This window comes from Pseudomonas sp. UBA6315, assembly GCF_002438125.1.
Classification (GTDB): domain Bacteria; phylum Pseudomonadota; class Gammaproteobacteria; order Pseudomonadales; family Pseudomonadaceae; genus Aquipseudomonas; species Aquipseudomonas faucium.
In genome coordinates, this window is record NZ_DJTF01000164.1 from 1 (window position 1) to 55,218 (window position 55,218).

Sequence of the window (55,218 nt, forward strand, 5' to 3'; positions counted from 1 at the left end):
TGCTGCAGCAGGTCGCCGATGGCGCGCACGGTTTCTTCCAGCGGCACCTTGTGGTCTTCGCGGTGCAGGTAATAGATGTCCAGGTAGTCCAAGTGCATGCGCGTGAGGGTGGCGTCGATGCCATTGAAGATGTGCTTGCGCGACAGCCCGCTGCGGTTGGGCAGGCCATCGGTGGGGCCCATGCCGACCTTGGAGGCCACCACCCAGTCCTGGCGATGGCGGGCAACGGCTTCGCCGACGATTTCCTCGGAACGCCCGGCGTTGTACACGTCGGCCGTGTCGATGAAATTGATGCCCTGGTCCCAGGCCTTGTCGATGATCCGCAACGCATCTTCGGTGCTGGTCTGCTCGCCGAACATCATGCTGCCCAGGGTGAGCGCGGAGACTTGCAGGCCACTGTGGCCGAGGGGGCGGTAGATCATGTCGAAGCATCCTGTGCACGGAGGGGAAGGGTACACACAAGCGCGCCCCTTTGAAAGCACAGGCCAGGTGCTTCAGCCGATCAGCTCCAGCGCCTCGGCGCGGCTCAGTGGCCGCTTCATCCGTTGCGACAACAACGCCATGGCGTCCGAGTAGCCTTTGGCGATCACCGCTGCGACTTGCTCCCCCACGCATTGCAGGGCAATGAAATCGCCGTGTTCCGGCTCCCCGACGAACACCATCTCGTCCCACTGCTGGGCATGGCCCAGCACTTCATAGGTGCGCCCGTGCTGGTAGGTCCAGAAGAACGGCACATCGGCCTAGCGGCGCTGCTCGCCGAGCATGTTGGCGGCGGCGATCACCCCGTGCTGTTGCGCCAGGCGCCAGTGCTCGATGCGCACCGGCTGGCCGGCCAGCGGGAAGCGGGCGATGTCGCCGGCCGCCCACAAGCCCTCGGCGGCGCGCAGCTCGGCATCCACCTGCACGGCGCCATCGCGGTGCAGCGCCAGGCCTTGCACGAAGGCAGTGGCCGGCTTGACCCCGGTGCCCAGCAGCACCAGCCGGGTGCGCAGCGTTTCGCCGTTGGCCAGCTCCACCGCATCTACCTGCCCCGAGCCACTGAACCGGGTGACCTCGGTCGGCCCATGGAACACCACGCCCTTGCGCTCGTGCAGTTCGCGAAGCGCGCGGCCGATGCGCTCGCCCAGCTGCTTGGCCAGCGGCACCGGATGGCGGCTGACCACATGCACCTGCGCGCCATACTTGCGCAGTGCCGAGGCCGCCTCCAGGCCAATGAAGCCATCGCCGACGATCACCACCGGCTGGCCCGGCTCGGCGGCATCGAGCAGGCGCGCGGCGTCCTCTCGCGAGCGCAAGGTCATCACCCCGGCCAGGTCGGCACCGGGCACATCCGGGCGGGTGGGCTTGCCGCCGGTGGCCAGCAGCGCGGCGTCGTAGTCCAGGTGCTGGCCGTCGGCCAGGGTGATCTGGCGTTTGTTCACATCCAGCGTGCGCACCTTGCCCAGGCGCCGCTGCAGCTGGCCCTGGCGCAACTGGTCGGCCTCCAGCAACGCCGGCACTTCATCGGCGGGCATTTCTCCACCGATGACGAATTTGCTCAAGGCGGTGCGGTCGTAGGCGGGCCGGCGCTCCTTGTCGAGCCAGATCAGCTTGCCGGCAAAGCCGTGGGCCAGCAGCGTGGCGACTGCCGCGGCCCCGGCGGCCCCGGCGCCGATCACGACGAAACAGCGGGCATCGCTGTGGCGCGGCGCGGTGGCGCGTGGCAACGGCTGGTCATCGACCCAGACCTGGCCATCCTTGACCCACGCCTTGTAGCGGCGCAGGTCGGCCAGCGCCGGCGGCTCGCAAACGACGCCTTCGTCGACGGCGAACGCGGCCTTGTGCCAAGGGCACACCAGCAGGCCATTGCAGACCACGCCTTCCTCCAGCGGGGCACCGGCATGCGGGCAGTCGGCCTGGTAGGCATGCACCTGGTCGCCCTGGCGGATCAGGATCAGTTCTTCGCTGCCGGCCTGCACGCGCAGGGGGCGCTTGGGGTCGAGCTGTTCGAGGCGGGCCACGGCGTGCTGGGTCATGGAGGTTCTCCAAAGGGCTTTGGAACCATTTGACGCCGGGGCAATGGGGGAGATGCGTCGACCTGACGATCGGCGATGGGGCCGCAGCGCGGCCCCGTGTTGCCTCAATGGCTGCGCGCGGCCTTCAACGCGCCGGCCCGGGTAACCCGCAGGGCCACCAGGCTACCCACCACGATCAAGGCCGCCAGCGAATACAGCGCGGCATCGGTCGAGCCGGTCTGGTCCTTGATGAACCCGACCAGGTACGGGCTGAGGAAGCCCGCCATCTGGCCCACCGAGTTGATGATCGCCAGGCCCGCCACCGCCGCACTGGCGCTGAGCAGCGCCGTGGGCATCGGCCAGAACATCGGCAGGCCGGTGAGGGCGCCCATGGTGGCGATCGACAGGCCGAGAATGGCGATGGCCGGGTTGGCCGCGAAGTTCACCGCGATCAGCAGGCCCAGCGCGCCCATCAGCATCGGCACCACCAGGTGCCAGCGCCGCTCGTTGCGCAGGTCCGCCGAGCGCCCGCAGAGAATCATGAACACCCCGGCCAGCAGGTAGGGGATGGCGCTCAGCCAGCCGATCAGCAGCGGGTTGTCGAAGCCCATGCTCTTGATGATCGAGGGCAGCCAGAAGTTGATCGCGTACACACCGCTCTGGATGCAGAAGTAGACGAAACCGAAGGTCCAGATCAGTGGGTTGGTGAGCACCGCCAGCACGCTGTCGCCGGTGGTGTTGGGCTTGCTGGCGGCGTCGGCCTCGAGGTCGGCGGCGATCAGCTGGCGTTCGGCCGGGCTCAGCCAGGCGGCTTTCTGGTAACCATCACTGAGCAAGCGGATGGCCAGCACCCCCAGCAGCACGGTCGGCAGCCCCTGGATCAGGAACATCCACTGCCAGCCGGCCAGGCCGTGCTGGCCTGCGGCGAAGTGCTCGAGGATCCAGCCGGAGAACGGCCCGCCGAGCAGGCCCGACACCGGGATCGCCGACATGAACAGGGCCATGATGCGGCCACGGCGGTCGGCCGGGAACCAGCGCGAGAGGTACAGCACCACGCCCGGGAAGAAGCCGGCTTCGGCCGCGCCGGTCAACAGGCGCAGGGTGTAGAACTCGGTGGGTGTGGTGACGAACAGCAGGCAGGTGGACAAGCTGCCCCAGGCGATCATCATCGCCGCGATCCAGCGCCGCGGGCCGAAGCGGTTGAGCGCCAGGTTGCTGGGCAGGCCGCAGAGCACGTAGCCGATGAAGAAGATGCCGGCGCCAAGGCCGTAGACGGTTTCGCTGAACTTCAATGCATCGAGCATCTGCAGCTTGGCGAAGCCGACGTTGACGCGGTCCAGGTAGTTGAACAGGTAGCAGATGAAAATGAACGGAATCAAGCGCAGGGTGATGCGCCGGTAGAGCGCATTGCGGGTGCTTTCGGTGCCTTGGTCAGGGGCAGGGCTGTGTGCCATGATCGTGATCTCTGTTGTTATGGTTGTCGCCGCGTCGCCTGTGCCGGCGCTCGCCCTGACGAGTCTCGGGGAGTGCGACGCGCCTGTCTTTGTGCTTTTGCACAGCGTATCGTGCGGGCCGCTGTGCCTGAGTACAAAACCTAACACCCCTAAGGATCGCGCAATGTTCGAACTGGACCATGACCTGGCGCAGGATATCGTCAATCGGGCGATGGCCATTCTGCCGTGCAACGTCAATGTCATGGACAGCCAGGGGCTGATCCTGGGCAGTGGCGAGCCCGAGCGCATCAACACCCGCCACGAAGGCGCGCAACTGGTGTTGGCCAATGGGCGCATCGTCGAGCTCGATGTGGAGGCGGCCAAGTGCCTCAAAGGCGTGCAGCCTGGGGTCAACCTGCCGTTGATGCTCGACGGCCGGCTGATCGGCGTGCTCGGCCTGACCGGCGACCCGCAGCAGCTGCGCACCTACGGCGAGCTGGTGCGCATGACCGCCGAAATGCTCCTGGCCCAGCGCCACCTGCAGGTGGAGCAGCAATGGCGGCGCCAGCGCTGCGATGACCTGCTGGCCCTGTTGCTTGGCGGCAGCGGTGATTCGCCACGCCTGCTCGACGAGGCCCAGCAACTGGGGCTCAAGCCGCAACTGCCACGGGTGCCGTGCCTGTTCGAGCTGCGCGGCGGGCCACCCAGCGAAACCCTGGCGGCCTGGCTCATGAACCGCTACCCGGACAGCTGGTGCGTGAGCCCGGCGCGCGATTCGCTGCTGTGGTGCCGCCCGGCCGGGCCGCTGCTGGACGAAGACAAGCTGGTCGAACGCCTGCTGCGCGGCGGCTGGGAGGTGCAGCGCATGGCCATGGGCAGCCCGGCGCAGAGCCTGGAGCAACTGCGCCGCGGCTATCGGCGCGTGCGCGACCTGCTGGCCTACGGGCGCGAAGTGCTGCCCGGCCAGCAGTTGCTGAGCCTGGCGCGCTACCGCCTGCCAGCCTTGCTCTGGCGCCATCGCAATGAAGATGCGCTGGACGAGCTGCTCGAGCCGCTGCAGCGCATCCGCGCCAAGGACGCCAGCGGCCAGTTGCTCGCGACCTTGCGCGCCTGGTGCGCCCACGATGGCCAGAGCCAGGCCTGCGCCGATGCCCTGGGCATCCACCGCAACAGCCTGCGCTACCGCCTGGAACGCATCGCCGAGGTGGGCGAAGTCGACCCGCTGCGCCTGGAAGGCATGTTGAGCCTGTACCTGGGCCTGCAGCTGCTGCCGGCGGGCTAGAGCGCAGGCAATGGCATTTGCCCAAACAACCGGCTGGGCATTTTGTGCATTCGACCGAGGCCGTCACGGCGGGTAGCTGTCAGCATGCCGCTATCTGTACAGGAGAAGCTTCATGAAGATCGTCATCGCCCCCGACTCGTTCAAGGACAGCCTCGATGCCGCCGGTGTCGCCCACGCCATCGCCACTGGCCTGGCCGAGGCCCTGCCCGAGGCCGAACTGGTCGAGTGCCCGATGGCCGACGGCGGTGAAGGCACCATGGAGGCCATCCTCGCCGCCAGCCATGGCCAATTGCGCCGGCAGACCGTGCGCGGCCCGCTGGGCCAGCAGGTGGAAGCCGGCTGGGGCTGGCTGCCGGACAGCCGCACGGCGATCATCGAAATGGCCCAGGCCAGCGGCATCCAGCTGGTGCCGAGCGCGCAGCGCGATGCCTGCCGCAGCAGCACCTGGGGCACTGGCGAGTTGATGGCTGCGGCCTTGGCGACCGGCGCCCGGCGCATCGTTTTGGCCATTGGCGGCAGCGCCACCAACGATGGCGGCAGTGGCATGCTGCGGGCCCTGGGCCTGCGCTTGCTGGATGCCGACGGCCAAGCGCTGGAAGAGGGCGGCCTGGCCTTGGCGCGCCTGGCGCGCATCGACGCCAGCGACCTTGACCCGCGCCTGGCCGAGGTGCAGGTCGAAGTGGCCGCCGATGTCGACAACCCGCTGTGCGGCCCCAACGGCGCCTCGGCGATCTTCGGCCCGCAGAAGGGCGCAACCCCTGAACAGGTGCAGGCGCTGGACCAGGCCCTGGGCCATTTCGCCGACCATTGCGCGCAGTTGCTGGGCGAGGACGTGCGCGAGGCCCCGGGCTGCGGCGCAGCAGGCGGCATGGGCTTTGCCGCCAAAGCCTTCATGGGCGCGCAGTTCCGCCCCGGTGTGGAGGTGGTGGCCGAACTGGCCGGGCTCGATGCCCTGGTGCAAGGCGCGGACCTGGTGATTACCGGCGAAGGGCGTTTCGATGCCCAGACCCTGCGCGGCAAGACGCCCATGGGCGTGGCGCGGGTCGCCAAGCGCCATGGCGTGCCGGTGGTGGTGCTGGCAGGAACCTTGGGCGAGGGCTACCAGCAGCTGTATGCCCATGGCATCGATGCCGCTTTTGCCCTGGCCAGCGGGCCGATGAGCCTGGAGCAGGCGTGCGCCGATGCCGGGCCGTTGCTCAAGGCGCGGGCCAGCGATATCGCCCGGCTGTGGCGCTGCGCCCTGCAGCGCTGAGTCACGACGTGGCAGGTGCTTGCAGCGACCGCGCCGCCGCGGCCTGGCGGCTGAGCAACAACAACGCCAGCAGCGCCGCCGCGGCGCCTGCCAGCGGCAGGTAGACCAGCCCGACCCATTCGATCAACCAGCCGCCCAGCCCGCCACCCAGCGCCGTGCCCAGGTTGAAGGCCGCGATGCTCAACCCCGAGGCCACCCCGCTGGCCTGTGGTGCCAATTGCCTTGCCAGGGCAAGCAGGCGCAGGGTCGACAGGGTGACGATGGCGAAGAACAGCGCACCGAGCCCGCCCACCAGCAGCACCACCGCCCAGGCCTGTTGCCGCCCCAGGTACAGCAGCCCGAGGTTGCAGGCCAGTAGTATCAGGGCCACTTGAAGGCTTCTATCTATTGCGAAGCGGTCCGCTGCATGGCCGCCCAGCACATTGCCAATCAAGGTGGCGCCGCCGAACATCAGCATCGCCAGGCTCAGCAGGCCGACATCGCCACGGGTGACCTGCAGCAGGAACGGCGACACATACGTCAGGAAGGAAAAGGTCGCCACGCTGACCAGCATGGCAATGGCCGCAGCCGCCAGTAGCGGCCTCGACAGCAGCGTGGCCAGCCGCCCGGCAGGGGGCAGCGCCGGGGCTGCCTGCCTGGGCATCAGCCACCACAGCCCGCACAGCCCGAGCAAGCCCGCCAGGCCCAGGGCAACGAAAATCGCCCGCCACGACCACCAGCTGCCCAGCAGCGTCCCCAGTGGAACCCCCAGCGCCAGTGCCAGCGTCAACCCCAGCCACACCAGCGACAACGCCTTGCCAGCCCGTGAGGCATCGACGCGCTTGACCGCCACATCGGCGGCGACCGCCATGAACACCCCGTGGGCCAGGCCGATCACGAAGCGGATCAGGTTGGCCAGGGGCAGTTGTTCGACCCAGGCGAAGGCAAGGCTGCCCAGCGCCAGCACGGCCAAGGTCAGCAGCAGCACGTTGCGCTCACGCCAGCCGAGCAGCAACGCCGTCAGCAATGGCGCGCCGATGGCGGCGCCCAGCGCATAGGCGGCAATGGCAGAACCCACGGCGGTGCTGGAGGTGGCGAAGTCTTCGGCCATGGCCGACACCAGGCCGGCCACGACGAACTCCGACAAGCCGAAGGCGAAGGTACACAGGGAAAACACATAGATCACGATTGGCATGGCGGTACGGCTTCTATAGCGGGTTGGCGTCAAAGGGCTTGCTGCCAGGCAGCGGCATCGAGGCTGACGCGCACCGCCAGCTCCAGTGCCTGGTCACGGTTCAGGCGCGGGTCGACCTGGCTCAGGTAACGCCAGCCCAGGTCGGCCGGCTGCAGCCCTGCGGCGCCGCCCAGGCATTCGCTGACGTCATCGCCGCTGGCCTCCAGGTGCAGGCCGCCGAGGGTGGAGCCGTGGCGGGCGTGCACGGCGAAGGCGGCGGCGATTTCCCCGAGGATGTCGTCGAAGGCGCGAGTCTTGGTGCCGCAGGGCAGGCTGCGGGTGTTGCCGTGCATGGGGTCGCACAGCCACAGCACCTTGGCGCCGTCGGCGTTGACCGCATCGATCAGCGGCCCCAGGCGCGCCTGCAGTTGCGCTGCGCCCATGCGGTGGATCAGGGTCAGGCGCCCGGGTTCGTTGTCTGGGTTGAGCCGTTCGAGCAACTGGCGCAGCTGAGCGGGGTCGGTATCGACGCCGACTTTTACCGCCAAGGGGTTGGCCAGCCCGCGCAGGTACTCGACATGGGCGCCACTGGGCTGGGCCGTGCGCATGCCGATCCACGGCCAGTGCGTGGCCAGGTTGAACCAGCGGCCATCGCTGTGCTGGCGGGTCAGGGCCTGCTCGTATTGCAGCAGCAATGCCTCATGGGAAACCCACATCTCGCGGTGCAGGAACTCGCCGGGTTGCGAGCGGGCCAAGGTGCGCATGAAGCGCAGGGTGTCGTGCACCTGGCCGAGGAACGGGCGCAAGCGCGCGTGATCGGGCGCTTGCTCGAGCCAGCCGAGGGACCAGCGCTCGCTATGCAACAAGTTGTCGATACCGACCTGTTGCAAGGTGTGCAGATGCTCGAGGGTCAAGGCCGAGTGGGCATGCGCCTGCAGCAGGCGTTGCGGGTCGGCGCGCCGGGCAGCGGCGTCGAACGCGTGCTGGTTGACGCTATCACCGCGATACACCGCAAGACTCACCCCCTCACGCTGCTCCCAGTCACTGGAGCGTGGCTTGGCATATTGCCCGGCCAAGCGCCCGACCTGGACCACCGGCAGCTGCAGCCCGTGCATCAGCACCTGGCTCATCTGCTGCAGCAAGGCGACCTGGCGCGTGGTCTGCGCCAGGTCGTTGTGTTCGAAACGCTCGGCGCAGTCGCCCAGTTGCAGCACGAAGCGCCGCCCTTGCTGGGCTTCACCGAGCAGGGCCTTGAGCTGCAGGACGCGCTGGGCGGTGACCAGTGCCGGGCGCTGGCCGAGCGCGGCAAGGGCCTGGTGCAAGGCCTGCGGGTCGTCATAGGTGGGCTGTTGCAGGGCAGGGCAGCTGCGCCATGAATCAAGCGCCCAGGTTGCCTGGGCGTCAGGCGCAGCGGCAGTGGGGGTCAGCATGGGTGTCTCTCCTGAGAGTGTCGTCACTCGGCCTGCCGGGGAGCAGGTGGCGGCGATAGTGCGCAGGGCGGACACAGCTTTGGAAATACAATAAATATCTTTGTCTGATATCTGCCCGTGGGCACGGAGCGAATCGACAACTATTGGTAGGCTTTTCCTACTTAGTAGTCAGAATAAACGGCTGAAACTATCGAATAATACTTTGCAACTATCACCGCTACCCGCAAATAAGTATTTTACTTGGCCCCGCCGCTCGCCAATTCTCAGCGCCACTTTTTCGAGAGGGCGAGTCGATGTTAGTTCACAACGACCAGGATTACGGCGTGCTGAAGGCCGCGCAGGGCGAGCTCCAGCAGCAGGTGGGGCATATTCCCGACGCCGCGTTTTATCAGCGCAAGTTGCAGGCAGCCTGGGCGCGGGCACAACAAAGCGCCCACTACGCACATATCGGTGAATACAGCAGCGCGGCATTCGAGCAATTGCCGCTCACCGCCAAGGCCGTGCTCAAGGCCCAACCGCTCAACTTCTGCACGGTGCAACTTGGCGAGGCAGCCAAGTATTACGCCACCACCGGCACCACCGGCGAGCCGACGCCGACTCCACGGCTCAAGGAAGACATCATCTGGAACGCAGTCAGCGTCGCCAGCCACTGGCGCTCCGTGCTGCGCCCGGGGGCACGGGTGGCCAACCTGATGCCGTCGGATATCGTCCCGGTGGGCGACTTGATCGCCAACGTCTGCGAATACCTGGATGTGTCGCACGTGCGGCTGTACCCGTTCACCACGGGTATCACCGACTGGGAGCGGGTGTGCACCACCTTTGCGACCTACAAGCCGAGCGTGATGTTCATCGCCCCCGGCGTGCTGGTGCAGCTGACCCGCTACCTGAAACAGCGCGAGCTGCTGCACAGCTTCGCCGAGTCGGTGCGCGCGATCATGCTGCTGGGCGAGGTCAACACACAGCCGTTTCGCCAGCGGCTGGCCCGCTGGTGGCAGTGCGAGGTGTTCGACGCCAGCTACGGCAGTACCGAAACCGGCACCTTGGCGGCCGTAGGTGATGACCAGCAGATGCGCCTGGCCACCGCCACCAACTACTTCGAACTGCTGTTGCCCGATGGCAGGCTGGTAACCCCGGCGCAAGGCCTGACCGGCCGCCTGGTGGTGACGCCCTTGAACCTGTACGCGCGCCCGCTGCTGCGCCTGGACACCGGCGACAGCGTGACCATCACCGCCCCTTGGGAACCTGGCCGGGCCAGCCCGAGCGTGCTGATCAATGGCCGCGACAGCGACAGCGTCGTGGTGGGCGGCGTGGGCCTTGAGATCCGCGCGGTCGAGGAGGTGGTCTACGGCACCTGCGATGCCACCGGTTACGTCATCGAAGTCGACCGCCAAAGCGACAGTGCCGCGCTGATCCTGGAGCGCGACGTGACCTGGGACAGTACCCAGGAAGCGCAACTGCAGGCGCAACTGCTCGAGCGCAGCGAACGGCACATGGGCCTGCGCTGGAGCCGGGTGTTGTTCGTCAACAACCTCTCGGCGCTGAACAAGAGCGGCGCCTCGCAAAAGAGCTGGAAGAAGACCAACCTGCGTTTTGTCGGAGGCCAGCCGTGAGCGCGCCGCAGTTTCCCCAGGGGCAGGGCCTGGGCAATGGCCAGCCAGACTTGTGGTGCACCTATGCCGCGATCCGCACCCTGGCCTGGGTCGAGCGCCTGGAGCAGGTCGATACCCCGGCGTTGCAGGCTTATATCCAGTCCCGGCGCAACCGCGATGGCGGTTTCGCCTGGAGCAAGGGCATGCCTTCGGACGCCTGGGCAACCTTCTACTGCACCGAAACGCTCAAGGACCTGGGCATCGCGCTCGACCGGCGCGACGAAACCGCCGCCTGGCTGCACACCTTGTTCGACGGCGATGCCTACGCCATGTGCCCCGGCCAGACTGCCGACGTGTGGGCCAGCCACTATGCGCTGCGCACCTTGATCGAGGTGTGCCAGGGCCAGGTGCAGGACAGCGCGCCGCTGTACGCCTGGCTTGAAGGCCTGCAATGCGCCAATGGCGGCCTGAGCTGGTCTGCCGACTTCGCCCAGCGCAACCTGGCCGATACCCGCGCCTGCTTCTATGGCGTGATGGCGGCGCGCGCCCTGGAACGCCAGGGGTTGCCAGCACCTCGCTGGGACGTGCCGCGGCTGGTCGGCTGGTTGCAGGCGCAGCAAATGGATGGCGGCGGCTTCCGCTTCAGCGAAGCGGCGGATGTGCCGTGCCTGTGGGCGACCTACCGCGCCACGGCCAGCCTCGCGGCATTGCAGGCGCAGCCGTTGCGCCGCCAGCACTGCAGCGACTGGATCGAAGGCCTGCGCGGGCCAGGCGGCGCCTTCGTGCGCTGGGATGGCTATGACGGTGAAGATGTCTGGGCCGCCTTTTGCGCCGTGGGTTCGCTCAAGGCCCTGGGTGAGCCGGTCGCGCACCTGGCAGGCGAGGTGGCCGCGTTCATTGCCACGTTGGCCATGCCCCAGGGTGGCTTCACCTATCGCCAGGCCGGCTCCGCTGCCGATGTACTCACCACCGCCGCTGCGCTGCTCGGCGCTGGCCTTGCCCCGGCGCAGGGCCAAGCTGCACTGCGCTGGATCGAAGGCTGCCAGATGCCCAACGAACCGGGCGTGATGTACATGCCCGGGCGCGGCGCCGAAGTGCGTTGCACCAATTGGGCCTTGGCCGCCGGTGCCTTCAGCGGCCAACCAGGCCCACGCCAGGCGATCGGCCAGTGGCTGGCGGCGCTGCAGAACCCGGATGGCGGCTTCGGCTTCTGGGAAGGGCGCGGCTCGGACATGGTGTCCACCGCATCGGCCGTGTCGATCGTGCGCCAGCTGGGCGGCGAGTGCGGCGTGAGCCTAACCGCCATCGAGCGCTACGTCGCCAGCTGCCGCCAGGCCCAGGGCTACGCCTCGTTCCCGCGCGGTGAAACGTCGCTGCGTGCCGGGCTGCAGGCCTTGAGCTGCCTGGCCTACATCGGCCACGACGTGGCCCGGCAGGCCACCGAGCTGCTGGCCGCGCACAAGGTGCGCCAGGGCGGCTTCGCCAACCAGGGGCAGCGCATCCCCGACCTGCTCAGCACTTACCAGGCGGTAGCGCTGGCCGCCGACCTCGGTCTGCCGGCAGACCTGCCACACCTGCGTTTCTTCCTCGAAAAAGTGCGCAGCGCCGCCGGCCACGCCTGGTCGCCGCTGTTCCTGCAAGGGGTCGATCCGCTGTCCAGCTGCCTGGGCCGCCTGCTCGAGGCCTTCGCCGAAGGCCAGCGCCAACACCTGCCCAGCCTGCAGTTATCGTAAGGAGCCGCCATGCCCACCCTCAGTGTTTCCTGCGCGCCGCTGCCACCGCTGGAGCGCAAGCGCCTGGCCCTGGCCTTTACCCGCCAGCTCAAGCAGCTGGGCGCCGAAACCGCCCACTGCATGGTGTTTTTCCACCCCTTGGCCGCGGACTGCGTGTTCAGCGCGGGCATGCCGATGCCCATCAGCGACCGCGAAGGCGCACCTGCGCAGTTCCATGTGCGCATCACCTTGTCGGCCGCACGTGACCGCCTGGCGCACCAGGCACTTGCCGAAGGCCTGCACGGCTGCCTGCGCACGCACTACCCGAACGCCTTCATCTACCTGCATTTCGACCCGATTCTGCCCGAGCACGTGTTCTTCAGTGCCGGTGCGCAATTGACCAACGCTGCCCAACAACAAGGAAACACCGGCCCGTGAACGACCTCAGCATTGCACAGCGTATTCGCCACACCCTCGGCCAACTGCTTGGCGAGCAGGTACAGGCCATCGGCCCGCGCGACAGCTTTCGCGACTTTCTCGGCGAGCGCTTCGACAGCCTCATGGCCGTTGAAGTGATCACCGCCATCGAAGGGGCCTTCGACATCGAAGTGGACTACCTGAGCGACGACGTGCGCTTCTGGTTCGAAACCCTGGCCAAGATGGAGCAGTTCGTCGCCCAGAAGCTCGAAGACCAACTGACCCTGCAAGGTGCCCCGTGAGCGCCGAGCAACTGTTCACCACCTCCGGCTCCACCGGCGCGCCGCGTCAGTGGCTGCGTAGCGTGGCGCAGATGGAGTGCGAGGCGGCGCTGATACTCGGCCGCTTTGCACCCGAGGCGCGGGAGATTCTGGCGTTTGCGCCGGCCAGCCACAGCTACGGCAAGATCCTTGGCGAAGTCGGTGCGCGGGTGATGAACGCGCGGCTGCAAAGCTGCTCGCTGGAGCAGCAGCGGCTCCCCCAGCTCGACGGCGAAGGCACCTGCGTGATTCTCGCCATTGCCAGCACCTGGCGCCTGTTGCCGGCGTTGCTGGCAAGGCTGGCGCCGCGCCGCCCGGTGCTGGTGGTGCACAGCGCCTCGCTGCTGCCGCCTGGGGCCTTGGCCACGGTGCAGCGCCATGCCGGGCCCCAGGTGCGTTTCGTCGAACTGCTGGGCTCCACGGAAACCGGCGCCATGGCCTACCGCGAGCTGGATGCCCACAGCAGCGCCGAGCAAGCCTGGACGCTGCTCGACGATGTCCGCCTGCTGAGCCCCCCAGGGCAGCCTTGCGCCCTGGAAGTCGCAAGCCCGCGCATCGCCCGTGAAGCAGGCCAGCCCAGCGCGCCGGCCAGCCACCGCTGCGATGACCAGGTGCAGGTGCTGGACGCGCGCCGCTTCCAGTGGCTGGGCCGGGCCAGCAGCCTGATCAAGGTCAACGGCCTGCGCCTGGACCTGGGGCGCCTGGCCAGCGAGCTCGGCCAGCGCCTGGGCTGCCCGACGCTGGCCTGCGTTGCCGTGCGCGATGCCTTGCGCGGCGAAGCCTTCGAGGTGTTGTTCAGCTCCGCCACGCTGAGCGAGCGCGCAGTGCTGCAGGCCTTCGCCCAATTGCCCCCAGGCCATCCGCACCCGGTCGCGGTACGCCGCGTCGACCACCTGCCTTTATCCGCCACCGGCAAACCCCAGCCGTGGGCGGCCTCAACCGCTGTCAAGGAATACACCCATGACCCACGCTGACACCCAAGCCACCATTGCCAACTACCTGGCCAACTGCGGCGCCGAGCCCGGCGCCGGCCGCGAGCAGCCCGAATACCTGGCGCTGAGCCTGCGCAAGCGCCATGAACTGTTGCAGCGCACCCCGGCCCTGGCGGCCGAGTGGGCGGCGCAATACGCCCAATGGTCGGTGCACGCCGACAGCCACTACCGGTGCCTGACCAGCACCCGCCCGGTCGATGCGCCGTGGTTCCGCCTGGGCGTCAAGGACACCGTGGACGTCGCCGGCCTGCCGACCCGCCTGGGCCTGCGCAGCTACCGCCATTACCCGCAGCGCAGCGCCGAGGCGCTGACCTTCCTCGACCCGCGCATTGCCTTGACCAGCAAGGTGGCCACCACCGAGCTGAACATCGCCTTCGGCGCGGGCTGTCGCAACCCGCATTTCCCCACCATCGACCCGTCGGGCTCGAGCACCGGTTCCGCGGTGTCGGTGGCGGCCGGGCTCTGCGACATCTCCCTGGGCACCGACGTGCTGGGCTCGGTGCGCTGGCCGGCGTCGCACTGCGGCATGGTCGGCCTGCGCATGACCCAGAAGGCTGCGAGCCTGGCCGGGGTGTTCCCGCTGTCGCCGCGCATGGACGCCCTGGGCTGGGTCACCCGCAGCGCCGATGACCTCGACCTGCTGCTGCCATTGCTGGGCCTGGAGCCGCTGCTGGGTGAGCAGCAGCCGCTCAAGCAGCGTTACCGCGTTGCCGTGCTGGAACACGCCCTGGACCCGGCACTGACCAGCCCGGCGATGCTGGCCATGCTCGGCCAGGCCCGCAGTGCCCTGGCAGACCTGGGCATGGCTCCCGGCGAAGTCGCCATGCCCGAGCTCTGGGCCTGCCGTGGCGACGCCTGGCAGCTCTGCGCCCGCGATGCCTGGCTGGCCTCGGCGGCGTGGGCGCGCCGCTTCGATTGCGAGCTGCACTGGTCGACCCTCAGCGCGCTGAAGGTGGGCGAGGGCGTCAGCGACAGCGACTACCAGCGCATCCACCAGCGCATGGACAGCATCCGCGCCGGCATCGATGCCTGGTTCGACGCCGCGCAAGTGGACTTCGTGGTGTTCCCGATGGACCCCAACCGCCCGTTCGACAAACGCAACCCGCAGCCGGGCGACTCGACCATCCCGTCGCCGGCCGATGAAGGCTACTCGCAGAAGATCAGCTTCACCCCGCTGGCCAGCTTCAGCGGCCTGCCGGCCATCACCGTGCCGATCTGCCTGAGTGACGACGGCAAGGCGCCGCTGGCGGTGCAGATCATGGGCCGGCGCGACAGCGAGCGGCAGCTGGTGGACATCGCCAAACGCCTGCAGGCCGTCACCGGCCTGCTGCCAACCCGTCGTCTTCAGGTGTAAGGAGCAGCACATGTGCGGAATCACAGGCTGGGTGGACTACACCCGCGACCTGACCCAGGCCGGCCAGGCGCTCGATGCCATGACCGATACCCTGGCTTTGCGCGGGCCTGACGCCCGCGGCACCTGGCAGCACCGCCACGCCTTGCTGGGCCACCGGCGGCTGGCGATCATCGACCTCAGCGGTGGTGTGCAGCCGATGACTTACCGCTGCGCCAGTGGCGAGCACGTCACCCTGGTCTATACCGGCGAGGTCTATAACCACAATGAACTGCGTGAGCAGCTGCGCAAGGCGGGCCACCAGTTCCATACCCGCAGCGACACCGAGGTGGTGCTGCACGCCTACCTGGAATGGGGCGAGCAGTGCTGCGAGCACTTGACCGGGATGTTCGCCTTCGCCGTGTTCGACGGGCGCGACGGGCACTTTCTGCTGGTGCGCGACCGCCTGGGGGTCAAGCCGCTGTATTACGCCCGGCATCAGCAGGGCGTGCTGTTCGGCTCGGAAATCAAGGCGATCCTGGCTCACCCGGAATTCACCCGCGCCCTGGACGTGGTGGGCCTGGTGGATGCTTTGAGCCTGTCGCGCGGCAGCGTGCGCACGGCGCTGCGCGGGGTCGACGAACTGCCTCCGGGGCATCGCCTGTCCTGGCGCCCCAATGGCCAGCCCAAGCTCAGCCGCTACTGGCAGCTGCAGCGGCGTGAGCACCAGGATGACCTGCAAACCACCGTGCAACGCACCCGCGAGCTGCTGGGCAAGGCCCTGGGCGAGCAGCTGTATGCCGATGTGCCGGTCTGTTCGCTGCTCTCTGGCGGGCTGGACTCCACCGCCCTGACGGCCATGGCGCAACAGCGCCTGGCGGCCACGCAAGGCGGCAAGGTCAATTCGTTCTCGGTGGATTTCGTCGGCCAGGCCGAGCAGTTCCAGAGCGATGCGTTCCGCCCCGAGCGCGACCAGCCCTACGCCCTGGCCGCCGCCGAGCACATCGGCAGCCAGCACCAGACCATCCTCATCGACAACCGCGAGCTGGTGGCCGAGGCGGCCCGCCTGGCGGTGTACCGGGCCAATGACTCGGCGGCCACTTTCGGCGACGTGGACACCTCGCTGTACCTGCTGTTCAAGGCCATCCGTGAGCATTCCACAGTGGCCATCTCCGGCGAGGCGGCGGATGAGGTGTTCGGCGGCTATGCCTGGTTCCGCGACCCGCAGGCCGTGGCGGCGCCGCGTTTCCCGTGGCTGTCGCGCATGCAGTTGCTGCAGCCGCAGCTGATCAACCCCGAGTTCAACCGCCTGTGCGACTTCGCCCAATACCAGGACAGCTGCTACCACCAGGCGCTGGACAGCGTCGAGCACCTGGCCGGCGACAGCCCGCAGGAGCGGCGCATGCGCGAGCTGTGCCACATGCACCTGCAGCGCTGGCTGCCGATCTTGCTCGACCGCAAGGATCGCCTGAGCATGGCGGCCAGCCTGGAAGTGCGGGTGCCGTTCACCGACCATGAACTGGTGGAGTACGTCTACAACGTGCCCTGGGCGATCAAGGGCAAGGGCGGCGAAGAAAAGTGGCTGCTCAAGCAGGCCTGCGCCGACCTGCTGCCGCCGGCGGTGCTGCAGCGGCGCAAGAGCCCGTACCCGACCTCGGCCAACCTGGCCTACGAGCAGTTCCTGCGCGGGCAAGTGCGGCAATTGCTGGGGGAGGCGGGCAGCCCGGTGTTCCAGGTCATCGACCGGGCGCGCCTGGCGGCTGAACTGCAGCAGCCAGAGGGGTATTTCAATTCGCAACTGCGGCGCAACAACCTGGAGACGGCGCTGGCCCTGGCCACCTGGTTGCGCGACTACCGCCTAGCGGTGTAGCTCGGGCCGCTCGCTGCCATCCAGAATCACCGGGTTCTGGATGGTATCGGCGAAGCGCCGTGGCGCCCCCAGGTCGAGCATGGAAATGAAGCTGCCCAGGGCCGGCGAGGCGTTCTGGATGTTCCAGTTCATGTACAGGCCCATGGTCGGCGTGGGCTGGTCCTTGATCGGCCGGATCGGGCGGAACTGCACGCGGTCGCGCAGGGTGGAGTAGGCAATCGACTCCGGCACCAGGGCAACCCCGAAGCCACAGGCCACCAGGCCGATGAGGGTGTGGATCTGCGCCGCTTCCTGGACCACCTTGGGGTAGAAACCGGCCGATTCGCACAGGGCGATGAGCTGGCTGTGGTAGCCGCTGCCCAGTGCTTGCGGGGTGAACACGAAGTCTTCTTCGGCGAAATCGCGCAGGTCGACCATGCTGTGGTTGGCCTTGGGATGGCTGCTGGGCAGGGCCATGACGATCTGCTCGTTGAGCAGCAGGCGCGATTCGATGGTGTCCGGCGGCATGGGCAGCTTGCGCATGAAGCCGATGTCCGCCTCGCCCGCCATCAATGCCTTGGCCTGGGACGCCGACGGCATTTCGCGGATGGTTAGCCGCACGTTCGGGTAGATTTCGCGGAATTTCTTCAGGGTATTGAGCAGCGACTCGTAGTAGGCGATGGAAATGGCGGTGATGGTCAGCTTGCCGCAGATGCCCTCGGAGACGTTGCGCGCGTACTCGATGCCTTGCTCGAGCTCCTTGAGCGTGCGGTAGGCGGTTTCCAGGAACGCCATGCCGGCCGCGGTCAGCTTGACCCCACGTTTGTTGCGCAGGAACAGGCTGAAGCCCAGCTTCTCTTCGAGTCGGTTGATCGCCTGGCTCAGGGGTGGCTGCGCCATGTGCAGGCGAATGGCTGCCTTGTGAAAGTGCAGCTCCTCGGCCACGGCAATGAACTGCCTGAGCAAACGTGTCTCGATCATTCTACGTTCCTTCATCGAGTCGAACGGGGGCCTGGAAGGCGAACCCCTGCGGCCGACCCTGCAAGGCGGCCATGATAGTGCGTGGCATCGCGGCGACAAAGCCTCTGCGGTAAACGGTGGTTGTAGGGCAATCACGGTACTGGCCGAGGTACGGCGGCAGGCGAGGGCAGACGTGATATCCCGGAGATATCAAAGTTGCATGCTTTTAATATTAAGTCATTGATTTTTTTATTGTTATCGTAAAAAGGAGAATCGGAAGAGCAGCACAATGCCAAGCACAGACCCTTTCAAGAACAAAGTTGCCATTGTCACCGGTGCTGCCCAGGGCCTTGGCCTGGATTATGCGGCGGCCCTGGCCGCACGCGGTGCCCGGGTGGTCATCAGTGACCTGGGCACCGATCGCTCCGGCGAAGGCCAGGATCCGGCGGCGGTCAGCGTGGCCCTGCAAACCCTGCAGGCCAAGGGCCATGAAGTGATCGCCCACGTCGGCCACCTGGAAAACGAAGACGAGTGCCAGCAGCTGGTGGAGCTTGCCGTCAGCCACTTCGGCGCGCTGGACATCCTCATCCACAACGCCGGCTGGGTCGACTACCAGGGCATCGAAACCCAGGAGCAGGCGTTTCTCGAACGTGCCCTGGGCATCAGCGTGCACGCCCCGGTGTGGCTGGCCAAGCATGCCTGGAAGCACCTCAAGGCGTCCGCGGCGCCGCGCATCGTGCTCACCACCTCCGACCGCGCCATGTACCAGCGTTACGCGCAGCCTGGGCTGGTGGCCTATTCGGCGGGCAAGATGGCCCAGGTGGGTATCATGAATGCCCTGAGCATGGAGGGCCTGGCCCACGGCATCCTGGTCAACGCGATTTCGCCGGTGGCCAAGACCCGCATGTGGGGTGTGACCCTGCCGCCTGAAGAGCTCAAGCCCGAGTGGGTCACCCCGGGGGTGCTGTACCTGGCCAGCGAACTGTGCCGCGACACCGGTTACATCCTGCGTGCCAGCAACGGCCAGTTCACCGCCACCCGTTTCAGCGAGAACAGCGGCGTGAGCTACCCGCGCGACCTGGCGCGGGTCGAAGCCTCGAGCCTGGCCGAGGTGGCCGAGCGCTGGAGCAGCATCAAGGAATGCCATTACCTGCCGTACAAGGTCGCCAACACCCGCACCGACCTGGGCGAGAGCCCGGTGTGGGATGCCCGCAGCGGCGCCCTGTATTTCGTCGACATCACCGGCGGGCGCATCCATCGCCTGCAGCCGGAAGGCGAAATCGAGGTGCTGTACGAGTCTGCCGCGCGCATCGGCGCCCTGGCGCTGACCGACCAGGGCAACCTGATCTTCACCGAAGACGCCAGCGTCGCCATCCTCGATGTGATGCCGGGCAAGGTGCGCCAGTACTCGGCCTCGGTGCATCACCGCTCCAGCTACCGCTTCAACGATGGCGCCTGCGACCCCCAGGGGCGTTTCGTCACCGGCCTGATGGACGAGGGGCCAAGCGGCAAGACCGGTGCGTTGTTCCGTTTCGACGCCGAGCTGCACGATGAAGTGATCCATGATGGCCTGGCCTTGCCCAACGGCCTGACCTGGTCCGAGGATGGCAAGACCGTGTTCTTCGTCGATTCGGTCAGCCGCTCGATCTACCGCGCCGAGTACCTGGAAGAGGGCCGCCTGGAACAGGTCACGCTGTTCGCCGAGACCCCGGCCGAACTGGGCCGCCCTGATGGCATCGCGCTGGACCGTGAAGGTGGCTTGTGGGTGTGCCAGTTCAATGGCAGCTGCCTGTTGCGTTACGACCGCAACGGCCACCTCACCGACCAGGTGGTGATGCCCGTGCCGCGCCCGACCAGTTGCTGCTTCGGTGGCCCGGCCCTGGACACGCTGTACATCACCACCGCGCGCGTTGGCATGTCGCCGGCCGAGCTGCGGCACTACCCGGATGCCGGCGACCTCTACGCCATTCGCCCGGAAATCGGCGGCATTGAGCGCTTCGCCTTCAAGGAATGAGCTGTTGCGCGGGGCTGGCCGGTAGCACGGCCAGCTCGCCGAAGCGTTGCGCCGAGTCGATGTAGCGCAGCGCCGACTTGGCATCCTTCCAGCCCACATAGCTCATCAGCGACTTCAATTCCCAGCCGTTGGCCGTGGCCCAGGTGGCAAAGCCGCGGCGCAGGGAGTGGCCGGTATACAGCGCCGCCGGCACTCCGGCGCGTTCGAGCATGCGCCGCAGCAGGCCGACCAGGCTGTTGCTGTTGAGCGCGGCTTCACTCAGGTTGCCCCAGCGGTCGAGCTTGCGAAACACCGGGCCGTGGGCGATGCCGGCCACTTCGATCCACTGCAGGTAGGCGCTGACCGGGCACAGTGCCTTGAGCGCCGGCGTGCGGTGCTGTACGCCCAGCGCCTCGCGGTCGCCCTTGCTGCGCGGCAGGAACAGGGTGATGCCGACACCCGCTTCGGCCTGGATGTGCTCCACGCGCAGGCGCGCCAGTTCGTCTCCCCGAAAACCCCGCCAGAAGCCCAGCAGCAGCAAGGCCGCATCGCGCCGGGCGCGGCGCAGGGCGGGCAAGTCGTGCTGCTCGCGGGCCTGGCGCGCCTCTTCTTCGAAGCGTGCCACGGCGCTTTGCAGGTGCTGCAACAGCAGTGGCGCGGCCTGTTTGGGCGGGGTGGGGTGCAGGGTGCGGATGCCCCGCAGGACCTGGCGCACCAAGGGGGCCTTGGTCGGGTCGGGGAAGCCTTGGCTGATGTGCCACTGGCTGATCGCCGCCAGGCGTTGGCGCAACGTGCTGACTGCGTGCTGTTCGGCATGATCAGCCAGGTAGCGGGCGATGCTCTCGGCGGTGGCCGGCAGAAAGCCGCCCCAGTGCGCCTCGAAATGCTCGATGGCGGCCTGGTAGCTGCGCCGGGTGTTGTCACGGGTGGCAGCGCGGACGTAGCGCTCGATGTCGGTCATGGTGCTGGTGTCGGTGTGTGGTGGCGACACCTTAAACCCTGCAGGCGTTTCTGTCCTGGGCCTTATCGCCGGCAAGCCGGCTCCCACAGCGATCTCCAGTGCCCATGCGATCGGTGTGGGAGCCGGCTTGCCGGCGATAAGGCATCACCCCGTCAGCGCGGCACTGCGGCATCCATCATCTGTTGCAGCGGCGCATATTCGGCCTTGCTCACCGGCACCAGGCCACTGGCATCCTGGGATGCGACGAACCCCGCCAATGCCTGGGGCTCTTCAAGCATCGCCTTGCGGATGCGTGCCTTCAGCGCCGGGCACAAGCCGGCGCTGAACACATAGGGGTCGTAATAGATCGGCTGCGAACGCCATTGCACCTTCAGCGCCGTCCCTGCCAGCCCTTGCCGTGCCAGGAATGCATCCGCCCGCTCGCTGGCCACGAAGGCGGCATCCACCCGGCCATCGAGCAGCGCCCGCAGCGCGTTGTCATGGTTGCCGGCATACACCAGCGCAGCAAAGAATCGCGCCAGCGGCACGCCCACCTGCCGCGGGAACTCCATGTTCGGCACCAGGCTGCCGGAGGTGCTGGCCGGGTCGCTCAAGGCCACGCGCTTGCCGCGCAGGCGCTCCAGGTCATCAGGCCCATCGGCGCGGGTCAGCAGCAGCGCCTGGTAGTGGCTGCCCGCCGGCGTGAAGGGGCCTGCGCTCAAGGTGAAGGTGGCGAAAGGCTCGATGCCGGGGTCTCGGCGCTGCGCCAGGACGTAGGAGGCCGGGCCCAGCCGGGCGATGTCGGCGCCGCCGGAAACGATGGCATCGACCACGCTTTCATAAGAAGCGGCAAGCACCAGCTCCACCGGCACCCCCGCCGCCTCACTCAAGCGCCGCAGCAGCGGTTGGTGCTCGCGCACCATGTCCTGCGCGGCCTTGATCGGGATCACCGCCAGGCGCAGGCTGCGCGGGGTGCAGTCGGCCAGCGCGGGGCCGGCCAGGAGGCAGGCCAGCAGCAACCCGGCCACGGCCTTCACAACACGCATGATTTTTCCTCGATGCCGTTGAAGGGCGGGTAGTCGCGCAACTGCGCCGGCGACAGCGGCCGGCTGAAGTGGTAACCCTGGGCGATGTCGCAGCCGGCGAGCTTCAGGCACACCACCTGCTCGCGGGTCTCGACGCCCTCGGCCACCACTTCCAGCCCCAGGCGCTTGGCCAGGATGATGGTCGAGGAGACGATCGGGCTGTCGTCGTAGCTGTTGGACAGTGGCGCAATCAGCGAGCGGTCGATCTTCAGCTTGCTCAACGGCAGCGACTGCAGGTGGGCGAAGCCGGCATAGCCGCGGCCAAAGTCGTCCAGGCTGATGCCCAGGCCCGCCGCGCGCAAACGCTGCAGGTGATCGACGGCGGTGCCTTCCGGGTCGAGGATGGTGGTTTCGGTGATCTCCAGCTCCAGGCGCTGCGGGGCGATGCCGTGCAACTGCAGCTTGGCCAGCAGGCGCGTGCTGAAATCCGCCTGGCGCAGCTGCAGCGCCGACACATTCACCGCCAGGCGGCTGTCGCGGCCCTGGGCGGCCCAGCGGGCCAGCTCTTCGCAGGCCAGGCGCAACACTTCCCAGCCCAGCTCGATGATGAAGCCGCTGCGCTCGGCCAGGTCGATGAAACGGTCCGGGTAGAGCAGGCCGAACTCGGGGTGGTCCCAGCGCACCAGCGCTTCGTAGCCCAGCACGCGCTGGGTATCCAGGCGAATCTGCGGCTGGTAGTGGAGCACGAACTGGCGCCCGGCCAGGGCGCTGCCGAACGCCTGTTCCAGGGTAAAGGCCTGGATGTCGGAAAGATTCAGCGACGGGTCGAAGAAGCGGTATTGGGCGCGCCCGGCCTGCTTGGCCGAATACATGGCGGCATCGGCGAAGCGGATCAGGCTGTCGATTTCCTGGCCATCGCGCGGGCAGATGCTGACGCCGACGCTGGGGCTGGTGTTGACCTCCTGGCCGTCGAGGGCATAAGTGGCCGAGAGCTTTTGCACCAGGCTGCGCACCCAGGCGTTTATCTGCTCTTCGCTGCGCTCGCCGGCCAGCAGCACGACGAACTCGTCGCCGCCGAAACGCGAGGCCTCGTCACCCGGCTCGAGCAGGCGCTGGATACGCCCGGCCACGGCCTGCAGCAGCAGGTCGCCGATCTTGTGCCCGAGCGAGTCGTTGATCGACTTGAAGCGGTCCATGTCGATGAACAGGATCGCCATCAGTTGGCGCTTGCCGCGCTGGCGGGTCAGGGCCTGGCCTGCCACTTCGACGAACTGGCGGCGGTTGTGCAGGCCACTGAGGTGGTCGGTGGCGGCGGCATGGCTGCTGCGCCGGTGCTCGTCCTCCAGGCGCCCGATCAGTTGCTGGTTGACCTGCTGGGCATGCTCCAGGGCGCTGAACGCCTCCTGGCGCTTGCGCAGCAGGCGCAAGGTCCAGGCCAGGCTTGCGAGAATCATCAGGGTCATGCTCAGGTTCAGCCAGAACTGGCGCGAGTAGGCAAGCGCGGAAGGCCCGAGGATCTCGTCGTAGCGCTGGCTGACGACCACGCTGAAACCGCGCTCGGCAACGCGCCGGTACAGGCTCTGGTAGGCGTTGCCGGCAGCGTACTGGGTGAGCAGGCCGGAGGCGTTGTCGCTGCCCTGCAGGCCGGGTTCGAAGCTGTCGTCGGCCACCACCACGCCGCTGCTGTCGATGCGCAGGCGCCCCTCGCCGTCGTCCTGCAGCAGGCGCATCAGCCCGCTGCTGCCCAGGTCGATGTGCTGGAACAGCACCGCCAGGTAGCCGATGTCGACCTGCACCACGAGGATGTGGTCGACCTCGCGGCCCGGCAGGTTGGTCAGCGGCAGCAGAAACGGCAGGCGCCAGTTCGGCAGCGGGGCGGGGGTGTTGTCGGCGGCGATGCGCGGCAGCAAGGGTTTGAAGCCGTAATGGGCAACGTGCAGGCTCAGTTGCCGCAGCCAGTCGGCCGGCAGCTGCGTGGCCTCGTCGCCGTGGCTGGCCGAGAGCAGCCGGCCCTGGCGGTCGTACAGGCTCATGCGCTTGAACACCGGGTCTTCGGCGAGCAGGCGGGCCAGGCTCAGGTTGTCCTGGCGCAGTACCTTCATGTCCTCCTGGGTCACGCGGCCCACGGCCTGGGCGCGGTCCACCAGCTGGCGCAGGTTCTCGGCAACCACGCTGGCCAGGTTCAGGTGCTCGGCGGCCTTGGCCGACAGCGCATCCTGGCGCGCGGCCGCCTTCTGGCTGAAGTACAGCCCCCAGAGGAAGGTCAGGGTGGCGGCACACAGCATCAGGATCAACAGGCGCAAAAGGCCAGTAGAGGAGAGCGAACGGCGTATCACTGCTGGTATTCCCGACCCTGGGTAGTGGCCGAAAAAATACGACAGGCAGATGACAGGCTCATGACTGGTGGCAATTTGCCTTTAAGCTTTCAGCGCCCCGCCCACAGCTGGCCAGGCCCGTTTTCGCGGGCCCCTGGCAAATGGCAAGACGGAAATGGCGCTTGGCGTCGTAGCTATCCTCCTGTATACCTGCTGACCACCAAGGGGAGCCCGGCAACGGGCTGAGAAACCGCTGACAGGCGCGGTGACCCTTCGAACCTGATCCGGATCATGCCGGCGAAGGGATGGGACTGCCGACCTGCCTTTTTGCCGGCCTCACTGCGAGGCCGCTTCATGCCCAACCAGAACGGTCTCGCTGTCACCCCCATGGAGGACAGCATCTTGACCGAACGCTTCAGCGAAACCCTGCGTCGCCAGAACCAGCCAACCTGGTCGGCCGCCGTTGGCCACCGCTTCGTCACCGAGCTTTGCGACGGCAGCGTGGCCGACCCGATCATGGTCCGCTACCTGGTCCAGGACCACCGCTTCATCGACAGCTTCGTGACCCTGCTCGGCGCCGCCATCGCCACGGCCGACACCTTCGACGCACGCCTGCGCCTTGGCCGCTTCGCCGGCATGATCTGCAGCGACGAGAACACCTACTTCCTGCGCGCCTTCGAGGCCCTGGACGTGAGCCCGGCGCAACGCACCGAGCCAAAAGACACTGTGCCCACCGCAGGCTTCAAGGCGATCATGCGCGAAGCGGCCGCCACCCGTTCCTACGCCGCTGCCCTGGCTGTGCTCAACGTCGCCGAAGGGCTGTACCTGGACTGGGCACTCAAGGCGCCCAAGCCGCTGCCGGCCAATTTCGTCCACGCCGAATGGATCACCCTGCACGACAACCCAGCGTTTGCCGATTTCGTCGCCTTCCTGCAAGCGGAACTGGACCGGGTGGGGCCACAGGAAGCTGAACTGAGCCGCGATTTCTACGCGCGCAGCGTGGCGCTGGAACTGGCCTTCTTCGACGCCATCTACGAGGAGCACGCTTGACCATGGATATCTTTGCACGCCTGAAAGCGGCCGCCGCGCCGCAATGGGCCAGCTACGTCGACCACGATTTCGTCCGCCAGATGGGCGAGGGCACCTTGCCGGAGGCGGCGTTCCGTACCTACCTGGTGCAGGATTACCTGTTCCTCATCCAGTTCGCCCGGGCCTGGGCGCTGGCCGCCTACAAAAGCCGCCTGCCCGCCGACATCCGCGCCGCCCAGGCCGGCCTTGCGGCCATCCTCGATGAAACCGAACTGCACCTGCGCCTGTGCGCCCGCTGGGGGCTGACCCAGGCCGATATCCAAGCGGCGCCGGAGCACCAGGCCACCGTCGCCTACACGCGCTACGTGCTGGACTGCGGCGCCGCGGGCGATCTGCTCGAGCTGCATGTAGCGCTGGCACCCTGCGTGATCGGCTACGCAGAAATCGGCCGGGCCCTGACCGAGCAGATCGGCGACCTCAGCAACCACCCCTACCGCGAATGGATTGGCGAGTATGCCGGCGAGGCTTACCAGGGCGTGGCCGCTGCAGCGCGCAAGCACCTCGATGAGCTGGCTGCGCGGAGCATGACCGAGCAGCGTTTCGTCGACCTGGCCGCGATTTTCGGCCAGGCATCGCGCCTGGAAGCGGACTTCTGGCAGATGGGCCTGGACCACAGCTGATGTAATGCCTGGGCTGCACCTATGCTTTGAGCACTCAATGGACAAGCCAGGGAGAAACCTGATGGCCACAGTGCTCATTGCCGACGCCATGCCGATCGTGCGCAGCGCGCTGCGCAGCCTGTTGGCAGACATGGGGCATGAGGAGGTGCAGGAAGCGGCCGACGTGCTCACGGCGCTGACCCTGGCACGCCAGTGCAACCCGCACCTGGTGATCCTGGAACTCGCCTTGCCCGGGCCAGGCGGCCTGGATTTGCTGCGCCGCCTGCGCGCCCGCGATGCCAGCCACAAGGTGCTGGTCTACAGCCAGCAGAACCCGGCGCACTTCGCGCCGCTGTGCTTCAAGGCCGGCGCCAGTGGTTTCGTCGGCAAGCACGAGGAGGTGGCCAGCCTGCGCAAGGCGATCGTCGATGTCTTGGCCGGCCGCGGCCATTTTGCCCGCGAGTACATGCAGCCGGGCGGCAGCAGCGAGCTGGACAACCTCACTCCCCGCGAGTCGGCGGTGTTGCAGTTGATCGCCGAAGGGCGCTCGAACCTGCGCATTGCCGAGCAGCTGCGCATCAGCTTCAAGACCGTCAGCACCTACAAGGCGCACCTGCTGGAAAAGCTCCACGTCAGCTCCAATGTGGAGCTGGCCGAAATTGCCCGGCGCAACGGCCTGGTGGCGGGCCAGCAAGCCAGCGGGGCGACGACCGCCGAGGCGCTTCCGGCCGAGCTGGGCCTGTTGCGCAATTTGGTGGATGCCGCGCCCAACCCCATGTTCGTGCGCACCACCGAGGGCCGGCTGCTGTTTTGCAATCAGCCTTTTCTCGATTACTACCGCCTCACGGCCGAAGAAGCCTTGGGCTCGGGGTTCGCCGAGGCCCGCTGGTTTTCCCCGGCCGTGCGCAAGACCTTGCCCGAAGGCTTCGCCCGCATCGCGCTCGAAGGTGCGCCGTTGGCCCTCACCACACGGGTAGAGATTTTTGGCCAAGCCCGGGTGATTCATTACTGGATGGTGCCTTACCGCGACAGCCAGGGGCATGCCTGCGGGGTGCTGGGTGGCCTGCAGGACATCACCGAAAGCGAAGGGCAGCTGGTGAGCCTGCGTGATCGCTGGCTCGCGGCCCAGGCACAGGCCAGGCTGCAGGCGGATTTGCACCAGGCGTCATTGGACGAACTGGCCGCCAGTGTCGCGGCCCTGGCATTGCACCCGGCCACCCCCGGGCTGTCCAGCCTGGCCAGCCGCCTGAAGCGGCTGCAGCATCCATACCCCTCGCCGCACACGGGAGACACGCCACCGGTGCAAGTCTGCGACCTGCCCACGTTCATCGGCCGTTGCCTGATCGGCCATCCGCAGTCGCTGTTCGGCGTGCGGCGCATCGATACCCGACGCGTGTGGCTGGACACCGAGGCCTTGCGCGACTGGGTGACCACCGCCATCGGCCTGTTCCAGCTCGGCCCCGACAACCCGGTCTGGATCCACCTGGACATGTGCGTGCGTGGCCAGGGCCAGGTTCAGGCGCGGCTGGAGTTGACCGGGCAAGCCGGGCTGCAGAGCGTCATCGACTTCAACCATTGCCAGCGCGTGGCGCAGTACCTGCAAGGCAACTTCGCCCACGGCTGCCATGAGCAGCAACTGGCGCTCGAGCTGGAACTGAACCTGCCCCAGGCGGGCGGCATTGAGGAACAACTCTGATGGCGGCTTCAGGAGGACTCTGAGTTCTTTCCCGCCAGGGCTCCAATAGCCTGTGTGCAACTCGAAACCTTTCAGGAGTTGCCACCATGATCCGCCATTCGCACCGCTCCACCCACTGCCGCCCGGGCGTACTTTGTGCGCTGGCCCTGGCCGTGTGCCTCGAAGCTGGCCTGGCCCTGGCCGAACCTGCCGCTACCGCGCAACCCTTGCCGCCACCAAGCCCGGCAGCCCAGCCGCTGGTGCTGCAGGCCCATGCACGCTTGCTCGCCGGTGACCTCGGTGGCGCCCAGGCGCTGCTGGTGCAAGCGGGCGCGCAAGGGCAGGGCGGCAACCGCGCCCTGGCCGAACAGGCCTTCATCGAAGACGCCAACGGGCGCCACATGCGCGCCCGGCAGTTCTACGACGCGCTCAAGGGCAGCGACCAGGCGCAGGTGATCGCCCTTTCATCGGCGGTGAACCTGGCTGAACTGGGCCGGTTCGACGCGGCGCGCAAGGCCTTCGAGCAACTGCGCCTGCAGGCCACCAGCGCCCAGGTCAAAGGCTACGCAGGCCTGTGGAACCTGTGGCTGGCAGCGCGCACCGCCAGCGATACCGGGGTCAAGCCTGCGGCCATCCGTGCTCGCCTGCAGAAACAGGCGCAAGCGATCAAGCCCGCTACCGCGCCGCAGCGCGCGCTGCTGGCCCTTTACCAGGGCAAGTCGGACATCTCGGCAGTGTTCGCCGGCATCGACGAACTGCAAGCGCCCGATGCCGTGAAGCGCGACCTGCGCACCGAAGCAGGGCTGTTCGCCGGCGGCTACCTCGAGTACGTGCGCCAGGACCACAGCAGTGCGCTACGCGCCTATGAGCGCGCACTCCAGCAGTCGCGCCCCAGTGCACTCGAGCGCCCGCTGCTGATCCAGACCAGCCGCGCCTTGCAGCTGTCTTCGCGCTGATCCATTTCCCCCTTTGTTGCCTTCCTACTCAGCCCAGGGTTCAGCCCTGGCGGGAGCTCATCATGAACAGGATTTATCGTGTTGTATGGTCCAGAGCCCAGCATTGCTGGTGTGTAGCCTCCGAACACGCCCACAGCGCCGGCAAGGCCGCCCGCGCGGTGGCGGTGCTTGGTCTGTGTGCCTTGAGCGGGCTGTGCGCGGTGAATGTGCTGGCGCAAGAGAGCGACCCGGCCCCGATCACCTTCGCCGGCAACCTCGTGCTTGATTCGGTGAGCCTGGGCGATACCTGGGTAGCCAGCTACGGCCTCACCATCGCTGGCGGCCCCAGCGTGACCCTTGGCGGCATCGATGCCGGCGGCCAGAAGGTCAGCAATGTCGGTGCAGGCGATATCAACGCCGGCTCCCTGGACGCGGTCAATGGCGCGCAACTGGCGGCGACCAACCAGCAGCTCAGCAACGTCACCGAGAGCATCGGCAACGGCAGCATCGGCCCGGTGCAGCGCACCGGCACTGACCAGCTGTCACTGGTCGCGGCGGGCGGCGATGCCTATGTACCGGGGGCTGCGCAGGTGCTCAACAACGTAGCCAACGGCGGGGTCTACCAGACCTCCACCGATGCCATCAACGGCTCGCAGTTGTATACCCTGGCCAACGCTACTGCCAATGGGCTGGGCGGCGGCGCCGCAGTCAACCCGGACGGCTCGATCTCCGCCCCCAGCTACAACCTCGATGGCACGCAGGTGAACAACGTCGGCGATGCCGTTGCCAACCTCGATGGACGGGTGACGTACAACGCCGCCAACATTTTCGCCCTGCAGCAGGACGCGCTGCAGTGGAACCCGTCGCTCGACGCCTACGATGCCAGCCACGGCAGCCCTTATGCGCAGAAGATCACCCAGGTGGCTGCCGGTGATGTCGACGCGCTCTCCACCGACGCGGTCAACGGCTCGCAACTGCACGCCACCAACCAGCAGGTGGAGCAGAACACCACCGCCATCAGCAACGTCACCAGCAACATCAACAACATCAGCAACGGCACCCTTGGCCCGGTGCAGCGCACCGGTACCGACCAGCTGTCGCTGATTGCCAGTGGCGGCGATGCCTATGCGCCGGGCTCCGCGCAAGTGCTGACCAACGTCGCCGCAGGTGCGCTGACCGATTATTCCACCGATGCGGTCAATGGCTCGCAGCTCAACGCGACCAACCAGCAGGTGGATGGGGCCGTGACCAAGGTCACCCACCTCGACAACCGCGTGACCAACGTGGAAGGCAATGTCGAGAACATCTTCAACCAGGGCACCAAGTACTTCCACGCCAACTCCACCGGCACCGATGCGTCGGCCACCGGCGCGGACGCGGTCGCCATCGGCATGGGCGCCACTGCCAGCCATGGCGGCAGCGTCGCCCTGGGGGCCGGGGCCGTTGCCAATGGCAGCAGCCTGGGCCAGCAGGCCTACCTGGTGGGTGGTACGGCCATGGGCGAGGTCAACATTGGCAACCGCCGCCTTACCGGGCTGGCAGCCGGCGCCGAGGACACCGATGGGGTCAACGTCGCCCAGCTCAAAGCCATCACCAGCGGCGCGGTCGCTGACGCAGTGATGTACGACGACAACAGCCACGGGCGCATCACCCTGAGTGGCAGCCCCTATAACAGCGTGAGCAAGACGGGCGGCAGCAAAATCACCAATGTCGCCCGCGGGGAGGATGACAGCGATGCGGTGAACCTGTCCCAGCTCAACGAGACCAACGTGAGGGTCACCAACATCGACGGGCGCGTGACCGCAATCGACAACACCATCACCACCCTCAACAACGGCGGCGGGATCAAGTACTTCCACGCCAACTCGACCCGGCCCGACGCGGTCGCCAGCGGTGCCGACGCCGTCGCGGTCGGCCCCGCCGCCCAGGCCAGCGGCAAGGGTTCGCTGGCCATGGGCGACAGCGCCAGTGCCACGGCCGATGGCAGCGTGGCTCTGGGCCAGGGCGCCAGCGACAACGGCCGCGGTGCACAGAGTTACACCGGCAAGTATTCCAACGCCGCCAACGCCAGTGCCGGCACCGTGTCGGTGGGCAATGCCGCGACCGGCCAGACGCGCACCTTGAGCAACGTGGCCGATGGCAAGGAAGCCCTTGATGCCGTCAACCTGCGCCAGCTCGATGGAGCGGTCACGCAAGCCAAGCAGTACACCGACGACTCCATCCACAACGTCAACAGCGAGATTGCCAACGTCACCAGCAATGTCAGCCATCTGGACAACCGGGTCGTCCAGGTCGAGGGCAACGTGAGCAATGTACAGAACGGCGCCGACGGCATGTTCCAGGTGAACAACACCAGCCAGCAACCCAAGCCACGCCCCACGGGCGTCGATGCGGTAGCCGGCGGGGCGGGTGCGCAGGCCTCCGGCGCCAACAGCGCGGCCATCGGCACGCGCTCGCACGCCAGTGGGCGCAACGCCACGGCGCTGGGCAACAACGCCCAGGCCCAGGCCGACAATTCGGTCGCGCTGGGCGCCAACTCGGTGGCCGAGCGCGCCGACAGTGTTTCGGTCGGCAGCGCCGGCAACGAGCGGCAGATCACCCATGTGGCGGCGGGCACGGCGGCGACCGATGCGGTGAACGTCAAGCAGCTGCAGCAGAGCATCGGCGGCTTTGCCGACCAGTTCTACGACTACTCGGATGCGCGCTACAACGCCCTGCGCCACGACCTGAAGAAGCAGGACGACATCCTCAGCTCGGGCATTGCCGGCGCCATGGCCATGGCCACGCTGCCCCAGCCCTACGCGCCGGGCGCGAGCATGGCGGCCGCCGGGGCTGGCAACTACCGCGGGCAGAGTGCGGTGGCGATCGGCGTGTCGAAGATCTCCGACAGCGGCAAGTGGGTGACCAAGCTGCAGGGCAGCACCACCAGCCAAGGTGACACTGGCGTGGCGGTCGGCATCGGCTACCAGTGGTGAGGCGTCAGCGTGCGGGTGCGTCCTGGCGAATGAATGCATTGGCCAGGCGCATCAGCGCAATCAGCACGAACCCCACGATGATGCCTTCCAGGCGCACCAGCCCGGGCTCCGGGCTGGCATGCAGGTAAGCGTCGGGCACCATCACCACCAGGTACACCAGGGAAAACTGAGTGCCTGCATAGGCAAACGGGCGGTTGCTGTTTTCGATATGCCTGCCCAGCATCACGCCGATGCACATCATCAAGGTCATCGCCAGCCAGTTGGTCCCGATCAGCCACAGTGCCAGGCCCGCGCAAGCGGCGCCTGCCGCGCAGCCGACCAGCCGGTGGATGTTACGGGTGGCGACGACGCGGCTGCCGGGCAGCAGGGCCGCAGGTGGCACCATCATCACCGCCATGATGGTGATCGCGGCCTGGCTCAGGCCATCGACCCCAAGCCAGCGCCCCAGCAGCGGCAGCAGCGCCAAGGCCACTCCAGCCTGGGCCACATGGCGCAGGGTGTAGCGGTCGATGCCGCCGCTGGCCTTGGCCGGCTCCGGGCTCACGCCAGCCAGCTTGCCGGACCACGCACGCCGGACGGTCTGGCCTGAAAGCAAGGCGACGAACCAGCAGGCCACCGTGCCGCAGGCGACTTCCTCGATACGCGTCCTGGCGAAGTGCTGCACCGCATCGGCGTTGCCACTGTTGAACGCCGAAAGGGTGACCATGGCGAACGTCAGCCCGGTGAACAGCCAGGCATAGCCATGCGCCTGGCGGATCGCGCACAGCAGCGTGCCAGCGCCGACCAGGCCGATCACCAGCCCCAGCCAGTGGCCGGGCAGGCCGGCATGGGTGACCAACAGCATCGCCGCCATGGCGCCTGCGGCCGTGCCGATGATTCTCAAGCCACCGCGATAGACGCTGTCGTGCAGGCTCGAGCGCATCACCATGTAGCCGCTGAACGCTGCCCAGCCGACGTTCTCCACGTTCAGGTAGTGGGCCATGGCAATGGCCAGCAGTACCGAGATCAACGTCTCCATCTCGTCCAGCAGGCGCTGGGGGAGGCGTTCGGGGGTGACGAACTCGGCGCGGATGCCTTGCCAGAAGTGGACCAGGCTGCGCCAGGGTGAAGGCCGGTCGAGCATGCGTTTGATCCTGCCAATCCTCAAGCGTGCAGGGATGACCTTAGCAGGCGGTGTCGTACCGAGTCGCTGCATTCCAGCCCGGCTTTCGAGCGCTTAAGCCATTAACATGCGATAAGCCGTGATTATTCAATGTGAGAAATACATTGATCAGGGTCGCGTAAACGATCAAAATACACCTGTAATTACATAATACGTATCATGGTACGAAATCGTAGGAGCAAGGCATGGCCCGGGGCGGTATCAACAAGGCGGTAGTGCAGCAGGCGCGGCAAGTGCTGATCGCCCGCGGCGAACACCCAAGCATCGATGCAGTACGTATCCAATTGGGTAATACAGGTTCGAAAACCACCATCCACCGCTACCTCAAGGAGCTGGAGGTGCTCAAGCCCGCTGCACTGCAGGGCGTGGACGCGCTCAGCGAACCGTTGACCAAGCTGGTGGCGCAACTGGCAGCGCAGTTGCAGGAGGAGGGCGACGCTCGCATCGAGCAGGCAGAGGCGGCGTTCGAGCAGCAGCGCGAACAGCTCGACGCGCAGCTGCAACTGGCGCAGCAGGCGTTGGCGGCGGCCAACCAGCAACAGCAGATCCAGGCCCAGGCCCTGGCTGCCGAATCGGAGCGCCTGGCCGCCACCCACAGCACGCTGCAGGCCGAGCAACTGCGCAGCGCCAGCCTCAACCAGGCGCTGGGCGAGTTGCAGGTGCGCCTGGCCGACAAGGATGAGCAAGTGCGCTCGCTGGAGGAAAAACACCGCCACGCCCGCGATGCCCTGGAGCACTACCGCAGCGCCAGCCGCGAACAGCGCGAGCAGGATCAACGCCGCCACGAAACCCAGGTGCAACAGCTTCAGGTCGAATTGCGCCAGTTGCAGCAGGGCATGATCGTCAAGCAGGACGAACTCACGCGCCTTCACCGCGACAACGAGCGCCTGCTTGGCGAACACCGCCAGGCCAGCAGCGAGCGCGAGGTGCAGGAGCAGTTGCTGGAGCAGCGCGATGCGCAGATCCAGGGCTTGCGCACGATCCTGGCCCAGGCCCAGGGCGCCAGCGAAGAAATGCGCCGCCAGTTGCAGGCCCAGGAGCAGAGCCTGGAGCACCAGCGTGGCCTGAGTTCAGAGCAGGGGCGCCAGCTGCAATACCTGCAGGACGAGCTGCTCAAGCGCGATGAGTCGCTCAAGGCCTGCCGTGCCCAGTTGGCCGAAGGCAAAGCGGCCGGCAAGGGGCAGTGAACGCTGGGCGTTGCCGTTGAACGATGCGCCGCGGCAACGCTCACACCTTCAAAGGTTGCCGAAGGAGCAAGGCCATGAGCATCGAACGCAGCATCCCCGAGCTGGAGGCGTGGTATGCCCAGTACGATGATGCCAGTTACCGGCGTGAATCCCCGGATGCCTACCACCACGACCTGGTGCGCACCGCCGAAGCCTTGCGCGACGACGGCGCCATCGACTGGGACGACTGGCTGGCGCTCAAGGCCCTGGCCGACCAGGCCCATGGGCATGCGCTGGAGGAAGCCGTGCAAGCCCACGTGGACGACCCCGACGCATGAAAGCCCTGCGCATCGCCACCTTCAACATCAATGGCATCCGCAGCCGGCTACCGGCGTTGTTGGCATGGCTGGAAAAGGAAAAGCCCGACATCGCCTGCCTGCAGGAGCTCAAGGCAGCGGACGCGCAATTCCCCCGCGAGGCGATCGAAGCCGCAGGCTATGGTTGCCTGCACCATGGCCAACCCTCGTGGAACGGGGTCGCCATCCTGGCGCGCGACACCCAGCCGCTGGAAGTGCGCCGGGGCTTGCCGGGCCTGGAGGAAGACAGCCAGAGCCGCTACCTGGAAGCCGCCGCCCATGGCGTACTGGTCGGCTGCCTCTATTTGCCCAACGGCAACCCGCAACCCGGCCCCAAGTTCGACTACAAGCTGCGCTGGTTCGAATGCCTGATCGCCCACGCCCGCGCGCTCTACGGCAACGGGCACCCGACGCTGCTGGCCGGCGACTTCAATGTGGTGCCCACTGACTTCGACATCTACAACCCGCGTTCCTGGCTCAAGGACGCGCTGCTGCAACCCGAGTCGCGCCAGGCATTCCAGGCATTGCTCGAGCAGGGCTGGGTCGACGCCATCCGCCACCTGCACCCGGACGAGCGTGTCTATACGTTCTGGGATTACTTTCGCAACCACTGGGCACGCAACGCCGGGCTGCGTATCGACCACCTGCTGCTCAATCCGCAACTGGCGCCGTACCTCAAGGCTGCCGGGGTGGACGCCTGGGTGCGCAATGAAGCCAAGGCCAGCGACCATGCACCGGTGTGGATCGAGCTGGGCACGCGCAAGCAGCGCTGAAGCTGGCGCTCAGCCCAGCACCAGGCGCATTGCGCAGCGGCCCTTAAGGCCATGCGCGCGCTCGTCGGCCAGCCGTGCGCGTAAGGTGGCGCCAAGCTGGTCGTGGGCAATCACTTCAAAGCCGTAACGGCTATAGAAAGGTGCATTCCACGGCACATCGGCGAAGGTGGTCAGGGTCAGTTCCCGCAGCCCTCGGTGCCGGGCAGCCGCGACCGCCTCATCCAGCAGACGCCGGCCGATGCCTTGCCCCTGGGCCTGCAGGCGCACGGACAGTTCTTCGACATGCAGCGCCTGGCCCTGCTGGCTGGCGCAGAGAAAGCCCAGCGCCTGGCCCTGGGCAGCTTGCGCCACCCAGCTGCAGCCGCTGTCGATGAACCTCTGGTGGGCATCCTCGCCCAGCACCTCGGCGTCGGCCAGCCAGGCCAGTTCCGGGCGTTGGGCGAAGGCGTGCGCGGCAGAGCGCTCGATGGCCATCAGTTGGGCAACATCGTCGTGGCGGGCAGGGCGTACATGCATTGCGGCTTCCTTAATCCGGGGTCATTTCCAGCGGCTGCAACTGCCAGCGCACCGAACTCACGCCTTTCTCCAGGCTCACCCGGCTCACCAGGCGCTCCAGCAGCGCCGGCGCCTGCGGGTTGCCCAGCAGCTCGGCACGCACTTCCAGGCGCGCCGGGTTGGGCAGGTCTTCGCTGAGCAGCGACTGCAGGCGCAAGTCCGGGTCGCCCAGGCTGTGCAGCATCAGGCTGCGCACCTGGATCTCGTCTTCGGCGCGGCAGACGATGCGCACCTCGAAGCGCTGTTCCACCTCGCTGGCAGGCAAGACCTCCTGGCGATCCAGGCGCTGGGCGATATCGCGCAACAGGATATTCGCGCACAGCACCACCAGGCTACCCAAAGTCGCCTCCAGCAGCAGGCCCAGGCTGCACAGCACGCCGACCGCGGCGGTGCACCAGAGGGTGGCGGCGGTGTTCAGGCCGCGCACGTTGAAGCCGTCGCGCATGATCACGCCGCCGCCGAGAAAGCCGATACCGGACACCACATAGGCGGCAACCCGTGAGGCATCGGTGGGGGCCATGCCCGGCACGGCCTGGGTCATCAGCACGAACAGGCAGGCGCCGGTGCTGACCAGCGCGTTGGTGCGCAGGCCCGTGAGGCGCTGGCGCAGTTGGCGCTCGGCGCCGATCAGGGCACCGAGCAGCAGGGCGATGCTGACACGCAGCAAAAAGACTTTCCAATCCATAGCAAACCTCTTGCGCGGGCAAATGCCCGCTCGAACGCCACAGCAAGGGCGCGGTTCAAAAAAACCAGAAATGCGCAGGACCACGAAGGGAAGAGGGGGGAATGCAGCCGCAAGGGGCTGGGGGTGAATTCCACCGTCTGGCCGAAGGCGAGACAGTGGCAGAACGCTGCCGGACTAGCTCGCCGAGTGGGCCTGTCGCAAGCGACTGGGGCTACTGTCCAAAGCAGGGCTCCTGTTCAGGGATGCAAAATTGCGACGCGGACCATACGCCCAGCGGCCGCAGGGGTCAAGGGTAAAAAGATGACAATGGCTTCATCGCCAAGCGCCCTCAACCGGTCACGCCTGCATGGAAAAAAGCCCCGGCAATCGGTACCCTTGCGCGACTCTTCGCCATCACCCCGGACCGTTACATGCTGTTCAATTTCCTCGTGCTGATCGGCACCCTGGTGGCCATGGAAGGTGTCGGCACGCTGGCACACAAGTACATCATGCATGGCTGGGGCTGGTGGCTGCACCGCTCGCACCACGAGCCGCAGCTGGGCATGCTCGAGACCAACGACCTGTACCTGGTGGCCCTGGGCCTGATCGCCGCCGCGCTGGTGGCGCTGGGCAAGGCCGGGCATGCGCCGCTGCAGTGGGTTGGCGCTGGCGTTGCGGGTTATGGCCTGTTGTACGTGCTGGCACACGACGGTTTCTTCCACCGCCACTGGCCGCGCCAGCCACGACCGCTGAACCGCTACCTCAAGCGCCTGCACAGCGCCCACCAGCTGCACCATGCGGTCAAGGGGCGCACCGGCAGTGTGTCGTTCGGCTTTTTCTACGCGCCGCCGCTCAAGGTGCTCAAGCGCCAGTTGCAGGCCCGGCGCGATCGCGGCTGAGCGTCAGTTCGCGGTTTCACCCTGCGCCTGCACGCCAGCGTGGCCACGGCTCACCCACCAGCCGAACGCCCCGGCGGTGAAGAACATGATCAGGCTGTACAGCGCCGCCGGCACCGCCATGGTGGCGTTGTTCAGCAGTGATGGGCTCAAGGCCAGGGCGATCGCCAAGGTGCCGTTGTGGATGCCGATTTCCATGCCGATGGCAATCGCCTGGCGCTTGGGGATGCTCAGCAAGCGCGGCACCCAGTAGCCCACGGCCAGGCTGACCAGGTTGAACAGCAGCGCCGCCAGGCCCACCACGGGTGCGTACTCGACCACCGTCTGCCAGTCCTTGGCCAGTGCCAGGATGATGGTGAACGCCAGAAACAGCGCCGCCACCAGCTTCATCGGTTTCTCCATGCGCGCGGCGAAGGCCGGCGTCAGGTGGCGGATCAGCATGCCCAGCGTCACCGGCAGCAGCACGATGGCGAACACCTGCATGACCTTGGCGAACTGCAGCGGGATGGCCTGGTCCGAGGCCATGAACCAGCCGAGCGAGAGGTTAACCAGCAGCGGCATGGTGAGGATCGCGATCAGCGAATTCACCGCCGTCAGGGTGATGTTCAGCGCCACATCGCCATGGGCCAGGTGGCTGAACAGGTTGGCGGTGGTGCCGCCGGGCGAGGCGGCAAGCAGCATCAGGCCGACCGCCAGGGCCGCTTCCAGGCCAAAGCCGTTGGCGATCAGGAAGCACAGCAACGGCAGCAGCAGGATCTGGCACACCAGCCCGACCACCACCGGCTTGGGGTATTTCACCACCCGGGCGAAGTCGGCCAAGGTCAGCGACAGGCCCAGCCCCAGCATGATGATGCCCAGGGCCAGCGGCAGGAAGGCGGTGAGCAGCGGCGAGGCGGTCATGGGCAGGCTCTCGGATAAAGGATGCGCAGAGTCTAGGTGGGCCTTTTGCGATAGCTAATTGCAAAGCGCCAGTACTTAGTAACTTTTTATTACTAAATGCTGGCGCGTCATGCTAGTCCGCGTCAGGCAGCAGCAGCACCCCTATGCGCTCGGCGAGGTCAAGCAAATCGGCGAAGGCCGCAGGGTCATTCAACACGTCTCGGCTAGGCGCAAGCGATTGCAGGTCAGCGTCTGCCAATCGGTCGCCGAACAACACGATGGCCAGCGCCTCGTCATCCTGCCGAGATATCCAGCGCAACCCATGCGCTTGCGGGGCGAATGCATGGATCGCTTCGGCCCATTGGCGTGTGTAGGGGTAGCGTTCGGCCTCGGTATCGATCAGCTGTGAACGAGGCACGCCCAGTAACCGCAGGGCCTTGCTGGACAAGTCGACCAGCTGCAGATCACGGCCTGGCACAACTTGCGAATGCAGGTTGCCGGCGTATCGACGCTGTTGCACGGCTTTGAAACCGGGTGCGTAGGGTATGTCATGGAAGAGGGTTTCCATGGCCGCACAGTGGAATGTCGTGCCTGCATACAGCGTAGGGATGACCTGGCCAGTGGCGTCCCTGATCGGGCTGAAACGGGCATTTCCCATGCCGCTGAGGTTGTATTGCGCAGGGCCGTAGCGGTTGCTGTGTATGCGATGGAGCAGGGTGCCGGCCGGGAGGGTGGTGAACGAAAGGTTCAGCACCTGGCCGGCTATCGGTAGCCTGGGTGATTTAGCCATGGGTGATACCGGCAACCTCTTCCCTGGCCGCTGCCAGAACCTGTTCTGGCGCGCTGCGCAGCATGTCTTGCGGGCGCTTGGCGCCAAGCCAGCCGTTCACCGACATGAACCAGTACGCCATTTCCCAGCCATCTTTCATGGGGGCCAGCACCGCAATCAATTCCTTGAGCACCGGCAATGGCCGGTAGCTGGCCGTTTCATCGAGCCCATACAGCGGGAAGTAGTCGACACCTTCATGGCGGATGGCGAACAGGCGCTTGTCACGCTTCCACTTGCTCGGTTGCGCGCTGGGGTTGGCTGCACTGAAGTTGGCCAGGCTGGCGATTTCGCCGGCGGTCACCCAATCGCCGCTATGCAGCACGGCGGTCTTGGCTTTGGCCAGCATCTGAGCCTGCTTGAGCTGGGTCGAAGTGACTGGTTTGGCCGGAACCAAGGCTTGCACGATCAGCCTGACGGCCTCCTCGGGCGCTCCTGCCACGCGCTCGGAAAAGTATTGCCCGAGCATTTCCAGGGCGCTGACGTAGACATCCAGCTGCTTGGCGCTGTCGGCATTCACTTCGATGACGATGCCGGTCTTGGCGTGAGCCCTGCCTTTGGCTTTCTCCAGGCGCGCCAATAACTCGCGCACGTTCCCGACAGCGGGGTGGCCGATGCTGAAGACGTCTGCTGCTTGGGTCATGGTTCCTCCTTGTGGCAATCATGATTACCACATTTCGATGCTAACCATGCTATCCGCAAGCCTGGCATGCCGCAAGCCTGCGGCATTGGCCGCGTTGCGGTAGCGGTGCTTGCGCAGTAGCATTCGCGCTTTTAGCCAAAGGATTAGCCTGTCATGCCGTTCCAGCAAGGTCTGCTTGCCACCCCCGTGCCGCCCCACGCTCGCCACCTGTTCTTCACCTTGCAGGCGCCAGAAGCGCTGCCTGCGGCGCTGGATGCACTGCTGCCGCACGTGGATGGCCAGCGCCTGATCGTCGGCATCGGTGCACCGCTGGTGAAGGCGCTGGGCCGCGAGGTGCCGGGCCTGCGCGCATTCCCGCAGCTGGATGCCGCGGTGGAAAACCCGAGCACCCAGCACGCCCTGTGGCTGTGGCTGCGTGGCGAGGAGCGCGGCGACCTGCTGCTGCAGGCCCAGGCCCTGGAACAAGCGCTGGCCCCGGCCCTGCGCCTGGCCGACAGCGTTGACGGCTTCCTGCACCGCGGTGGCCACGACCTGACCGGCTACGAGGACGGCACCGAAAACCCGGTCGACGCCGATGCCGTCGATGCCGCCATCCTCACTGACGCGCAGCCTGGCCTGGCGGGCTCCAGCTTTGCCGCCTTCCAGCTGTGGAAGCACGACCTGGAGTACTTCAAGTCGCTGCCCCAGGCCGACCAGGACAACATCATCGGCCGGCGCCTGAGCGACAACGAAGAGCTCGATGACGCCCCCGAATCGGCCCACGTCAAACGCACCGCCCAGGAAAGCTTCGAGCCCGAGGCGTTCATGGTGCGCCGCTCGGTGGCCTGGGCCGACAGCCGTGGTGCGGGCCTGGCGTTCGTCGCCCTGGGCCACAGCCTGGAAGCCTTCGAGGTGCAGCTGCGGCGCATGAGCGGCCTGGAAGACGGCCTCATCGATGGCCTGTACCGCTTCAGCCGCCCGCTGACCGGCGGCTACTACTGGTGCCCGCCCATGGCCGAGGCCGGCCTGGACCTGAGCCTGCTGCTGCAGGGTTGAGCCAAAAACATCCCGATACAGAAACACCGGCCCGGGTAGGCCGGAGCGGCTAGCCTTGGAAGTTTCCGACTGATGACGGGAGCTTTGCCATGTACGGTCGTCGCGATGTCCTACGAGCCGGTGCGGCCTTGGGCGTGCTGGCCGCCAGCCCCTGGTTGCACGCCGCCACATCCCCCGAGTTGCTCAGCCGCAAGGTCCCGTCCAGCGGCGAGGCCTTGCCAGTGATCGGCGCTGGCACCTCCGGCAGTTTCGAGGTAGCGCCGGGCTCGCCCGAATACCAGCAGCTCAAGGTGGTGCTCAAGGCGTTTTTCGATGGCGGCGGCAAAGTCATCGACACCTCGCCGAACTATGGCGGCGCCGACGCCGTGCTTGGCCAGTTGCTGGAGGAGGGCGGCTGGCACCGGCAATGCTTCATCGCCACCAAGATCGCCGCCGACAGCCGTGCCGATGCCGAGCGCCAGTGGGCCGGCAGCCTCAAGAGCCTGCGCAGCGACAAGGTCGACCTGCTGCAGATCCACAACCTGCGCGACTGGCAGACGCAACTGCCCTACGCCCGCGAACTCAAGCAGCAGGGCAAGACCCGCTACGTGGGCATCACCCATTACCTCAACAGTGGCCACGACGAAGTCGCCAGCATCGTGCGCCGCGAGCCGCTAGATTTCATCCAGATCAACTACTCGGTCAACGCCCCGCACGCGGCGCGCCAATTGCTGCCGCTGTGCCAGGAAAAGGGCGTCGCGGTGCTGATCAACCGGGCGTTCGACGATGGCCGGCTGTTCGCCAAGGTCAAGGACCAGGCGTTGCCGGCCTGGGCCGCAGAGGCCGGTATCGGCAGCTGGGCGCAGCTGTTTCTCAAGTTCGCCATCAGCCACCCGGCGGTGACCACGGTGATTCCCGCCACCGGCCGCCCCGAACGCCAGCTCGACCAGCTCAAGGCCGGGCAGCCACCCTTGCTCACCCAGGCGCAGCAACAGGCGCTGATCCAGCAATTTGCCTGAGCCATGGCCAGTTGGCGCGAGCGGCTGGACCAGGGGCTGAACATCCAGCCCGGCGAAGGCCCTGCGGTGGTCGCGGGCCTGGCGCTGTTCTACCTGCTGTTCACCGGCTACTTCATGCTGCGCCCGGTGCGCGAAACCATGGGCGTGGCCGGGGGCGTGGACAACCTGCAGTGGCTGTTCACCGGCACCTTCATCGCCACCCTGGCATGCCTGCCGCTGTTCGGCTGGCTGGCCTCGAAGGTGCAGCGCCGGCATATCCTGCCCTGGACCTACGGGTTCTTCGTCAGCAACCTGCTGCTGTTCGCCGCGCTGTTTGCCCGCAGCCCGGATGACGTGTGGCAGGCGCGGGCCTTCTATATCTGGCTGTCGGTGTTCAACCTGCTGACCATTTCGCTGGCCTGGAGCGTGCTCACCGACCTGTTCAGCAACGCGCAGGGCAAACGCCTGTTCGGCCTGCTGGCGGCAGGGGCGAGCCTCGGCGGCCTGAGCGGCCCGATACTCGGGGCCTTGCTGGTCGCGCCACTGGGCCATGCCGGGCTGGTGATGCTCGCCGGGGTGTTGCTGTTGGGCAGCATGGCGGCCGCCGGCTATTTGCAGCGCTGGCGTGACCGCCAGCCACTGCCGGCCCACAACGCACAGCCAGCTTCCCGGCCACTGGGTGGCAACCCCTTTGCCGGGGCAACGGCGGTGTTTCGCTCCAAGTACCTGCTGGGCATCGCCTTGTTCGTGGTGCTGCTGGCCAGCGTCAGCACCTTCCTGTACTTCGAGCAGGCGCGCATCGTCAGCCAGACCTTTCCCGACCGCACCCGCCAGACCCAGGTGTTCGGCCTGATCGACAGCGTGGTGCAAGCCCTGGCGATCCTCACCCAGGTGTTCATCACCGGGCGCCTGGCCCGGCGCATGGGCGTCGGCGTGCTGCTGGTGGCGGTGCCGCTGGCGATGGCGGCAGGCTTTTTGTGGTTGGCGCTGGCGCCGGTGTTCGCAGCCTTCGTGGTGGTCATGGTGGCCAGGCGCGCGGGCGAATACGCGCTGGTGCGGCCCGGCCGGGAAATGCTCTTCACCGTGCTGCCGGCCGAGCACAAGTACAAGGCCAAGAACTTCATCGATACCGTGGTGTACCGCGGCGGCGACGCCTTGAGTGGCTGGCTCAAGCGCGCCCTGGACGTGCTCGCCGAGCACCCGCAGCTGGCGATGCTGATCGGCGCGCTGCTCGCCGTGGCCTGGGGCGTGACCGGCGGCTGGCTGGGCAGGCGCCAGCGGCAGCTGGACAAGGGCGGCTGACAACCCGGCGCACCAAATACACCCAGGCCGTTTATTTAACGCCACCGGTCCGAACGCTTGGCAATAAAACGAATCCCTCGCTATCGCCGAACTCCGAACCTATGTACGGCATCTTGCCGTGCACTTTCGAAGTCACATGAGGTTTCAGACCATGGCTAACAAAGAGAACAGCCGTACCGGCAGCCAGGGCGGCCAGGGTGGCACCAAGAACCCAGGCAACTTCGCCAATGACCGGCAGAAAGCATCCGACGCCGGCCGCAAAGGCGGACAATCCTCCGGCGGCGGCATGGCTCAGGACCGCGAATCGGGCCGCAAGGATGCCGACATGCACAAGGACCGCGAGTCAGGCCACAAGGGCGGCCGCTCGTAATTGAGGCCAGCGCAGTGCCGGGGCGACCCGGCGCTGCAATGCCTGGCGCGGTGCAACACTTGCAATCGGGCAGGGTTCATCGACAATGGCAGCGCCCTCGCTAGCCATTCGGACCGCCCGCTCCATGATGCTGATCAAGCAATTCCCCCATATTCCCCTGGCCGACACCCTGTTCGTCTTCGCCCTCGAGGCCGAAGCCGGCAGCGTGTTCGCCCACGTCAACACGGTGTTCACCGGCATCGGCAAGGTCAATGCCGCCATCGCGCTGACCAAGGCCATCCAGCAGCAGCGCCCCAAGCTGATCGTCAACCTCGGCTCCGCCGGCAGCCAGCGCTACGGCAAGGGCGAGGTGGTGTGCTGCACGCGTTTCGTGCAGCGCGACATGGACGTGACGCCCCTGGGCTTTGCCCGCTACCAAACCCCACTGTCGGACATCCCGGTGCTGCTCGAGCATGGCCAGGCGATCCCAGGCCTGCCACTGGGCACCTGCGGCAGCGGCGACAGCTTCGAGGTCAACCACGGCGAGGCGCCCTACGACATCGTCGACATGGAAGCCTACGTGTTGGCCTTGATCGCCCGCAGCGAAGCCATCCCGTTCGTGTGCCTGAAATACATCTCCGATGACGCCGGCAGCGACGCCGCCGACGATTGGTCGGTGCAGGTTCACCTCGCGGCAGAAGCCTTCCAGCGTGTGCTGTTCACCGACGCCCGTGGATTGAAGTAAACCTTCCCGCCGCCACGCAGTCACTTCCAGTAAGTGCCCGCACTTTTCGGGCCGAGGAGGTGGCTGATGAGCTTTGTCTGCCTGCTGCGTGGCTGCCACTGGCGTACCCTGGCCAGCCCCTACACCCACCTGCATTGCCAGCTCTGCGAGCGCTGTGGCGCGATGCGCTACAGCCAACCCCTGCAACCCTAGGAGGCTCGCCATGGCCAGGGCAATCTGGAAAGGCGCGATCAGTTTCGGCCTGGTGCATATCCCGGTCTCGCTCAACACGGCCGTGCGCACCGAGCGGGTCGATTTCGACTGGCTCGACAAGCGCAGCATGGAACCGGTGGGCTACAAGCGCATCAACAAGGTCACCGGCAAGGACATCGACAAGGACAACGTGGTCAAGGGCGTCGAGTTCGAGAAGGGCCGCTACGTGGTCATCAGCGAAGACGAGATCCGCAAGGCGCGGCCCGAGGCCACGCAGACCATCGACATCTTCTCTTTCGTCGCCGCCAGCGAAATCCCGCTGCAGCATTTCGACACCCCGTACTACCTCAGCCCCGACCGGCGTGGCGGCAAGGTCTATGCGCTGCTGCGCGAAACCCTGGAAAGCACCGGCAAGGTGGCCCTGGCCACCGTGGTGCTGCACACCCGCCAGCACCTGGCGCTGCTGCGCCCGCTGGACGAGGCGCTGGTGATGATCACCCTGCGCTGGCCCGAGGAAGTGCGCGGTGTGGAGTCGCTGGAGCTGGACAAGAGCGTGACCGACACCAAGGTCGACAAGCGCGAACTGGACATGGCCAAGCGCCTGGTCGAGGACATGAGCGGGCCGTGGGCGCCGGACCAGTACCACGACGCGTTCCGCCAGACCATCATGGACCTGGTCGAAGAGAAGGCCAGCAAGGGCAAGATCAGCGTGGTCGACAAAGGCGAGGGCGCGAGCGAGAAGAGCGCCGACATCATCGACCTCACCGAGCTGCTCAAGCGCAGCCTCGGCGGCAAGGGCACGAAGAAGGCGCCGGCGGAGAAAAAACCGGCCAAGCGCCCGCGTAAAGCTTCGTGAATTACTGCAACGTAGCTTCCAGGCTCGCCAGGTAGTCGCCGAACCCCTCCCGCGCGCGGCTATCGCGCCGGCTGCTGGTGGCCACGCTGTGGCGCGCCGTCCACACGATCTGCGCGCCACTGGCCTCCAGGTCATGGACCAGTTGCACATCCTCGTGCGCGGCCAGCGGCCGAAACCCTCCCACACGCTCGTAAGCCCGTGCGCATACGCCCAAGTTGGCCCCATGGATATGCCGGTGCCCCTCGCACATCTGGTAGCCGCTGAGGTAGCGCTTGCGCAGCGCCGCCCGTTGCCAGGGCTGCCAGCGGGCAACATGCACCGTGCCGCAGACCACCTCGGCGGTGCAGGCCAGCTGTGACAGCAGCCAGTGCGGCGGCACCTGGCTGTCGGCATCGGTACAGGCCAGCCAGCTGGCCCCGCGCTCGAGCATCAGCGCCGCGCCGAGCCGGCGCGCCATGCCGACGCAGCCGGCTTCCACCGCCAGCGTGTGCACCCCGTGCTGGCGCGCGACGGCGGCGCTGCCATCGCTGCAGCGGTCCAGCACCACCAGCACCTCGACCCGCTGCCCGGCCTGTTCGGCCACCGCCACCGCCGCTGCCATGGCCTTCAGGCAACGGCCCAGGCGCCGGGCTTCGTTGTGCGCCGGTATGACCACGGCAATCATAGGCAAGTCTCTTGCAAATCGACCACGCTGGGCTGGCACGACCAGTACTCCAGCAGAAAGTCCGCTTCTTCATGGCGCAACAGCGGATACAGCGGCAGGTGCCTGGCCAGCAGGCGATGCACCGCCCGGCCATCCTGCGGGCAGCCCTCGATGGGGTGGCGCCAGTGGCAGGCGAGGATGGCGCCGTCGGGGGTGAGGCTGGCCACCGATTGCTCGATCACCTGCAGCCAGTCGGTCGGGTTCAGGTAATAGCCGACTTCGCTGAGCACGATCAGGTCGAACTGCCCACCCGGCCAGTCGCCCGGCAGGCGCCCCTGGCTGACCGAGGCCTGGGGCAGCTCGGCCAGCCGCTGGCGGGCCAGGCGCACCGCGGTGGGGTCCAGATCCTGGCACAGCAGCTCGGCGCAGCGCTCGGCGAGCACGGCGCTCTGCTCACCGTTGGCGCAGGCTGGCTCGAACACCCGTTGGTACTGCTGGCGCGGCAGGCACGCCAGCAGCAGGTCGCGCTTGCGCCGCTCGTACCAGCGCGTGCGAAAGGCCCAGGGGTCCTCGTTGTGGGCATAAAGGTCGGCAAAATAGTGCGCATCGAGGCTCATGACCTTTGTTCTCCTAGAGAAAGACCAGTTCGAACGGCTGCAGCAGGCACTCCAGCAGGTGGGCCGGCAGCACCGCAGGGCGCCCTTGGTCCGGTTCGAGCTGGCTGTGGTGCGCGGCCAGGGCCTGGCGCTTGCGCGCCAGGCGCGCTTCTTCGAGGGCGATGCGGTGCGCGCGAGGCCAGGGCAGGCGCGGGTCGTCGGGCTGCGCCCAGTGCCAGGCCCAGACCGGCACCTCGACCAGCTGCACCTTGCGCGCCTGGGCCGCCTGCGCTGCAGCGCGGCCCAGGGCTTCATGGTCGCAATGGCCATCGCCGCGCCAGGTGGTCATCAGCAGGTCGTCGGGGCGCAGCAGCTGGTTCAGGTGGTTGACCAGGAAGGCTTCGTCGCGTGGCAAGGCGCCGTCCTTGAGGTGCAGGCGCCGCCAGTCCAGCTGGTTGAGGTCAAGGTCCAGCTGCTGCAGGGCATGCCGGCTTTCCAGCGGCCGCTGGCGGCGCAGGCGGTGTTCGGTCCAGGTGGGCGAATCGGGGTGGCTGCCTTCGCCGTCGGTGGCGGAAATCAGCAGCAAGTCCTGCTCGCGGCCTTGCAACCCGGCCAAGAGGCCGCCGGCCATGAGGATCTCGTCGTCCGGGTGCGGCGCCAGCAGTACCAGGCGCCGGCCCGGCGGGCACAGCTGATCGGGGCTGACCCAACTGGCCCGGGCCAGGTGCGCCGATTGCTGCCAGTCGGCCCAGGGCGTGCCGCTGCTCGCTTGAATCAGGTTTTCGCTCATAACTGCCAGGCTCCTGCCGGCACCTGGGCCAGCTGTTGTCCAAGGGCGGCCAGGTCACGTTCGGCGTGGCTCTGGCGCAGGTACACCGGCAAGTCGGCGCTCAACCGGGCGAAGTGGCTGCTGCGGCAGAACGGCGTGGCGCCCAGGGCGCGGCCCACGTGGCGGATCACCTGCTCGACCGCCTGTTCGACCTGGGCACGCACGCGGCGCACCGCGAAACTGGCATCGGCGCCGGGGTTGCGGTCGATCCACGCCGCGCACTCGCGCAGCGCTGCGCGGGCGCCGCACAGCGCCGCATCGACTGCGCCCAGGTGGGCCTGGGCATGCGGGTCGGGGCGCGGCTTGCGGCATTGTTCGCGCAGGTAATCGGCCAGGGCTTCGGCGGCGCCATACCAGCAGGCGGCAATACCCGCGCCGCCATGCCAGAAGCCTGGGCGCGACAGGTATTGCCCGGGCTGGCCGACGGCGATGCCGGGGGCGTCGTCGAACTCGATCTCGACGCTGGTGGTGGTGGCCATGCCCACCGCCTGCCAGTGGTCGACCTGCAGGTGCTGGCGAGCATGGGCCAGCTCGATGGCGACCAATTGCGGCTGGTCGTCATCGGCCCAGGCGGTGATCAGCGCCCGGTCGATCTGCAGGGCGCCGGAACACCAGGCCTTGCGCCCGGCCAGGCGCACCTGGTTGCCGTCGCGGGCGACGATGCGGGCGCGGGCATCGGGCGGCTCGGCGGCCCATACGCCCCACACGCCATCGCCTACCCGGTGCGCAGCGCCGCATTCGGAGAGGATCGCCAGGGCATCGGTGTGGCCTTCGTACAGTTTCGCCAGGGCCAGGTCGCAGCCGGCGATCCGCGCCAGGGTCTGCCAGCGCTGCAGGGTATGGCCCTGGCCCGGCAGCGGCAGCACGTCCAGGTGTTCGGCCAGCAGCGCCTGCATCAGCGCCGCCAGCTGGGTGTCGAGGTTCAGGGCCTGGGGGCGCTCGCTGAAGGTGCGCAACAGGCTGTCGAGGGTGTTCAAGTCGAAATCCTGAATGATGCTCATGCCATCCCCATCTGCTTGCGCATGCGCGCGGTGATCGATTGGCGGGTCTTGCCCAGAGCCGCCCAAGGGTCCTCCAGGTCGGCCAGGCGCTCGGCCAGGTTGCCGATGTGCCATTGGTTGGCGCCCTTGAGCTGGGCCAGCTCCTCGCGCCAGATCGGCACCGACACCGGCAGCCCCTCGCGGGCCCGCAACGAATAGGCGCACGCGGTGGTGGCGCCCTGGCCGTTGCGCAGGTAGTCGATGAAAATGCGCCCGACCCGGTTTTTCGGGCCGGACACGGCGCTGAGGCGGTCGGGAAACAGCTTGGCCAGGTAGTCGACGATGGCGTGGCTGAAGTCCTTGACCGCGTCCCAGCTGTCGCGCCGGGTCAGCGGCACCACCAGGTGCATGCCCTTGCCGCCGCTGGTCTTGAGAAACACCTTCAGGCCCAGCTCGTCGAGCAGGGTCAGGGTCAGTTGGGTGGCTTCGAGCATGGCCTTCCAGGGCAGCGCCGGGTCCGGGTCGAGGTCGAGGACGAAGCGGTCGGGCTTGTCGAAGTCCTTGTCGGTGGCGTTCCAGGTGTGCAGTTCGAGCATGTTCATCTGCACGGCGCCGAGCAGGGTGTCGGCGCGGTTGATGACCATCGCCGCCTGGCCGGCTTCGGCCTTGTCGTAGGTGAGCACGTTGGGGATATGCAGCTGGCCGGCGTTCTTCTGGAAGAACAGCTCGCCGGCCAGGCCCTCGGGCGCACGCACCAGGGCCACCGGGCGGTGCTTGAGGTGCGGCAGGATCCACGGCGCTACCTGGGCGTAGTACTCGGCCACATCTCGCTTGGTGCTGCCGGAGGTGGCGTCGATCACCCGGTCGGGGTGGGTCAGGCGCAGCGTGCCCAGGGGCTCCTCGTGCGCTTGGCTTTTTTTGGCAACCTTGTTGCTGGGCATCGGGCGCTCCAGGTCGATGGCAGTGGCGGGCTTGTCGTCGCGCAGGCCATGGAACACCGCATGGCGCACCGAGCCATCGCGGGTCATCTGGGCATAGGCGACTTCGGCCAGCAGTTTCGGTTTCAGCCAGTGCACGCCCCGCGCCTCGGCGCCGGTCGGCGGGTTGGCCAGGGCCGGCTTGGCCACCTGCAGGGGCTTGAGGCGGGCGTGGATGCTGTCCAGGGTCGCGGCGCTGAAGCCGCTGCCGACCTTGCCGGCGTAATGCAATGTGCCGCTGTCCGGGTCATGCAGTGCCAGCAATAGGGCGCCGAAGCCGCTGCGGCTGCCCTTGGGGTCGGTGTAGCCGACGATCACGAACTCCTGGCGCTGCTTGCACTTGAGCTTGATCCAGTCGGCGCTGCGCTTGCCCAGATACGGGCTGCCCAGGCGCTTGCCGATCAGGCCTTCGAGCTGCAGGCGGCAGGCGCTGTCGAGCAGCGATTCGACCGGCTGGTCGAAGTCGGCGGAAAACTGCAGTTCATCGGCCGTGCTGGCTTCGAGCAGTTTGCGCAGGGTGTCACGGCGGTCTTCCAGGGGCAGCGGGCGCAGGTCCTGGCCGCTCAGGTAGAGCAGGTCGAACAGGTAGTAGACGATCTGCTCGTCGTTGTCGGTGTCGAAGGCGTTCTGCAGGGCCTGGAAGTCGGAAACGCCGTGTTCGCCGTTGACCACCATTTCGCCATCCAGCCACGCCGAATCCAGGCCCAGCGTTCGCAAGGCGGCGACCTGGCGGGGCATCTTGGCGCTCCAGTCGTGGCCGTTGCGGGTGAACAGGCGTACATCGTCGCCTTCGATACGGGCCAGTATGCGGTAACCGTCGAACTTGACCTCGTAACGCCAGTCGCCACTGGGCGGTGAGTCGACCAGGGTGGCGAGCTGCGGCTGCAACGTGTCGGGCTGAGCGGCCCGTTTGCGCCTGGCAGGTGCCTTGGCGCTCTTGGCGGGGGGTTGCGACACCAGGGTGCGGTCACTGAGCACGCTGTCGGGTTGGGCCTCGACCACGCTGTACTCCTGCTCGCTGCGAGCCTCGCCATCGTTGGACTTGACCAGCATCCACTGCTCTTTCTTGCCGCCCAGGTGGGTGCGGAACAGGTTCCACACGCCATTGAGCTTCTCGCCCTGCAGGCGAAAGCGCAGCTTGCCCTTGGCGTAGGCGTCCCGGGCATTGCCCTCTGGCTCCCAGATACCGCGGTCCCAGACGATCACATCGCCGGCGCCGTAATGGCCTTCGGGGATGTTGCCCTCGAAGCTTGCGTAGTCCAGCGGGTGGTCCTCCACGTGCACGGCCAGGCGCCGCACCTTGGGGTCCAGCGACGGGCCCTTGGGGATGGCCCAGCTTTTCAGCGTGCCATCGAGCTCCAGGCGAAAGTCATAGTGCAGGTGGCTGGCGTCGTGCTTCTGGATGCAGAACTGCAAGGCATGGGCCTTGCCCCGCCCGCGCTTGCCACTGGGCTCGGGGGTGGCGTTGAAATCGCGCTTGCGCTGGTACTCCTGCAGGGGCTTGGCCATGGCGGGCTCCGGGACGGTACGCGGGTCTCTAGAAGTTGGGAGGCAGCAGGGCGCGGGCGAGTTCAAAATATCGCCGCCGGAAAAACTCTGAATCATTGCCTGCCGGGCGCAGTCGACCGCATGTAGCGAATGCACCTATCCACCTGAGGGAGAACCGACATGGCCCGACCAGACGACCCCAAGCCTTACACCCCGCCCGAGATCGACGACACCGAGGACCGCATGGGCAGTGTCCACGAACTGGATTTCGATGAGCGCAACGACGAACGCCAAGGCCGCGTAGGGGATGAGCGCCCGGCACGGGAAGTCGATGAGGAATTTCCGCCGCGCCGGGTGGCCGAAAGCGGCATGACCGGTGGCGAGGCGCTGAGCGACAGCGCCCACGAGGACAACGTCACCTGGGACGACATGAGCCCGGACACCCTGCTCGATGAAAGCGGCGCGCGCGACGCCGACGAACCCGGGGGCGACGACGGCCCCGCCGACCAGATGCTGCGCCGGGTGGATGAGCGCGAGATCGGCGGCGGCATTGGCCTGGACGAAGCTGAACTGGCCCGCTCCGACCCCTTGGACGGCGAGCCATGGACCGATGATGTGGTGGACGACGACACGAGGAAATGACCATGAACGAGCAACGCTGCGCCTGTGAGCACTGTTCCTGCACGGTGGGCGAGAATGCCGTGATGCGCGAGGGTAAGGCCTATTGCTGCGAAGCCTGTGCTTCCGGGCACCGTGGCGGTGAGCCTTGCCGCATGGGTAATTGCACGTGTGCCAAGGCTGCACGGCCTGGCCTGAGCCAGTAGCGACCACTGCGGTGCATGGCCAGGGCTTCGCCCTGGTTCGCGGGGCAAGCCCGCTCCCACAACAATCTCGGAGCCGGTGCTTTTGCTCTTGTGGGAGCGGGCTTGCCCGCGAACACCGGCAAAGCCGGTGCCATCTCGCAGCCCTTGCTTTTCTTGTGGGAGCGGGCTTGCCCCGCGAACACCGGCAAAGCCGGTGCCAGGCTCAGTGCGTCTGCCAGATACCGTTATTGCGCTCGCAGTCACTGCGCGCCTGCCCCAGGCTCGGGGTGTCGTAATAGTAGGTAATCACCCGCGCATCCTTGGACAACGCCGGCCGCGTCGACGGCTCAGCGCCGCCCACGGCTTTCGGATTGGCCAGCGCCTCCTGGGTCAACGGCGCGATGCAGCTGCCGACGCTGCCATCGGCGCAATGCGCCACCTTGTGCTTCTGGCTATTGAGCATCTCCTTGCTTTCATTGCTGCACGACCAGTTGATGGCCTCGGCCGGCATGTTGCTGAAGCTGTAGCAGGTATGCCCCTCCACAGGTTTGACGGCGTTGCTGGACGAGCGGGTCGTCACGTCACAGGCCTCGGCCAGCACCTGGGTACTGACCAGGCTGCCCACCAGCACCACCCACACAAATGAACGCATGTGCCACCTCCCGGGCGTTTCGGCCCGTGTTCAGGTCTTGCGTAAAGTCGCTTTACTGCGTTGGCGCATGGTCCGTGCGCGTTTCTCCAGCACCAGGTACGTGACCACCGCCAGCAGCAACGGGATCAGGTAGTACAGGGTGCGATAGCCCAGCAGCGCGGCCACCAGGCTGCCCTGGCCCAGCTGCCCATGCAGCAGCGCCAAAAACACCGCTTCGAGCACGCCCAGCCCGGCAGGAATGTGCGCAACCACCCCGGCCACGCAGCTGATCAGCAAGATGCCGAGAATCGATGGGTAGAACAGCTCGCCCGGCAGCAGCCAGTGGATCAGCGCCGCCATCAGCGCCCAGTTGCTCGCGCCCAGCACCACCTGGCACAGCGCCAGGCGCAGCGAGGGCAGGGTGATCTCGTGCTCGCGGATATGCCAGGTACGTTTCTTGGCGAAGGCACAGGCCAGCAGGTAGCCCAGCGCGATCGCCAGCAAGGCGAAACCGATGATCTGCAGCCCGGTGACGCCCACCGCCCAGTTTTCCGGCAGCTTGACCAGGCGCAGGGCGAACACCGTGCCCGCCAGCAGCATGTAGCCCATCCAGTTGGTCAGCAGGCCCAGGGTGAGAATCCGGGTAATGGTCGCGTTATCCAGGCCCAGCCGGCCATACAGCCGGTAGCGCAAGGCCACGCCACCGACCCAGGTGGTGAAGTTCAGGTTGAACGCATAGCAGACGAAGGCCACCGGCAGCACCTGCCGCGCAGGCAGCTGGTGCCCGGTGTAGGCGCGTGCCAGCAGGTCATAGCTGGCGAAGGTCAGGTAGCTGCACAGCGCCAGGCCCAGCCCGATCAGCAAGGTGCTCGGCTTGTACGCCACCAGCGACTGGCGCACTTCGTGCCAGTCCAGGTTGCGCGCCAGGGTGTACAGCAACACCGGAATCAGCACGATGAACAGCACGGTCAGCAGGCGCTTGGCCCAGCGGTGCCAGCGTTTGTCAGCCATCAGGTATTGCCCTCGTGAAGGTCGCCCTGGGCCTGCACCTCAGGCTGCAGCGAGCGCAGCCGCTGGCGGTGCGCCGGGAACCAGCCGGCGATACGCGGGAAATGCCGGATGACGTGGAAGCACACGAAAATCAGCGGCGCCCGCCACCAGTAACCGCGCACCATGCGCTCCAGGGTCACGGCCTTGCACTGCTCGCTGGCCAGGGCGCTGAGGTGCTGGTGCAGGTGCTGGTTGAACGCCCGGTCACGGATCAGCAGGTTGGCCTCCAGGTTGAACGACAGGCTCAGCGGGTCGAGGTTGCTCGAACCCACGGTCGACCATTCATCGTCCACCAGCGCCACCTTGCCGTGCAGCGGCCGCTGGCAGTACTCGTGGATGTGCACGCCATCGCGCAGCAGGTAGTTGTACAACAGCCGCGACAGGGCACGGACCCAGCGCATGTCTGGCTGGCCCTGCAGGATCAGCGTCACCTGCACCCCGCGGCGGGCGGCGTTGCGCAGTTCACGCAGCAGGCGGTAGCCGGGGAAGAAGTAGGCATTGGCGATGACGATGCGCTGGCGCGCAGCACGCAGCGCCTGCAGGTAGCAGGCTTCGATGTCGGTGCGCCGGCGGGCGTTGTCGCGCTCCACCAGCACGGCACTGGCTGGCCCTGTGGCAGCCACCTGCGGGCGCACCTCGCTGGGTGGGTCGAGCACCGGCGCCATCAGCCTGCGGCTGGAGGCATGCACCTGGGCCACCACCGGCCCGCACACTTGCACCGCGTAGTCCTGCTTGGCCATCGGCCCATAGTCGCCCAGGTGATCGGCGCTGTAGTTGATGCCGCCAATGAACGCCAGCTCGCCGTCGATGACCACGATCTTGCGGTGCAGGCGGCGGAACAGGTTGGTGCGCATGCCGGCCAGGCGCGGTTGCGGGTCGAAGGCGTGAAAGCGCACACCGGCTTCGGTCATGGCCGCGACGAAGGCGTCCGGCAAGTCCGCCGTGCCATAGCCATCGACTGCCATTTCCACCCGCACGCCACGCCGGGCTGCGTCGATCAGCACCTGCTTGAGCTGCTGGCCGACCTTGTCGTCGAAGATGATGAAGGTTTCCAGGAGGATTTCCTCGCGTGCCTGGGCCATGGCCTCGAACACACGGGGGTAGTAGGCCTCGCCATTGACCAGCAGCTCAACGCTGTTGCCTTGCGTCCAGGGTCTGTTCACAGGCTGATCTCCGCGGCAAGGGGGGCGTGGTCGGAAAGGTGCGACCAGGGGTATTTGGCCAGCACCTGGGCCTTGCTCGGCAGGGCATTGCGCAGGTAGATGCGGTCCAGGCGCAGCAGCGGCAGGCGCGCCGGGAAGCTGCGCGCGGGGCTGCCGTAACGCTCGCCAAAGGCTTCGACCAGGCGCTGGCCGAGTACGGCATCGGCTTTCAGGCGCCAGTCGTTGAAGTCGCCCGCGACGATCACCGGCGCCTTGGCCGGCAGGCTGTCGAGCAGGTCGAGCAGCAGCTGCACCTGGCGTTGCCGGTGCGCTTCGCGCAGGCCCAGGTGCACGCAAACCGCATGCACCTGGTCGTGGCCGGGCACCTCCAGGCGGCAATGCAACAGCCCGCGCTCCTCGTTGCCGTGGATCGAGACATCGAGGTTGCGGTGCTCGACGATGGGAAATTTCGACAGCAGCGCGTTGCCGTGGTCGCCATGGGGGTAGACCGCGTTGCGGCCATAGGCGAACTGCGGCCACATGCTGTCGGCGAGAAACTCGTACTGCGGCGTCTGCGGCCATTCGGGGTGGCGCTGGGCATGCTGCTGGTGGCTGCCATGCACCTCCTGGAGGAATACCAGGTCGGCGCCGCTGGCGCGCACCGCTTCACGCAGCTCCGGCAGGATGAAACGCCGGTTGAACTGGGTGAAACCCTTGTGCACGTTGATCGTCAGCACGTTCAGGCGGTGCACCGTGGTCAGCCGGTCGGTCAGGCTGTCGGTGGCGGGCAGGGTGTCGTTCACAGGGCCACCTCCGGCTCGACACCCGGTTCGGTCAGCAGCGGGCCGTCCAGCGACAGTTTGTCCAGCAGGCGCCTGGCGTCGTAGGGCGCGTGCACCTTCTGGTCATTGTCGAAATAGCAGTAGATGTCACGCGATGCGCGGCGCCGTGGCGGGCGCGCCAGTACCAGCTGGGCATCGTCCGGCTGGCCGCCGTGGCTCCAGCGCTGGATGCGCTGCTGCCAGCGGCGCAGGGCACGCGCGGTGTAGCCGCTGCTGTAGAGCTCGACGTCGCCGTGCAGGCGCAGGTAGACGAAATCGGCGGTGAGGTCTTCGACATAGGGCCATTTGCCGGCGCTGTCCGCCACCACCAGCGCCACCTTGTGCTTGCGCAGCAGCTTGATGAAGGCCTCGCAGAGGAAGCTCTCGTTGCGGATTTCCACGGCATGGCGCAGGCGCGCATTGCCGCGCCCCAGGTTGCTGATGTTGCCGCGCAGGCGCTCGGCACAGGCCCGGGCACAGGCGCGTGCTGCTTCATGGTCCTGGGGCAGGCGTTCGAGGAAGTGGCTGAAACGGGCTTCATCGAACTTCATGTTCGGTGGGAACTGCCAGAGGATCGGCCCCAGCTTCTTGCCCAGCTGCAACGGCCCCGAGGCGAAGAAGTT

52 protein-coding genes, 2 pseudogenes and 1 riboswitch (1 of these 55 only partly in view) are annotated in these 55,218 nt (G+C 67.0%); of the genes and pseudogenes, 29 read left to right on the forward strand and 25 right to left on the reverse strand.

The features are described from left to right. The 3 genes and pseudogenes from B3E94_RS18800 to B3E94_RS18810 all read right to left on the reverse strand — a co-directional run. Positions 1 to 422 (reverse strand): aldo/keto reductase (locus B3E94_RS18800; protein WP_286914648.1); only part of this gene is annotated, 422 nt, incomplete at its 3' end. A gap of 72 nt (positions 423 to 494) precedes the next feature. After that, positions 495 to 2,015 (reverse strand): annotated as a pseudogene (locus B3E94_RS18805) (FAD-dependent oxidoreductase). Between the two features lie 104 nt (positions 2,016 to 2,119). Further along, complete coding sequence (locus B3E94_RS18810; protein WP_286914650.1) at positions 2,120 to 3,448, reverse strand: MFS transporter; 1,329 nt, start codon at positions 3,446 to 3,448, stop codon at positions 2,120 to 2,122. A gap of 163 nt (positions 3,449 to 3,611) precedes the next feature. On the opposite strand from B3E94_RS18810, the gene B3E94_RS18815 reads away from it, so the two are divergent. Together B3E94_RS18815 and B3E94_RS18820 are read left to right on the forward strand one after the other, a co-directional pair. Then, entirely contained in the window at positions 3,612 to 4,709 is a 1,098-nt protein-coding gene (locus tag B3E94_RS18815) for a sugar diacid recognition domain-containing protein (protein ID WP_176511099.1), read from the forward strand. 112 nt (positions 4,710 to 4,821) lie between these two features. Continuing rightward, positions 4,822 to 5,961, forward strand: a complete 1,140-nt coding sequence (locus tag B3E94_RS18820; protein ID WP_286914651.1) for a glycerate kinase — start codon at positions 4,822 to 4,824, stop codon at positions 5,959 to 5,961. A 1-nt stretch (position 5,962) separates the two neighbouring features. Here B3E94_RS18820 and B3E94_RS18825 read toward each other — a convergent pair whose 3' ends face one another. Both B3E94_RS18825 and B3E94_RS18830 read right to left on the reverse strand, forming a co-directional pair. Beyond that, positions 5,963 to 7,135: an MFS transporter gene (locus tag B3E94_RS18825; RefSeq protein ID WP_286914652.1), complete on the reverse strand. Its 1,173-nt coding sequence runs from the start codon at positions 7,133 to 7,135 to the stop codon at positions 5,963 to 5,965. Between the two features lie 29 nt (positions 7,136 to 7,164). Next, positions 7,165 to 8,544, reverse strand: coding sequence for a 3-deoxy-7-phosphoheptulonate synthase class II (locus B3E94_RS18830; RefSeq protein WP_286914653.1), 1,380 nt, complete (start codon positions 8,542 to 8,544; stop codon positions 7,165 to 7,167). A gap of 293 nt (positions 8,545 to 8,837) precedes the next feature. On the opposite strand from B3E94_RS18830, the gene B3E94_RS18835 reads away from it, so the two are divergent. Genes B3E94_RS18835 through asnB form a run of 7 tightly spaced genes read left to right on the forward strand, consistent with a single transcriptional unit; the run spans position 8,838 to position 16,774 of the window. Beyond that, a complete protein-coding gene (locus B3E94_RS18835; protein ID WP_286914655.1) occupies positions 8,838 to 10,154 on the forward strand; it encodes a phenylacetate--CoA ligase family protein in 1,317 nt (438 codons plus the stop codon). After that, the gene (locus tag B3E94_RS18840) at positions 10,151 to 11,866 is read left to right on the forward strand and encodes a prenyltransferase/squalene oxidase repeat-containing protein (RefSeq protein WP_286914656.1); all 1,716 of its coding nucleotides are present in this window, start codon (positions 10,151 to 10,153) and stop codon (positions 11,864 to 11,866) included. Before B3E94_RS18835 ends, B3E94_RS18840 begins: the two co-directional genes overlap by 4 nt. Positions 11,867 to 11,875: 9 nt before the next feature. Further along, a complete protein-coding gene (locus tag B3E94_RS18845) occupies positions 11,876 to 12,283 on the forward strand; it encodes a hypothetical protein (protein ID WP_176511106.1) in 408 nt (135 codons plus the stop codon). After that, positions 12,280 to 12,564 carry an acyl carrier protein gene (locus tag B3E94_RS18850; protein WP_176511107.1) on the forward strand — a complete coding sequence of 95 codons (285 nt, stop codon included), beginning with the start codon at positions 12,280 to 12,282 and terminating at the stop codon, positions 12,562 to 12,564. The genes B3E94_RS18845 and B3E94_RS18850 overlap by 4 nt, the downstream gene beginning before the upstream one ends. Continuing rightward, entirely contained in the window at positions 12,561 to 13,556 is a 996-nt protein-coding gene (locus tag B3E94_RS18855; RefSeq protein ID WP_286914657.1) for an acyl-CoA synthetase, read from the forward strand. Before B3E94_RS18850 ends, B3E94_RS18855 begins: the two co-directional genes overlap by 4 nt. Continuing rightward, a complete protein-coding gene (locus B3E94_RS18860; RefSeq protein WP_286914658.1) occupies positions 13,543 to 14,928 on the forward strand; it encodes an amidase in 1,386 nt (461 codons plus the stop codon). The genes B3E94_RS18855 and B3E94_RS18860 overlap by 14 nt, the downstream gene beginning before the upstream one ends. A 10-nt stretch (positions 14,929 to 14,938) precedes the next feature. After that, entirely contained in the window at positions 14,939 to 16,774 is a 1,836-nt protein-coding gene (asnB, locus tag B3E94_RS18865) for an asparagine synthase (glutamine-hydrolyzing) (protein ID WP_286914660.1), read from the forward strand. On the opposite strand, the gene B3E94_RS18870 is transcribed toward asnB, so the two are convergent. Further along, on the reverse strand, positions 16,763 to 17,734 hold the full coding sequence (locus B3E94_RS18870) for a LysR family transcriptional regulator (protein ID WP_176511111.1): 972 nt from the start codon (positions 17,732 to 17,734) through the stop codon (positions 16,763 to 16,765). The two genes, asnB and B3E94_RS18870, sit on opposite strands and share 12 nt — an antisense overlap. A 268-nt stretch (positions 17,735 to 18,002) precedes the next feature. Here B3E94_RS18870 and B3E94_RS18875 point away from each other — a divergent pair. Both B3E94_RS18875 and B3E94_RS18880 read left to right on the forward strand, forming a co-directional pair. Further along, positions 18,003 to 18,608 (forward strand): annotated as a pseudogene (locus B3E94_RS18875) (SDR family NAD(P)-dependent oxidoreductase); the annotation flags it as partial. Between the two features lie 9 nt (positions 18,609 to 18,617). Then, entirely contained in the window at positions 18,618 to 19,727 is a 1,110-nt protein-coding gene (locus B3E94_RS18880; RefSeq protein WP_373874185.1) for an SMP-30/gluconolactonase/LRE family protein, read from the forward strand. On the opposite strand, the gene B3E94_RS18885 is transcribed toward B3E94_RS18880, so the two are convergent. The 3 genes from B3E94_RS18885 to B3E94_RS18895 form a co-directional block, all read right to left on the reverse strand. Further along, positions 19,717 to 20,697: a site-specific integrase gene (locus B3E94_RS18885; protein ID WP_286914662.1), complete on the reverse strand. Its 981-nt coding sequence runs from the start codon at positions 20,695 to 20,697 to the stop codon at positions 19,717 to 19,719. The two genes, B3E94_RS18880 and B3E94_RS18885, sit on opposite strands and share 11 nt — an antisense overlap. 122 nt (positions 20,698 to 20,819) lie before the next feature. Beyond that, complete coding sequence (locus B3E94_RS18890) at positions 20,820 to 21,692, reverse strand: phosphate/phosphite/phosphonate ABC transporter substrate-binding protein (protein ID WP_286914664.1); 873 nt, start codon at positions 21,690 to 21,692, stop codon at positions 20,820 to 20,822. Continuing rightward, positions 21,680 to 24,007, reverse strand: coding sequence for a putative bifunctional diguanylate cyclase/phosphodiesterase (locus B3E94_RS18895; RefSeq protein WP_286914665.1), 2,328 nt, complete (start codon positions 24,005 to 24,007; stop codon positions 21,680 to 21,682). Before B3E94_RS18895 ends, B3E94_RS18890 begins: the two co-directional genes overlap by 13 nt. A gap of 192 nt (positions 24,008 to 24,199) precedes the next feature. Continuing rightward, positions 24,200 to 24,309: riboswitch (TPP riboswitch) on the forward strand. A gap of 79 nt (positions 24,310 to 24,388) precedes the next feature. Between B3E94_RS18895 and B3E94_RS18900 the strand changes: the two genes are divergently transcribed. From B3E94_RS18900 to B3E94_RS18920, 5 genes are all read left to right on the forward strand, one after another. Next, positions 24,389 to 25,036, forward strand: coding sequence for a TenA family protein (locus B3E94_RS18900; protein ID WP_286914666.1), 648 nt, complete (start codon positions 24,389 to 24,391; stop codon positions 25,034 to 25,036). 2 nt (positions 25,037 to 25,038) lie between these two features. Then, positions 25,039 to 25,695 (forward strand): thiaminase II, encoded by a 657-nt coding sequence (tenA, locus tag B3E94_RS18905; RefSeq protein WP_236235903.1) that lies wholly within the window; start codon positions 25,039 to 25,041, stop codon positions 25,693 to 25,695. A gap of 61 nt (positions 25,696 to 25,756) precedes the next feature. Further along, entirely contained in the window at positions 25,757 to 27,370 is a 1,614-nt protein-coding gene (locus B3E94_RS18910; RefSeq protein WP_286914667.1) for a response regulator, read from the forward strand. An 86-nt stretch (positions 27,371 to 27,456) separates the two neighbouring features. Next, complete coding sequence (locus tag B3E94_RS18915; RefSeq protein ID WP_286914668.1) at positions 27,457 to 28,305, forward strand: hypothetical protein; 849 nt, start codon at positions 27,457 to 27,459, stop codon at positions 28,303 to 28,305. Between the two features lie 62 nt (positions 28,306 to 28,367). Next, positions 28,368 to 31,259, forward strand: a complete 2,892-nt coding sequence (locus B3E94_RS18920; RefSeq protein ID WP_286914670.1) for a YadA-like family protein — start codon at positions 28,368 to 28,370, stop codon at positions 31,257 to 31,259. A gap of 4 nt (positions 31,260 to 31,263) precedes the next feature. Here the strand turns inward: B3E94_RS18920 and B3E94_RS18925 are convergent, their stop codons facing one another. Then, positions 31,264 to 32,382 (reverse strand): FUSC family protein, encoded by a 1,119-nt coding sequence (locus B3E94_RS18925; RefSeq protein ID WP_286914671.1) that lies wholly within the window; start codon positions 32,380 to 32,382, stop codon positions 31,264 to 31,266. A gap of 224 nt (positions 32,383 to 32,606) precedes the next feature. Here B3E94_RS18925 and B3E94_RS18930 point away from each other — a divergent pair, with 224 nt between their 5' ends. From B3E94_RS18930 to xth, 3 genes are all read left to right on the forward strand, one after another. Further along, positions 32,607 to 33,608 carry a DNA-binding protein gene (locus B3E94_RS18930; protein WP_286914672.1) on the forward strand — a complete coding sequence of 334 codons (1,002 nt, stop codon included), beginning with the start codon at positions 32,607 to 32,609 and terminating at the stop codon, positions 33,606 to 33,608. Between the two features lie 74 nt (positions 33,609 to 33,682). Further along, positions 33,683 to 33,925: a hypothetical protein gene (locus B3E94_RS18935; RefSeq protein ID WP_176511123.1), complete on the forward strand. Its 243-nt coding sequence runs from the start codon at positions 33,683 to 33,685 to the stop codon at positions 33,923 to 33,925. Continuing rightward, entirely contained in the window at positions 33,922 to 34,716 is a 795-nt protein-coding gene (xth, locus tag B3E94_RS18940; protein WP_176511124.1) for an exodeoxyribonuclease III, read from the forward strand. The genes B3E94_RS18935 and xth overlap by 4 nt, the downstream gene beginning before the upstream one ends. Before the next feature lie 9 nt (positions 34,717 to 34,725). On the opposite strand, the gene B3E94_RS18945 is transcribed toward xth, so the two are convergent. Together B3E94_RS18945 and B3E94_RS18950 are read right to left on the reverse strand one after the other, a co-directional pair. Next, a complete protein-coding gene (locus B3E94_RS18945) occupies positions 34,726 to 35,232 on the reverse strand; it encodes a GNAT family N-acetyltransferase (protein ID WP_286914674.1) in 507 nt (168 codons plus the stop codon). A gap of 10 nt (positions 35,233 to 35,242) precedes the next feature. Next, entirely contained in the window at positions 35,243 to 35,956 is a 714-nt protein-coding gene (locus tag B3E94_RS18950; protein ID WP_286914675.1) for an MgtC/SapB family protein, read from the reverse strand. A 410-nt stretch (positions 35,957 to 36,366) separates the two neighbouring features. Here B3E94_RS18950 and B3E94_RS18955 point away from each other — a divergent pair, with 410 nt between their 5' ends. Further along, complete coding sequence (locus B3E94_RS18955) at positions 36,367 to 36,834, forward strand: sterol desaturase family protein (RefSeq protein ID WP_176511285.1); 468 nt, start codon at positions 36,367 to 36,369, stop codon at positions 36,832 to 36,834. A 3-nt stretch (positions 36,835 to 36,837) separates the two neighbouring features. On the opposite strand, the gene B3E94_RS18960 is transcribed toward B3E94_RS18955, so the two are convergent. The 3 genes from B3E94_RS18960 to B3E94_RS18970 form a co-directional block, all read right to left on the reverse strand. Continuing rightward, positions 36,838 to 37,731 (reverse strand): bile acid:sodium symporter family protein, encoded by an 894-nt coding sequence (locus tag B3E94_RS18960; RefSeq protein WP_286914676.1) that lies wholly within the window; start codon positions 37,729 to 37,731, stop codon positions 36,838 to 36,840. A 112-nt stretch (positions 37,732 to 37,843) separates the two neighbouring features. Further along, entirely contained in the window at positions 37,844 to 38,500 is a 657-nt protein-coding gene (locus B3E94_RS18965; RefSeq protein ID WP_286914677.1) for an RES family NAD+ phosphorylase, read from the reverse strand. Then, the gene (locus B3E94_RS18970) at positions 38,493 to 39,179 is read right to left on the reverse strand and encodes a hypothetical protein (protein WP_176511129.1); all 687 of its coding nucleotides are present in this window, start codon (positions 39,177 to 39,179) and stop codon (positions 38,493 to 38,495) included. The genes B3E94_RS18965 and B3E94_RS18970 overlap by 8 nt, the downstream gene beginning before the upstream one ends. Before the next feature lie 153 nt (positions 39,180 to 39,332). Here B3E94_RS18970 and B3E94_RS18975 point away from each other — a divergent pair, with 153 nt between their 5' ends. From B3E94_RS18975 to B3E94_RS19005, 7 genes are all read left to right on the forward strand, one after another. Further along, a complete protein-coding gene (locus tag B3E94_RS18975; RefSeq protein ID WP_286914678.1) occupies positions 39,333 to 40,214 on the forward strand; it encodes a Dyp-type peroxidase in 882 nt (293 codons plus the stop codon). 89 nt (positions 40,215 to 40,303) lie between these two features. Continuing rightward, positions 40,304 to 41,212 carry an aldo/keto reductase gene (locus B3E94_RS18980; protein WP_286914679.1) on the forward strand — a complete coding sequence of 303 codons (909 nt, stop codon included), beginning with the start codon at positions 40,304 to 40,306 and terminating at the stop codon, positions 41,210 to 41,212. 3 nt (positions 41,213 to 41,215) lie between these two features. Further along, the gene (locus tag B3E94_RS18985) at positions 41,216 to 42,493 is read left to right on the forward strand and encodes an NTP/NDP exchange transporter (RefSeq protein ID WP_286914680.1); all 1,278 of its coding nucleotides are present in this window, start codon (positions 41,216 to 41,218) and stop codon (positions 42,491 to 42,493) included. Between the two features lie 151 nt (positions 42,494 to 42,644). Beyond that, positions 42,645 to 42,863, forward strand: coding sequence for a general stress protein (locus B3E94_RS18990; protein WP_176511133.1), 219 nt, complete (start codon positions 42,645 to 42,647; stop codon positions 42,861 to 42,863). A gap of 124 nt (positions 42,864 to 42,987) precedes the next feature. Then, positions 42,988 to 43,587, forward strand: coding sequence for a nucleosidase (locus B3E94_RS18995; protein ID WP_286914682.1), 600 nt, complete (start codon positions 42,988 to 42,990; stop codon positions 43,585 to 43,587). Positions 43,588 to 43,653: 66 nt separating this feature from the next. Continuing rightward, entirely contained in the window at positions 43,654 to 43,779 is a 126-nt protein-coding gene (locus tag B3E94_RS19000) for a PSPA7_2676 family Cys-rich small protein (protein ID WP_286914683.1), read from the forward strand. A gap of 10 nt (positions 43,780 to 43,789) precedes the next feature. Further along, positions 43,790 to 44,635 (forward strand): Ku protein, encoded by an 846-nt coding sequence (locus B3E94_RS19005; protein WP_286914685.1) that lies wholly within the window; start codon positions 43,790 to 43,792, stop codon positions 44,633 to 44,635. Position 44,636: 1 nt separating this feature from the next. Here the strand turns inward: B3E94_RS19005 and B3E94_RS19010 are convergent, their stop codons facing one another. Genes B3E94_RS19010 through ligD form a run of 5 tightly spaced genes read right to left on the reverse strand, consistent with a single transcriptional unit; the run spans position 44,637 to position 50,169 of the window. Further along, entirely contained in the window at positions 44,637 to 45,299 is a 663-nt protein-coding gene (locus B3E94_RS19010) for a glycosyltransferase (protein ID WP_176511136.1), read from the reverse strand. Next, complete coding sequence (locus B3E94_RS19015; RefSeq protein WP_286914688.1) at positions 45,296 to 45,895, reverse strand: class I SAM-dependent methyltransferase; 600 nt, start codon at positions 45,893 to 45,895, stop codon at positions 45,296 to 45,298. Before B3E94_RS19015 ends, B3E94_RS19010 begins: the two co-directional genes overlap by 4 nt. A gap of 13 nt (positions 45,896 to 45,908) precedes the next feature. After that, positions 45,909 to 46,664, reverse strand: coding sequence for a PIG-L deacetylase family protein (locus B3E94_RS19020; protein ID WP_286914689.1), 756 nt, complete (start codon positions 46,662 to 46,664; stop codon positions 45,909 to 45,911). Beyond that, positions 46,661 to 47,704 (reverse strand): acyl-CoA dehydrogenase family protein, encoded by a 1,044-nt coding sequence (locus B3E94_RS19025; RefSeq protein ID WP_286914690.1) that lies wholly within the window; start codon positions 47,702 to 47,704, stop codon positions 46,661 to 46,663. Before B3E94_RS19025 ends, B3E94_RS19020 begins: the two co-directional genes overlap by 4 nt. Further along, complete coding sequence (ligD, locus tag B3E94_RS19030; RefSeq protein WP_286914691.1) at positions 47,701 to 50,169, reverse strand: DNA ligase D; 2,469 nt, start codon at positions 50,167 to 50,169, stop codon at positions 47,701 to 47,703. The genes B3E94_RS19025 and ligD overlap by 4 nt, the downstream gene beginning before the upstream one ends. A gap of 159 nt (positions 50,170 to 50,328) precedes the next feature. On the opposite strand from ligD, the gene B3E94_RS19035 reads away from it, so the two are divergent. Next, positions 50,329 to 50,790 carry a phosphotransferase system, HPr-related protein gene (locus B3E94_RS19035; protein ID WP_286914692.1) on the forward strand — a complete coding sequence of 154 codons (462 nt, stop codon included), beginning with the start codon at positions 50,329 to 50,331 and terminating at the stop codon, positions 50,788 to 50,790. 2 nt (positions 50,791 to 50,792) lie between these two features. Further along, positions 50,793 to 50,972 carry a metallothionein gene (locus B3E94_RS19040; protein ID WP_286914693.1) on the forward strand — a complete coding sequence of 60 codons (180 nt, stop codon included), beginning with the start codon at positions 50,793 to 50,795 and terminating at the stop codon, positions 50,970 to 50,972. 202 nt (positions 50,973 to 51,174) lie between these two features. Here B3E94_RS19040 and B3E94_RS19045 read toward each other — a convergent pair whose 3' ends face one another. The 5 genes in view from B3E94_RS19045 to B3E94_RS19065 are tightly spaced (at most 30 nt apart) and all read right to left on the reverse strand, a layout consistent with a single transcriptional unit that may run on beyond the window. After that, positions 51,175 to 51,603, reverse strand: a complete 429-nt coding sequence (locus tag B3E94_RS19045) for a hypothetical protein (protein ID WP_286914694.1) — start codon at positions 51,601 to 51,603, stop codon at positions 51,175 to 51,177. 30 nt (positions 51,604 to 51,633) lie between these two features. After that, positions 51,634 to 52,593, reverse strand: coding sequence for a lysylphosphatidylglycerol synthase domain-containing protein (locus B3E94_RS19050; protein ID WP_286914696.1), 960 nt, complete (start codon positions 52,591 to 52,593; stop codon positions 51,634 to 51,636). Further along, entirely contained in the window at positions 52,593 to 53,795 is a 1,203-nt protein-coding gene (gene clsB / locus B3E94_RS19055) for a cardiolipin synthase ClsB (RefSeq protein WP_286914697.1), read from the reverse strand. Before clsB ends, B3E94_RS19050 begins: the two co-directional genes overlap by 1 nt. Beyond that, on the reverse strand, positions 53,792 to 54,577 hold the full coding sequence (locus B3E94_RS19060) for an endonuclease/exonuclease/phosphatase family protein (protein ID WP_286914698.1): 786 nt from the start codon (positions 54,575 to 54,577) through the stop codon (positions 53,792 to 53,794). Before B3E94_RS19060 ends, clsB begins: the two co-directional genes overlap by 4 nt. After that, positions 54,574 to 55,218 carry the 3' portion of a DUF72 domain-containing protein gene (locus B3E94_RS19065; protein ID WP_286914700.1) on the reverse strand. Its footprint extends 273 nt past the window's final position, so the window shows 645 of its 918 coding nt (coding positions 274–918); the start codon falls outside the window, past its right edge; its stop codon occupies positions 54,574 to 54,576. The genes B3E94_RS19060 and B3E94_RS19065 overlap by 4 nt, the downstream gene beginning before the upstream one ends.

Bases quoted from the DNA above. Each gene is read 5' to 3' on its own strand.
- xth (WP_176511124.1), top strand. From the start codon at position 33,922: ATGAAAGCCCTGCGCATCGCCACCTTCAACATCAATGGCATCCGCAGC.
- B3E94_RS18810 (WP_286914650.1), bottom strand. From the start codon at position 3,448: ATGGCACACAGCCCTGCCCCTGACCAAGGCACCGAAAGCACCCGCAAT.
- B3E94_RS18935 (WP_176511123.1), top strand. From the start codon at position 33,683: ATGAGCATCGAACGCAGCATCCCCGAGCTGGAGGCGTGGTATGCCCAG.
- B3E94_RS18830 (WP_286914653.1), bottom strand. From the start codon at position 8,544: ATGCTGACCCCCACTGCCGCTGCGCCTGACGCCCAGGCAACCTGGGCG.
- B3E94_RS19005 (WP_286914685.1), top strand. From the start codon at position 43,790: ATGGCCAGGGCAATCTGGAAAGGCGCGATCAGTTTCGGCCTGGTGCAT.
- B3E94_RS18815 (WP_176511099.1), top strand. From the start codon at position 3,612: ATGTTCGAACTGGACCATGACCTGGCGCAGGATATCGTCAATCGGGCG.
- B3E94_RS18985 (WP_286914680.1), top strand. From the start codon at position 41,216: ATGGCCAGTTGGCGCGAGCGGCTGGACCAGGGGCTGAACATCCAGCCC.
- ligD (WP_286914691.1), bottom strand. From the start codon at position 50,169: ATGGCCAAGCCCCTGCAGGAGTACCAGCGCAAGCGCGATTTCAACGCC.
- B3E94_RS18965 (WP_286914677.1), bottom strand. From the start codon at position 38,500: ATGGCTAAATCACCCAGGCTACCGATAGCCGGCCAGGTGCTGAACCTT.
- B3E94_RS19050 (WP_286914696.1), bottom strand. From the start codon at position 52,593: ATGGCTGACAAACGCTGGCACCGCTGGGCCAAGCGCCTGCTGACCGTG.
- B3E94_RS18925 (WP_286914671.1), bottom strand. From the start codon at position 32,382: ATGCTCGACCGGCCTTCACCCTGGCGCAGCCTGGTCCACTTCTGGCAA.
- B3E94_RS18825 (WP_286914652.1), bottom strand. From the start codon at position 7,135: ATGCCAATCGTGATCTATGTGTTTTCCCTGTGTACCTTCGCCTTCGGC.
- B3E94_RS18995 (WP_286914682.1), top strand. From the start codon at position 42,988: ATGATGCTGATCAAGCAATTCCCCCATATTCCCCTGGCCGACACCCTG.
- B3E94_RS18820 (WP_286914651.1), top strand. From the start codon at position 4,822: ATGAAGATCGTCATCGCCCCCGACTCGTTCAAGGACAGCCTCGATGCC.
- asnB (WP_286914660.1), top strand. From the start codon at position 14,939: ATGTGCGGAATCACAGGCTGGGTGGACTACACCCGCGACCTGACCCAG.
- B3E94_RS18980 (WP_286914679.1), top strand. From the start codon at position 40,304: ATGTACGGTCGTCGCGATGTCCTACGAGCCGGTGCGGCCTTGGGCGTG.
- B3E94_RS19045 (WP_286914694.1), bottom strand. From the start codon at position 51,603: ATGCGTTCATTTGTGTGGGTGGTGCTGGTGGGCAGCCTGGTCAGTACC.
- B3E94_RS19010 (WP_176511136.1), bottom strand. From the start codon at position 45,299: ATGATTGCCGTGGTCATACCGGCGCACAACGAAGCCCGGCGCCTGGGC.
- B3E94_RS18870 (WP_176511111.1), bottom strand. From the start codon at position 17,734: ATGATCGAGACACGTTTGCTCAGGCAGTTCATTGCCGTGGCCGAGGAG.
- B3E94_RS19015 (WP_286914688.1), bottom strand. From the start codon at position 45,895: ATGAGCCTCGATGCGCACTATTTTGCCGACCTTTATGCCCACAACGAG.
- B3E94_RS18915 (WP_286914668.1), top strand. From the start codon at position 27,457: ATGATCCGCCATTCGCACCGCTCCACCCACTGCCGCCCGGGCGTACTT.
- B3E94_RS18860 (WP_286914658.1), top strand. From the start codon at position 13,543: ATGACCCACGCTGACACCCAAGCCACCATTGCCAACTACCTGGCCAAC.
- B3E94_RS18990 (WP_176511133.1), top strand. From the start codon at position 42,645: ATGGCTAACAAAGAGAACAGCCGTACCGGCAGCCAGGGCGGCCAGGGT.
- B3E94_RS19025 (WP_286914690.1), bottom strand. From the start codon at position 47,704: ATGAGCATCATTCAGGATTTCGACTTGAACACCCTCGACAGCCTGTTG.
- B3E94_RS18930 (WP_286914672.1), top strand. From the start codon at position 32,607: ATGGCCCGGGGCGGTATCAACAAGGCGGTAGTGCAGCAGGCGCGGCAA.
- tenA (WP_236235903.1), top strand. From the start codon at position 25,039: ATGGATATCTTTGCACGCCTGAAAGCGGCCGCCGCGCCGCAATGGGCC.
- B3E94_RS18845 (WP_176511106.1), top strand. From the start codon at position 11,876: ATGCCCACCCTCAGTGTTTCCTGCGCGCCGCTGCCACCGCTGGAGCGC.
- B3E94_RS18880 (WP_373874185.1), top strand. From the start codon at position 18,618: ATGTGGGGTGTGACCCTGCCGCCTGAAGAGCTCAAGCCCGAGTGGGTC.
- B3E94_RS18960 (WP_286914676.1), bottom strand. From the start codon at position 37,731: ATGACCGCCTCGCCGCTGCTCACCGCCTTCCTGCCGCTGGCCCTGGGC.
- B3E94_RS19035 (WP_286914692.1), top strand. From the start codon at position 50,329: ATGGCCCGACCAGACGACCCCAAGCCTTACACCCCGCCCGAGATCGAC.
- B3E94_RS18945 (WP_286914674.1), bottom strand. From the start codon at position 35,232: ATGCATGTACGCCCTGCCCGCCACGACGATGTTGCCCAACTGATGGCC.
- B3E94_RS18910 (WP_286914667.1), top strand. From the start codon at position 25,757: ATGGCCACAGTGCTCATTGCCGACGCCATGCCGATCGTGCGCAGCGCG.
- B3E94_RS18975 (WP_286914678.1), top strand. From the start codon at position 39,333: ATGCCGTTCCAGCAAGGTCTGCTTGCCACCCCCGTGCCGCCCCACGCT.
- B3E94_RS18970 (WP_176511129.1), bottom strand. From the start codon at position 39,179: ATGACCCAAGCAGCAGACGTCTTCAGCATCGGCCACCCCGCTGTCGGG.
- B3E94_RS18950 (WP_286914675.1), bottom strand. From the start codon at position 35,956: ATGGATTGGAAAGTCTTTTTGCTGCGTGTCAGCATCGCCCTGCTGCTC.
- B3E94_RS18920 (WP_286914670.1), top strand. From the start codon at position 28,368: ATGAACAGGATTTATCGTGTTGTATGGTCCAGAGCCCAGCATTGCTGG.
- B3E94_RS19020 (WP_286914689.1), bottom strand. From the start codon at position 46,664: ATGAGCGAAAACCTGATTCAAGCGAGCAGCGGCACGCCCTGGGCCGAC.
- B3E94_RS18890 (WP_286914664.1), bottom strand. From the start codon at position 21,692: ATGCGTGTTGTGAAGGCCGTGGCCGGGTTGCTGCTGGCCTGCCTCCTG.
- B3E94_RS18835 (WP_286914655.1), top strand. From the start codon at position 8,838: ATGTTAGTTCACAACGACCAGGATTACGGCGTGCTGAAGGCCGCGCAG.
- B3E94_RS19000 (WP_286914683.1), top strand. From the start codon at position 43,654: ATGAGCTTTGTCTGCCTGCTGCGTGGCTGCCACTGGCGTACCCTGGCC.
- B3E94_RS18955 (WP_176511285.1), top strand. From the start codon at position 36,367: ATGCTGTTCAATTTCCTCGTGCTGATCGGCACCCTGGTGGCCATGGAA.
- B3E94_RS19040 (WP_286914693.1), top strand. From the start codon at position 50,793: ATGAACGAGCAACGCTGCGCCTGTGAGCACTGTTCCTGCACGGTGGGC.